This is a genomic window from Anaerobacillus alkalidiazotrophicus, assembly GCF_001866055.1.
The window spans coordinates 1151869-1209539 of record NZ_MLQS01000001.1; the positions used below are offsets into that span (position 1 = coordinate 1151869).

The window sequence follows — 57671 nt, forward strand, 5'->3', positions numbered from 1 at the left end:
TAACACTTTAAAAATGAAAGGTAGTTTTACAAAACAAAAAAGACTATTACCAGCATTTCATAATGCAGAGAGAATTCTTCTTGCATTTATGATGAAGGATATTAACGTTGCAAGTAAAGTACAAGAAAAAATTGGTGGTAATTTTAATATTGATGAATATCATGCAATTGTAGCGCATTTATATGCATATTATGGAGAAGGAAACGAACCTAATTCAAGTCATTTTATTCAAAAATTAAACGATGAGAAATTGGCCAGAATTGCCACTGAAATTGCGATGATGACAATAAGTGAAGAATTGTCGGAGCAGGAATTAAGTGATTATATAAAGCAAATTAATAACTACCCAAAGGTAATTGAAATTGAAAGTAAAGAAAAAGCACGTAAAGAAGCAGAAAACAGAGGGGACTATCCAATGGCTGCCAAAATAGCCATGGAGATTCTTCAAATGAAAAAGGAATTAAAGCATTAATGCTTTTATTATATATATATAAATTACATCTGCTCTAATACTAACAACAGTTCAAGTTGTTTGGTTAATTATAGATTTGTAGTTGAATTTTTGGAAGGAGGGGGTCGTATGGCAGAAAAACCAGTTCGCCCAGTGGCAGAAGGAGAAATGTCAATCGATCAAGTAAAGGACCAATTAGTAGAACTCGGCAAAAAACGAGGTGTTCTAGCGTATGCCGAAATAACAGAAAAGCTAGCTGTATTTGATCAAGATTCGGATCAAATGGACGAGTTCTTTGAATATTTAGGTGATCAAGGTATCGAGGTATTAAATGAATCAGATGATATACCAAATATTGCTGAAGTTGCAAAAGAAGAAGAGTTTGATTTAAATGATTTAAGCGTTCCACCAGGGATTAAGATTAATGATCCTGTTCGTATGTATTTGAAAGAAATCGGCCGTGTACCACTACTCTCTGCTGAGGAAGAGATTCAATTAGCTAAGAAAATTGAAACTGGGGATGAAGAGGCAAAGAGAAGATTAGCTGAGGCAAACTTAAGACTCGTTGTAAGTATTGCAAAACGTTATGTAGGTAGAGGAATGTTGTTTCTTGATTTAATTCAAGAAGGAAATATGGGCTTAATTAAGGCTGTTGAAAAGTTTGACTATGAAAAAGGATATAAATTTAGTACGTATGCTACATGGTGGATCCGTCAGGCAATTACGCGTGCAATTGCTGACCAGGCAAGAACAATAAGAATTCCAGTTCATATGGTTGAGACAATTAATAAATTAATCCGTGTACAACGTCAGTTACTTCAGGATTTAGGGCGAGAACCAACACCAGAGGAAGTTTCTGCTGAAATGGATCTAACACCTGAAAAGGTCAGAGAGATATTAAAAATTGCACAAGAACCAGTTTCTCTAGAGACTCCTATAGGTGAAGAGGATGACTCTCATTTAGGTGACTTTATTGAAGACCAAGAAGCATTAGCTCCATCTGATGCTGCAGCTTATGAATTATTAAAAGAGCAGTTAGAAGATGTTTTAGATACATTAACTGATAGAGAAGAAAATGTACTCCGTCTTCGCTTTGGACTAGATGATGGGCGTACTCGAACTCTAGAAGAAGTAGGAAAAGTGTTCGGTGTAACCCGTGAGAGAATACGTCAAATAGAAGCTAAAGCCCTACGTAAACTCCGTCATCCGAGTAGAAGCAAACGCCTTAAAGATTTCTTAGAATAATGACTATGAGAGGTTTACTTCTTTTCTGAAGTAAACCTTTTTATATCAACGAAAGAAAGTTTAATTTATTTAGTTTAATGAATTTCATATCCATCATTCTTGCCACTAAGATGCTATATCCAGTTGCGTTGAAACCGTTCGTAACTAGATATAGATTTATGTAGCTCGTTTTTAGTAATTATGAAATTCACTCAGTTATATAAAATTTAAAAGTTAGAAAGTTGTCTAGCTCCAACGCCCGTGCTTCTTTAATGTGAATTACATTTCTTGTCATTTATTTTACTGACTTTTTTAATGTTTTGCAAACGTCCTTAAGATTTTTGTCAGGATTCACATTAGATTGCATCTAAGTACAGAAACAATTAAGATATTTATGAAACTACATAAAATAGGTGATTGTAAATGAATGAGAGTATTTTATCAAAACGTTTAGAAATGGTAGCAAATAAAATTCCTCAAGGAAGTAGGCTAGCTGATATAGGTTCAGACCATGCTTATTTACCTTGTTTTGCATTTAGAAAAGGGATCATTACTTCTGCAATTGCAGGAGAAGTAAATGAAGGTCCATTCCAATCAGCGGTTGAACAAGTACGTAAACTAAATTATCAGGGTGATATTTCTGTTCGAAAAGGTAATGGATTAGAAGTTATAAAAACAGGGGAAGTAGACGTTATTACTATTGCTGGTATGGGGGGACCGTTAATATCTAATATTTTAGAAGCAGGTAAAGAAAAGCTTTCGGAAGTAAGTCGACTAATCTTGCAGCCGAATGTAGCTGCCAATAAAGTTAGGGATTGGTTAGTAAAAAATAACTGGTTGCTAATTGGTGAGGAAATTATTGAGGAAGATGGGGTCATTTATGAAATCCTAGTAGCAGATAGACAGGGAACAAGCCCTTATAGTGAGGAAAATTACCAATTAGAAATTTTATTGGGTCCTTTTTTGATGAAAAATAGAAATGAATCGTTTGTTAAAAAATGGAAAACCGAAGTGGTTGAATGGAAAAAAATCGTTAAGCAATTTGATAAAGCGAAACCTACCTTAGAAGTTCTAAAGAAAAAACAAGAACTATTGGAGAAAATCAATGAAGTAGAGGAGGTATTGAGTTGACAAAGTTAGTAAATGGTCAAGCTATAATACAAGCTTTTGAAAGATGGTCCCCGAAATCTTTGGCAGTGGATGGGGATAAAATAGGATTGCAAATAGGGACTCTAAACAAACCAATAAAAAAAGTAATGGTTGTATTAGACCTATTAGAGTCAGTTGTTGATGAAGCGATTAAAGAAGAAGTTGATTTAATCATAGCTCACCATCCGATAATTTTTCGTCCATTAAAAGCGATACAGACAGATCGACCATATGGAAGAGTTGTAGAAAAATTAATTAAACACGATATTACTGTATATACTGCACATACAAATTTAGATGTTACGAATGGTGGAGTCAATGATTTATTGGCAGAAAAGCTAAGGTTAGAAAATATTGATTTGTTAGCTCCGACAACGGAACTCAAATTAAAGAAGCTAGTAGTTTTTGTTCCAAAGGACCATGCGAATCAAGTGAGAGAAGCCTTAGCTACTGCAGGTGCTGGGTATATTGGAGACTATAGTCATTGTACATTTAATTCTGAGGGCATCGGTACATTTAAACCTGAATCTGGTACAAATCCATTTATCGGAGCACAAGGGAAATTAGAAAAAGTAGAAGAAATTAAAATTGAAACGATATTTCCAATAAACATTCAAAATAAGGTTATCTCAAGTTTAATTAAAGCTCATCCATACGAGGAAGTAGCCTATGATATTTATCCATTAGATAATAAAGGTGAGCTATTGGGATTAGGAAGAGTAGGATATTTGCCAGAAGAAATGTCGTTAAAAGAATTTGCTATTTTTGTAAAAAAGGCTTTTGATGTAGATGGATTGCGTGTAGTTGGTAATTTAGATGAGAAAGTAAGAAAGGTAGCGGTTCTAGGTGGTGATGGGAATAAATATGTATCTCAAGCCCAGTTTAAAGGTGCTGATGTTTTTGTAACTGGTGACGTTTATTATCATGTAGCTCATGATGCAATGATGGACGGACTAAATTTAGTTGATCCTGGTCACAATATAGAAAAAATTATGAAGGAAGCGGTAAAAAATTATTTAGCTCAATTTATTTTAGAAAATAAATATGACACAAAAGTAATTTCTTCAAATCTTAATACCGATCCTTTTACCTTTTTGTAAGAGAAAAACGGGCAATTTTGCCCGTTTTACTTGCTTTTTACTTTTGGTAGGATTTTATTTATTGGTATTTTTTTCTCGATTTTCCATGTCGATGGATCATTTTTGTTAAACTTCTCTAAAAAGCTAATAACTTCTTTTGTTATTGGCGTTGGTGTAGAGGCCCCACTAGTTACAGCAACTTTTTTTATTCCTTTGAGCCAATCAATGTTTAATTCTAGAATGTCAGAAATTCGATATGCTTTTGTTCCGGAGATCTCCTCGGAAACTTGGGCTAATCGATTGGAGTTGTTGCTTTTTGGATCGCCAACAACAATAAGTAGATCTGCTTCTTTTGCTTGCTCAGCTACTGCTTCTTGTCTTACTTGAGTAGCTAGGCAAATTTCATTATGGATTTCTGACTTTGGGTATTTTTCTAAAGCGGCTTTCATAATATGGGACACATCCCATTGGCTCATGGTTGTTTGATTTGTAATAATAATCTTATCATTCGTTATATTTAAATTATTCACATCATTAATATTTTCAACAAGATGTACATGGTTTGGAGCTACTCCAATTGCACCTTCTGGTTCAGGATGACCCTTTTTACCAATATAAACAACATCGTACCCTTCACTTGTTTTTTCTTTAATTAAATCATGGGTTTTTGTGACGTCAGGACATGTTGCATCGACAGTAGTTAGACCTTTCTCTTTTGCTAATTTACGTACTTCAGGGGAAATCCCATGAGCAGTAAAAATAACAGTACCTTTGTTAACTTTATTAAGTATTTCAAGACGGTTAGGCCCATCTAATGTTATTACGCCATCTTCTGAAAAAGCATCAGTTACATGTTTATTATGAACAATCATACCTAATATATAAATTGGCTTAGGTAGGTCTAAGTTTTTTGCTGCTTGTCTAGCTAATACCATTGCATCAACAACACCGTAACAATAGCCACGAGGTGATATTTTGATTACTTCCATTTAATGTGCCTCCTCCAATGTTCACTTTTACTATTATAATTTAATTATTTAATTATAAGCAATAAATTTGCTAAAACAGTTTTTAGCTAAATGGATTTATGAATAAATCTTTTGTTACAACAAGAAAAGCGCAAGCGCCTTGGTCACGAGTGATAGGCGCTGCAGCTAGACAGTTTCCAAGTTAGGAATTTATAAATTCTGATTATGTGAAAAAAACACCCTTATAAAAAGGATGTTCTTTACTTGAAAAGTAAGGAAATTCTAAAGTTAGACGTTTGTGCTATTGTCATGCTCCTTGAGAAATTTGAATATTTTTATCAATAAATTCGTAAGCTTCTTCCTCGGTCATATTGTTTGCAAGTATTAATTCACTTACAATAAATTGCTTAGCTTTATCCAAATTCTTACGGTCTTGAATATGGAGACCATTAGTGCGTTCGAATTCTTTTAGGCTTAAATTAGCAATTACATGTGCAGCATCAATAATATTTCCTGACTTTAATAAATTTTCGTTTTCCCTAGAATATTGTTTAGGGTTTTCATTTTTTGTTTGAACGCCGTTTTGAAGTGCATAAATAAGTTCATCTAGTTGATTTTCTTCAATAACCTTTCTTAAACCAGAGCTGTTTATCCTATCTTCTGGAAGCATTAAAGTAACATCATTTAAGGGGAAATATAAAACATAATAAGAAATTTTTTCCCCTAAAACCTCCTTTACTTCGATATCTCGAATTGTACCAGCACCATGATATGGATATACGACGTGATCACCTACATTGAACATAAACATACCTCCAAACGTTTTCTAATACGGTAGAAACAACTATTCTCCAATCAAACAAACTGTAAATTTGGAAATTTCACATAAGAGTTTGAGAATAGAACAGTACAAATAAAGCGGAGCATAGTATGTAAAAAACAGTGGCTTTTTACAATGAAGATTTTTGAGGATAAAAACAGTATACCATATTTGTTTGAAAAAGAAAAATTTTACAACAATTCCCTGTTTTATGCCTACTCCTATAGTATGTTCAAACAATATAAAAATATGTATAAAAAAAGAGAATGGCTCAAAAGGATTACTATAGATACCTTAAATTTGAGTCATTCTCAATTAGTTATGATAGTTAAATATAGAGCTTAGGTGCTGGAATTCCGTTTATAATCTCTTTTTTGGGTTTCTTTTTTTTAGATCTTGCTAGTTTATTTTTATTAGGACTCGGCTTCTTTTTCGAAACTTTTTTCTTTTTAATTGTAAATTCTTTTTTGTTAGTAGAAGTTTTTTTCTTCGTTTTTTTCTCAATATTTTTATGAATTTCATCTTTTACTGCAACGTCTTCTGGTGCACTATTTTCTTCTTCGTTCGAACTTCCGCTATTCCTCATCATACTAACTATAGCAGGTAATTGTTTAACTAGTGGTCCGTATTGTTGAACAAGAGGACTTACTTGTTGAAAGATTCCTATTGCTTTTTGTGCATTTTGTAACATTCCAGCTATATTTGATAAACCGCCTCCACCAGCCTGAGCTCCACTGAATAACTTCGATAAAAATCCCCCCGACTGTGCAACTCCTTGCTGGATTGGAATATTGCTGAGCTGCCCTGCAGCCCCAGGTGAAAATCCTCTAGAAAATAACGAAGTAGCTGGAGCATAGGGTGGTATTTGTGGTGTTGGCATTGGATACATTGGCTCCATCCTTTCATAAATACAAAATTCTCTACAATTAGGTATATGCATGTGTCTAATCGGATGTGCCACTCGTTGAGTTACAACAAATTTTTATGTCATAATTAGATTGTTGGTTTTTGATTTTTGTGAAAAGAATGGTATAGTATAAAGTCTAGGATACTAATGATAGGTACTATCAAATGAGCGGATAGAGACTATATATTTTTATTATTTAGGAAATTAAACTCTAGATTGAGGTAGGAGAATGTATATGAGTAACAAATCAAATTTCGAAAGATTTAACTTAAAGCCGTTTATTATTGAAGCTTTAAATGAACAACGTTTTAAAATGCCAACTGAAATTCAAGAACGACTAATCCCAGCGATTATTTCAGGGAAAGATGTAATTGGTCAATCGCAAACAGGGTCAGGAAAAACTTTAGCTTTTCTAATACCTTTAGTAGAACGCATTGATGTAACAAAAGAAGAAGTACAAGCAGTCATAACTGCACCAACAAGAGAGTTAGCAGGACAAATTTTTCAGGAATTAGAAAAGCTTCTACTCTTATCTAAAGAAGAAATAGCTGCAAAGCTCATTGTTGGCGGTACGGATCGTTTACGTACGATTGAAAAGTTAAAAAAACAACCTCAAATTGTTGTAGGTACACCTGGAAGAGTTTTGGATTTAATAGAGGAACAGGCTTTAAAAGTCTATACTTCACCAATGCTAGTAGTTGACGAAGCCGATCAAATGTTAGATATGGGCTTTATTGAAGAAGTTGATAAGATTGCTGCACGTATGGCTGAACAGCTTCAAATGCTTGTTTTCTCAGCGACTGTACCAGAAAAACTACAACCGTTCTTAAGAAAGTACATGAATAATCCACGTCATGTACAAGTAAATCCAGAGAAAACTACGGCTGAAAAAATTGAGCATTATTTACTTCCACTGAGACATAGAAACAGAATCAATCTAGTTATGGAGGTAGCAAAGCTATATAATCCTTATTTTGCGATTATTTTTGCAAATACGAAGGAACAAGTAGATGAAATTGCTGATGCCTTAATACAAGAAGGACTAAATGTTGATAGAATTCACGGTGGCTTAAATCCACGACAGCGTAAACAGGTGATGAAAGATGTTAATTCAGCGAAAATTCAATACTTAGTAGCAACCGACCTAGCTGCTAGAGGAATAGATATAAAGGGAGTTACTCATATCATTAATTTTGAACTTCCGAGAAATGATCTTGATTGGTATGTTCATCGTGTAGGCCGTTCTGCGCGTGCTGGGGAATCTGGAGTTGCCTTAACTATTTATGATGAAAAAGATGATCAATCTATTGAAAAGCTTATGAATCGCAAAATCAACTTTAAATTTGTCGATATAAAAAATGGTGAATGGATTGAATTAGAAAATAAATTAAAACGTAAAGTACGAAAAAAAATCCCATCAACTCCTATAGCTACAAGGAAAGCGACTGCCCCTGCCACGGGAGGTAAAGCTAAAGCAAAGCCAAAAGGAGTAAAGCCTGGCTATAAGAAAAAAGCAAGGTGGGAGCAAGAAAAACAGGAGCAACGAAATAGACGTAAAAATAGAAAAAAATAAAAAGGAGATTATGAGAGGATGAAATTGGGTTCACACGTATCAATGAGTGGAAAAAAGATGCTTCTTTCTGCAAGTGAGGAAGCAGTTTCATATGGAGCAAATACATTTATGATATATACTGGTGCTCCGCAAAATACGCGAAGAAAACCAGTTGAAGAGTTGAATATTCCAGCGGGACAAGCACATATGTTGGAACATGGGATTAAAGAAATTATTGTTCATGCACCTTACATTATTAATATAGGCAATTCACAAAAGCCAGAAACGTTTGAGCTAGGCGTAAATTTCTTAAAGTCTGAGATTGCTCGTACTTACGAATTAGGAGCAAAGCAAATTGTTCTTCATCCTGGTGCTCATGTCAACGCTGGTACAGATGTTGGAATAAAGCAAATTATTACTGGATTAAATGAGGTACTTGAAAAAGACCAGGAAGTTCAAATAGCGTTAGAGACAATGGCAGGAAAAGGTTCTGAGTGTGGACGAAGCTTTGAAGAATTAGCTGAAATCATTAGCGGAGTATCATTAAATGAAAAGTTATCTGTCTGCTTAGATACGTGTCACGTGCATGATGCTGGTTATAATATAGTTGAGGATTTTGATGGTGTATTAAATGAATTTGATAAAATAGTTGGATTAGACCGTTTAAAGGTTCTGCATATTAATGACAGTAAGAATGTTCGAGGATCAAGAAAAGATCGCCATGAAAATATTGGTTTTGGTCATATCGGATTTAATGCTCTTAGCTATATTGTTCACCATCCTCATCTTGAAAATATTCCTAAAATATTAGAAACACCATACGTTGGAACAGACAAGAAAAATACTAAACCACCATATAAACATGAGATTGATATGTTAAGAAGTAAAAAGTTTGACCCTGAACTTCAACAAAAAATTATGGCATAAAAAACCCCCATTCATTATTTGATTACATAATGAATGGGGGTCTTTACATTACAAAGTTTAGAATACTAATAATTTATCCCACTCTTAAGGGACAGCAAGACCCCGACCTCAAAACTTAAGAAAATCGAAAAGGTTAGGTTTTGGATTAACTGCACTTTGTTATAAGTATTGATCATATTGCTTTAACATTTCGTTTACTTGTTTTTCAGTTTTGGCGTCTATTTGTTGTTTTACCTTAGCTAGTATCCGTTCGCGTTGAGCCTTATTAGTAACATCAATTCTTTCAGATCTTAATATTGCTATTATTTTTGTTGCTTGTGCATCAGAAATCTTAAATTGGTACTGTTTAGCATATTGAATTAACTCTTCTTTTGTTAGGGTATTGAGCTTATGGTTTACCATTTGTAAAATAAAAGGATTCATGTTTTGCCTTCCTTTCTAAAATAGTAATTAGTTTAGTTTATGTTTCAAAATATGTAATGTGACTAAAAATTAATGACAAACTTGAAAAGGTATATAACAAAAGAAAATGTTTGCAATTGTTTCGGGCAGCTAATATAATTTACTAAAAGATAAAAAGTTTCCCTTAGGAAACTTTTTATCTTTCGTGCACAAATTAGGAACATACGTCATATATTGAATTTGATCATTCAAAATTGTAAATAACTATTAACTTCATAAGTGTAATCAAATAGAAATGTATTCTTAGAATAGAACATTAAATTTTAAAAGTTAATTAGACAAGGAGGATCTACTGTGAGGCGAAATCAATACGAAATAACTGTTGAAAATCTATCCGTAAATTATGGTGGACATCACGCTTTAAAAAATATTAGTTTTTCTTTTCAAAGCGGTCATCTAATAGGAATTGTAGGACCGAATGGTGCCGGTAAATCAACGCTAATAAAAGCAGTTTTAGGTTTAGAGAAGTTTTCAGGTGAGGTAAAAGTTTTTGGTAAAGGTATAAAAGAAATGCGTAAGAAAATTTCTTATGTCCCCCAAAGAAGCTCAATAGACTTTGATTTTCCAGTTATTGTGGAAGATGTTGTATTAATGGGTAGATACACATACATCCCTTGGTACAAAAGAATTGGAAATAAAGATAAAGAAATAGCGATGAATGCACTTGAACAAGTAGGAATGGAAAGTTTTGCAAAACGCCAAATTGGACAATTATCTGGCGGACAACAGCAAAGAGTATTTATTGCGCGTGCATTAGCTCAACAAGCAGATTTGTTTTTCTTGGATGAACCATTTGTAGGTATAGACGCAACGAGTGAGGATATCATAGTAGATCTTTTGAGGCAGCTTCAAAAAGAAGGTAAAACAATCTTTGTTGTACACCATGATTTAAGCAAGGTAGAAAAATATTTTGATCAATTGTTACTTTTAAATCAAGAATTAGTCGGAGTTGGAAAAGTGAAGGATATATATAAACCGGAACTATTATCAGAAGCTTACAAAGGCAGTATAACATTATTTGAAAACAAGGATAAGATGATGGTGGTGAGTAATTAATGCAACAAGTAATGAGCTTCATAGATCAAGTTTCGAGATATCAGTATTTGCAAAATGCTTTGATCGCCGCTATATTAGTTGGGATTATTTGTGGTGTGGTTGGTTGTTTTATTATTTTAAGGGGAATGTCACTTATGGGGGATGCGATTTCTCACGCAGTTTTACCTGGAATTGTAATTGCCTATATGATTGGGATTAATTTCTTTATTGGAGCAGTTATTACAGGAGTTATTACTGCCTTATCAATAGGGTATATATCACAAAACAGCCGTATTAAGGATGACTCTGCCATAGGTATAATGTTTACGGCTGCATTTGCACTAGGTGTTGTTCTTAATTCAACATTAAAAGGCACAAGTGTTAACTTATGGAATATATTGTTTGGAAATGTACTCGCTGTATCTAGAACTGACTTATGGATTACATTTGGAATGGGTATTTTTGTTATTTTGATGATTATTTTATTTTATCGGCCATTATTATTAAGTACATTTGATCCAACAATGGCTAAATCAACTGGTTTACCAGTGAAATTTATTCATTACATGTTAATGCTATTATTATCATTAGTAACAGTTGCATCGCTTCAAACAGTTGGGATTATTTTAGTAGTAGCTATGCTTATAACACCGGGAGCTACTGCTTATTTATTGACAGATCGCCTATCGACTATGTTAGTATTGGCTGCCATTTTTGGGGTGATATCTGGTGTTATTGGTTTATATTATTCAGTTTTGTTTGATGTAAGCTCTGGTTCAACGATTGTTTTAGTTGCATCTATTTTATTTGGGTTAGCATTCTTTTTCTCCCCAAAACAAGGGGTACTTTGGAAAATAATTAGATCAAGAATTTAAGTTAGAAAATCGCAAGAGGAGATGCCCTTGCGATTTTCTAACTGTCTTCAAAATATTTAGCGGCCATTTGATAAAAGATATTTTGACTTTGAATCTCACGTTCATTTTTAGATTTTTGTACATAAGTATAGGTACCATCTTTATTTTGTTGTCTAGCCTTTACATTATCCTTTATCATTATTTCTAAAATATTTTTAATTCTGTCTTTAATTTTATTATTAATGATAGGAAAAAGAATTTCTATCCTTCTTTCCATATTTCTTGTCATCCAATCTGCTGAAGATAAGAATAAGGAATGATCCCCACCATGTTGAAAGTAAAAAATTCGACTATGTTCTAAAAATCTGTCTACGATACTTATGACTCTAATATTTTCACTTACATCTAATATCCCAGGTCTCAAACAACAAATCCCTCTTATTATCAGTTCAATTGTAACACCAGCCTGACTAGCTTCGTAAAGTTTAGTAATGATAGGTTTATCAGTAAGTGAATTCATTTTGGCAATGATTTTTCCGTTTCCATTTTTTTTATGGAACTCAATTTCTTTCTCGATTAACTCTAGAAATGTCTCTCTTATTTCAAATGGAGCAGTTGAAATATAATTCCATTTCGGTTTTTCACTAAAACCACTTAAGTAATTAAAAAAGTTAGTAGCATCAATGCCAAATTTTTCGTTACATGTTAATAAGCCCATATCTGTATATAGCTTTGCGGTTGAGTCGTTATAGTTGCCAGTTCCTAAATGGACAAACCGTTGAATTTGGTCATTTGAATGTCGCACAATTAATGTTATTTTACTGTGTGTTTTTAGTGATGTAATCCCATAAATTACATGAACACCTGATTTCTCTAGCTTTTTAGCCCATTGAATATTATTTTCTTCATCAAATCTTGCCTTTAACTCGACGAGTACGGTTACTTGTTTTCCGTTTTCAGCTGCCTTGGCTAATGAGTGAATAATTGGCGAATCTCCACTAACACGGTAGAGTGTTTGTTTGATCGCTAATACATTTGGATCACTTGCTGCTGTTGATATAAAGTCAACAATTGGTTGAAATGACTCGTAAGGATGATGTAAGAAAATATCTTTTTTTAAAATCGCTTCAAATATATCTACCTCATTTGCTAAATCTTCAGGTGGTTGTGGGATAAACGTTTCATTAATTAAATAATCGTGCTCAGAACCTATAACAGAATAGAGTTTAAATAGGAACGTTAAATCTATTGGTCCGTGAAAAGTATAAACATCTTTTTGTTTTAATTCTAAAACATCTAATAAAAAAACTAGTACTTTTTCAGCCATTTTACCTTCTTGCATTTCAAGTCTTACTGCAGCCCCCCACTTTCGCTTTTTCAGTTCTTTTTCTATTTCAGTTAACAGGTCACGAGCTCCTTCCTCGTGAATAGTTAAATCTGCGTTTCTTGTAATTCGAAATGGGGATACTGACAAAACTGTATAACCATTAAAAAGTTCTTGTATAAAGAAACTAATAACATCTTCTAACATAATAAATTGAGCTTTCCCGTTAGAAGATGGTAAACTAATAAATCGAGTTAAGACACTTGGAACTTGTACAATTGCTAATTTCTCTTTCTTCATGTCTGGTTTTGATAATAGGACAGCTAAATTAAGACTTTTATTTAGAAGCATCGGAAATGGTCTGTAAGCGTCAATTGCCATTGGTGTTAATACGGGTAGTATATAAGTATTAAATCGATTTCTTAAAAAATCAATTTGCTCTGAGTTACACTCTTCTATGGCAAGAAACTGAAACCCTTCATAGTAGAGCATCGGGAGTAACGTTTCGGTGAATAATTGATCTTGTAGTTTAACAATTCGATGGTTTAAAACACAGATTTCTTCTAATTGCTCTCTAGGTGTTAATCCAGCTTTATTTTCTGGTTTATTAAATCCGGCTTTGACCTGATCTTTAAGCCCTGCTACACGCACCATAAAAAACTCATCAAGATTCGAGCTGAAAATAGCTAAAAATTTAAGCCTTTCCAATAAAGGATTCCCCTCATCAATAGCTTCTTGTAATACTCTTTCATTAAATCTAAGCCAACTTAATTCACGGTTATTATAAAAATTAGGATTATTTAAATCGATAAATTTACACAATTGGTGTTTTTTCATGAGAATCACCTTTCAAACCTTTAATCTAAAATAAAGCTTTATTCAAATCAATTTCCTTTATCTTCTAAATAAATGAAAGTTCAATTAACAACATTAGATCTACCGTGATTAACAATAAACCATAGTCAGTTTATTAGTTATTTTTTAAATACTTAGCATCCATTTTCTTCGGCATTACGGCATTACTACTTGGAAAAGTAGTTCAATTTGTTTGTTAACTGTTTTTTCAAGGTGTTTCTTTTGCTTTTGTGCTTGTGTTTTCTCGAAATACGGCTCTGATTTACAAATCAAATCTAAATTAAGGACACCACTACTTTTTTGATCTATCTTTACTTTTGTTACAATTTGCTTTTTTGTTCGATTTAAACTATAAGAGAACTTCAAAATTGCACCAAGTAATTCAAGTTTTTCAACATCTTCTATCGTAAACCAATCTTTAAAATTTGATAAATATGATGTAAGGGTATTTCGTGATTTAAATGATGCAATTAAAGAAATTTTTAACCTTTCAAGGTGTGTTAGTCCATCAATTGATAGATTTGTTAATAAATAAAAAGTATGTTGACTACTAGCCTCATGGCTAATATATTCTCCTAGATAAAGTACATGGCAACTTAGCTGTAGAATTTTTAAATCGTCTTCAGTAAAGGAATTTTTATTGTGATTTTTTAAAGTGTTAAAAAGGTCAGTTGCCAACTTTGAAATATAATTAATTTGGTCAATATCTATCTCATATTTTTGAGATAACTGATAAAAACTTTCCTCAGCAATGTTTGGAAAATTTTCTATGTTTTTTTGTTGAAATAACTCCTTATAAAATAATCCGTTTCTTAGTCCTTTGTTACTCATGATGAATGTAGAAACTTTTGCTACACTCATCAATGTAAAGATAGCCTCAGCTGCAGGAATAATAATATCGGCACGATCCTTCGATAGTCCATCTAAACCTTGTCTTTCTTTTAAAGATAATTTCTTTAGATTAGTGATAATATCCAGCATATTATCATAGCTCATTTCATAATGATGTAAGCCATTTAGTGGGTAATTTATTTTACGCTGATGAATTAACGCTAGGTTTCTTGCGCTTCCTCCAATGCCAATTAATGGCACCTGTTGTTTTTTTATCCATTCAAGGGATTGGAACTGTTCTGTTAAAAAAGCCTTTAATTTTGTTAGCTCTTCTTTCGTAGGTGGTTCGTTTTCTAAAAAGTTCTGTTTTAATGTAATGGCACCAAAAGGAAAACTAAAATAATTTATTAATTTTCTGTTTTTAAATAATGTTACCTCAGTACTTCCGCCACCAATATCTATCGTAAGTCCATCAATAATATTTGTTGAATTTGTTACAGCTAAATATCCATAAAATGCTTCTTCATAATCTGATAATATATCCATTGAGAAGTCTGTTTCTTCACTTACTTTATTAATGATTTTCGCTTGGTTATTTGCTTGACGAATGGCCGCTGTTGCTACGCATTTTATATTCGTTACATGATATGTACGGGTAATATCATGAAAATATTTTAATGCCTCTAATAAAACAGAAATTCCTTTGTTAGTAATATTTCCTTCTTTATTAATATGGCTACTTAATCGTGCTACTACTTTTAAATTTTGTATTTCATTATAAAATCCTCTTTTATCTAATTGAAAAATAACAAGTCGTATAGAATTCGATCCTATATCAATAAAGGCAATATTTTGATTTTGCATACCAATGGATCCTCCCTAAAAATTATTAGTTATTTTTTCCATTATACAACACTATAATGAAAAGGGCGCTTCGTTTACAAATGCACAGTAGTACTGTATACTACGTATTGTTAAATCGGAATGGTTCTTAATAAACAACGTGCGATAGATATTTCTTAGTATCGCTCAGTGGAGGATTTTTTTATATGTCAAAACAAGAAGAAAATTATGTCATTGATATTCATAATTTATATTTTCAATATGGTTCAAAAACTGTTTTACAGAATATTGATTTAAATGTACAAAAAGGATCTTTTCTCGGGTTGGTAGGTCCAAATGGTTCAGGCAAATCAACATTAATAAAATGTATGTTAGGCTTGTTACAACCAACTTCAGGTGAGATTAAGTTATTCGGTGAAACTATAAATAACTTTAATAAATGGGATAAAATTGGTTTTGTCTCTCAAAAAGCAAATAGTTTTAATAGCGGCTTTCCTGCAACTGTTTTTGAAGTCGTTTCAATGGGGCTATTTGCGAAAGTAGGACTTTTTCGCTTTTTAACAAAACAGCATAAAGAAAAAGTTAGAAATGCCATTGAACTTGTAGGAATGACTGAATATATGAAGCAAAACATCGGAGAACTTTCTGGTGGACAACAGCAAAGAGTGTTTATTGCCAGAGCTTTAGTGAGTGATCCAGAATTATTAATATTAGATGAACCTACCGTTGGTATAGATGTGCATACGGTAAACAATTTTTATACTATGTTAAGTAAATTAAATGAAAAAGGCATTACCCTGTTATTAGTAACGCATGATATCGGTATTATGACGAATCATGTAACAGCTGTTGCTTGTTTAAATAAACATTTACATTTCCATGGAAATACTAAAGATTTTGAAGAGGATCATGTACTTTCTGCTTTTCATGGAAAAGATGTACATATACTTGTTCATAATCATGACCGTGGGAGGCAATAAGAATGGAGGTTGTATCAGTTTTTCTCCAATATGAATTTTTAAGAAACGCATTTTTTTCAGGGATAATGGTAGGATTTCTAGCTCCAATTTTAGGAGTGTTTTTAGTTGTACGCCGTTTATCGTTAATCGCTGATGCTCTGTCCCATATTACATTATCTGGGATAGCAGCAAGTTTACTATTAGGTAAGTACATGGTGTTCTTTGGAGCTCTTAACCCACTTTATTTAGGAATAGTTTTTTCCGTTGGGGGAGCATTATTAATCGAAAAATTAAGGAATGTATATAAAACGTATCAAGAACTTTCCATACCAATAATTCTTTCGGGTGGAATTGGATTAGGGGTAGTTTTTATTTCTTTAGCAGATGGATTTAATACTGATTTGTTTAATTATTTATTTGGTAGTGTAATTGCAGTTACACGATCAGATTTATGGACAATTACTAGTATTACGATTATTGTAACTATTCTTTTAATTTTCTTCTATAAAGAACTTTTCTTTTTATCATTCGACGAAGAACAAGCGATAGTTTCAGGCATAAATAAACGACTTGTTCATTTAGTTTTTATTATTATGGTTGCCCTCGTAATTGCATCTTCTATGAGAATCGTTGGAATTTTACTAGTTTCATCATTAATGTCTTTACCAGTTGCAGCGAGTATGCGAATTGCTAAAGGATTTAAACAAATGTTTATCTTTTCAATTATTTTTGGAGAACTTGCTGTTATTATTGGTTTAATTAGTGCGTATCATTTAGATCTTGCACCTGGTGGTACAATTGTTGTAACAGCAGTACTTATCTTACTTATCACAATTATTTTTAAGCGAAGATAATTATTTCGATAAATAATGTTCGAGTAATGAAAATACCAATTTTAGAAATGCTTAATCTGGGGGTATTAATTTATGGATGTATCAAAAGCTTTACTATTACTAAAAGAAAAAGGGTACAAGTATACAGATAAAAGGGAACAAATGCTTCAGCTATTTTCTAATGAAAAAAGGTATATAGCAGCAAAGGATGTATTAGAGGCAATGCAAAAAGATTATCCTGGTTTAAGTTTCGATACCATTTATCGAAATCTTTCTACATTCGTTGAATTAGGAATATTAGAGATGACAGAACTTGACGGTGAGAAAAAGTTTCGTTTTAGTTGCTCAACTGATCAACATCATCATCATATGATTTGTTTAACGTGTGGGAAAACAAGACATGTCCATGTTTGTCCAATGGATCAATTAAAAGTTTCAAGTGAAGATTTTAAAATTGTTGATCATAAATTTGAGGTGTATGGGTATTGCAAAAATTGTAGTTAGTACTTAATACCTCCAAGACTAGATAAGATTTGTATTTTCTAAGGAACCCCTTTGCATTATTTAGCTAAGGGGTTCTCCTTTATTTATCCATTTATTTACCCAAACAGCTGCTTCCTTCCAATCTTTCACACGAATAACTTGTTGAGGAATTGGATCCTGATTATAAGGAGTATCCAGTAAAATTACTGGAATATTACATTCTTCTGAGATATCACAAGCATTGTCATGTTTATCTTCAAAAAAGATTTCGATATTATGCTTTTTTATTGTCTGTAGTTTATCGTGTTGTCCTAAAAGCTCAATATGATGATAAGGTATTTTGTGTTTATTGAACCAGTTTTCGGTAATTTCCAAAAGATGGTTACCGCGAGCGCTGATGTACGTAAAATGATGATCGTTTTGCCATCCGCGCAGTGTTTCAGCAAAAAATGAAGCTATTGGTGCGTTTTTATAAATAATTGGTTCATATTCTTTCATCCATTGCCAAAATTGTTCATCAGTGACATTTAAAAATGGGGTTAATTCATATTGAGTAATATCACTTAATGTAATATTTTTATTGAAATGTTTATTAATGTATGGAATGAATGTTTCAGGCGATGTTACAGTTCCATCAATATCTAGTCCGAAGCGAATTTGCTTTTTCAAAAAGATCACCCTTTATAATAGTATTCTTCTTTATAATAACATAAGATCATTCCTAAATATGAAATCATTAACATCAATATTGCATCGTTCATGTGTAATACTAAAAATGCTCCTGAAAAAGAAAGTGAGGGATGACGAATGACAGATATTAATGAAACAAATAAAGATAAGCGTTCTCTTGACTTAGACAATAGGGAAAGAGACGAAAACCCAAACGGTATAATGGCAGCTGATTATCCTAATGGTGACTATAAGGAAGAAACGGCTGCAGAATTTGCACCACAGCGTGGGTTTGTAGGAGAACGCCCATTTGCTGATGATGTAGACGAGGAAACCAGAGCAGACATTGATGGTGAAACTGAAGGTAGGGGTGTAGGAGCATTTGCGATCGTCCTTTCCATCATTTCATTGTTCTTTTTACCTGTGATATTAGGAGCAGCAGGTATAATTGTAGGTTTTATTGCTCGTCGTAATGGAGCTACTGGACTTGGAAACTGGGCTATAGGTATTGGTGCAGTATCTATCATTTTAACGTTGTTTTTCTCACCATTTTTCTAAGCAAACTTTAAAAAAGCACTATCATTCATAAGAAGAGGCTGCGTAGGTCATTCAAACTAATAATAAATGTTTGAATGACCAACCAGCCCTTTTTTTACTTATTAAATGTTAATATTAGTCTTTTCTTTAGCAATTTTATCAATTTCTTTTTTAAGCTCTTCTACCATAATTTCTTCAGGAACTTTTCGAACAATTTCCCCGTGTCTAAATAATAGACCTTCGCCTCGCGCTCCAGCAATTCCAATGTCTGCTTCTTTTGCTTCTCCTGGGCCATTTACCGCACAACCTAGTACTGCTACTTTAATTGGTGCTTTAATTTTTGAAATATACTCTTCGATCTCATTGGCAATGCTGATGAGATCTATTTCAATTCTACCACAAGTCGGGCATGAAATAAGAGTAGCTGCATTTGCAGCAAGACCAAATGATTTTAATAATTCCCTAGCTACTTTTACTTCTTCTACTGGGTCCGCACTTAAAGAAATACGCACAGTATTTCCTATACCTTTATGAAGGAGTACTCCTAGGCCAGCAGCGCTTTTTATCGTACCTGCAAATAAAGTTCCAGATTCAGTAATACCTAAATGGAGGGGGTAATCAAAGGCTTTAGCGGCTTTTTCATATGCTTCAACCGCTAAATTTACATCAGAAGCTTTCATGGAAACAATAATATCGTAAAAATCTAAGTCTTCAAGAATTTTGATGTGGTGAAGAGCACTTTCTACCATTCCGTCAGCTGTTGGGTATCCATATTTATCCAAAATCCTTTTTTCCAATGAACCAGCATTTACACCTATACGAATTGGGATACCTTTTTCTTTTGCGAGTTTTACAACTGCTTCGACTTTTTCCTTTTTACCGATATTTCCTGGATTAATACGAATTTTGTCTGCTCCGCCTTCTATTGCTTTTAAAGCAAGGCGATAATCGAAATGAATGTCTACCACTAAAGGGATATTAATTCTTTTTTTAATTTCACTAATGGCCTCTGCAGCCCTCATATCAGGACAAGCGACACGAACAATCTGACATCCCGCTTCTTCTAGTCTTAGTATTTCTGCAACTGTTGCTTCTACATCATGTGTTTTTGTAGTAGTCATACTTTGAATAACGACTTCGTTATTTCCACCAATTGTAATAGGACCTACTTTAATTGGCTTTGTTTTTGTTCTATGGATGATTTGGGTCATTATTTACACGCACCCCTTCTAAATAATCATTTTAAATTTTCGCCAATTGTTGAACATATGTTGGACAGCGAAATTCAAAATTACTCTTATTTTATCAATGATGATAAATGTTTGGCAAGAAGGAAGCAATTATCCCATTCCATGTGTATATTTTTAGGAAAAATAAGAAAGGTTATTTGACGAATTACATATAGCGCCAAATAGACAACTTCCGTTTCATAGTTGTATTACTGCTCATCAGTTGGGATAAATGGGAAAAAGATAAGCGTCACCTATTTTAATATTACTTGCATTTGTATTGGGATTTAATGTTTCAAAATCATTAATAATTTGTTGAATAGAAGCATTGACTGGTCCTATATGTAGTTCCTCAACGATGGATAGTACTGTGTAACCTGGTTCTACAACGATGGATTCTGAAGGTATATTTTCAATTTTTTCTACAGATATATTAGATGAATGATTAACGGTTGTAGTGCTTTCTGCGGCAACTATTGTATTAGCGGGTAGAGTACCTATATTTAGGTCATAATAAATACTGTATATAGTTATTAGTAAAAGAATAGGTGCAATTAATTTTTTCATTTGAAGATACCCCCGTTTTTTAAGATAAGAATTTATAAATTGTGATACGTTCTTATGTTACATTCGTATGCTTGTCCATCTTTAATTATGACAAGAGAGGTTTTTATGAAGAAAAAAGCCACAGTTTACATTATGAGTACTATTGGACTTTTACCTTTAGTAATGGTATTAGGAAACTCAATGCTATTACCGATACTACCTTTAATGGAAGATGAATTAAATATTACGCATATAGAAGTAGGGATGTTATTATCCATTTTTTCACTTATTGCTGCCATTGTTATCCCTATAGTAGGTTTTCTTTCTGACAGATTCGGGAGAAAAAAATTAGTGTTATTATCACTGTTTTTTGTGATGGTAGGAAATCTTGTAACAATCATTGGTGGGCATGGATTTAAAGAGCCATATACTTGGATTTTGATAGGAAGGATCATTCAAGGAATTGGGGCGGGAGGGACAGCACCACTTGCTATGGCATTAATTGGTGATCTATTTGAAGGGGAGCAACGAAGTAAAAGTTTAGGTATTATTGAAGTTTTTAATGGAATAGGAAAAGTAGTAAGTCCATTCATTGGGGCTATAGCTGCACTCTTTTCATGGTATAGTGTATTTTATTTTTACTTTTTTGCTTCTTTAATGGCTTTTGTAGGAATATATTTTAGTATTAAATCGATCAATCAAGAAAAGGTTAATGAACCACTATTGCACTATTTGAAAATGTTAATGAGTGTTATTAGAAAAGAGGCTAGAACTTTGTTTCCGCTTTCTTTAATAGGTGCAGTAGGTCTTTTTTTATTGTTTGGAATGCTCGTTTTTTTATCATTTGAAATAGAGAGAATTTATGCTCTAAATGGTTTGTTTAAAGGATTTGTATTTATGGTACCATTAGGTGTGTTAACATATGTTTCTTATTGGACAGGTAAGAATATAGCAAGTAATTCACTATATATGAAGAAATTGTTGCTTTTAGGGATAACTTTGCTAACAGGTTCTTTATTAAGTTTAATTTTTTTTCATCAGTTCCACGAATTAATTTTTAGTTTAACAATTGCAGCATCTGGGGTTGGTTTTATTTTGCCCTGTGTTAATACGATAATTACTTCAACAGTAGGCGGAAAAGAAAGAGGGTTTATTGTTTCAATTTATGGAATGGTTCGGTTTTTAGGGGTTGCATTTGGACCGATATTTTTTTCATTATGGATGCAAGAAGTAGTCAGTATGTTTGTGAAAGCAAGCCTTTTAATGATTATCACAGGAATATGGGTAGTCATTTCTTTTAAGTTAACTCGTGTAATAAAAACAAGGAAAGTTCAACTAACTATTAGAAAAAAATTCAATTGATTTTATGGTAAATGGGTCTAAAGTCACTGTTTTTTAACCCCGAAAAGTGTTCTATTACTATTAGCAATACAATATTAAATTATAAGCAAGATACGAGAGGAGTACTTTTAATGAGAAAATTAATCCTGTTATTATTGATAGGGTTGTTTACCATTCTAGCCCCTACGCCTATTTTAGGAGATGCAGTAGTGGGTGAAGTTATTGTAACGCTAGGGAAAAATTTAACTGAACAACAGAAAAAACAGATACTTCAAGAAATGAATGTAACAGACGATACCGAAATAATTTATGTTAGTATTGAAGAAGAAAGAAAATACTTAGGTAACTATATAAGTCAACAAAAGATCGGTAGTCGATCTATCTCATCTGCACGAATTATCTTACTAGATAGTGGTGCAGGGATAAATGTAGCGTCTAATAATATTGATTGGGTTTCAGAAGGTATGTATGCAAACGCATTGGTTACAGCTGGTATAACTGATGCAGATATTTATGTGACAGCACCATTTAATGTATCAGGTACTGGTGCTCTAACTGGTATTATTAAAGCTTATGAAATATCAGCAGAGATAGAAATTCCAGAGGAACAAAAACAAGTTGCGAATGAAGAAATGGTTAAAACAGCTGAGCTTGGTGATCGTCTAGGAATTGAACAAGCTACAGAATTAATGACAAGAATTAAAGAAGAAATTGCTAAAAATCCTATCACCAATGAAGAAGAGTTACGTGATCTTATTCAAAGAATTGCACAAGAGCTTGGTATAACATTGACTGAAGAAGAATTACGAGGATTGATTTCTTTATTTAATCGTATGAAAGATTTAAATATTGATTGGAATCAAGTACAAAATCAAATTTCAAAAATAAGAGATAATTTAGGTGAGTTTTTAAATAGGGAAGATACTCAAACTTTTATCAGAAAAATTCTAGATCTTTTAATTGAAATAATAAATGTAATTAAAGGTTGGTTTACAAACGGATAATAAATGGGGCCTAACTAAAAGTTTTGAGTTAGGTCCCTTATCATTAAGTGTTATGAAGAATCGAAATGGGATTTTGTTATTAGTCAATATCAAGAAATTTTTTTACCCATATGTAATAAAGACTTTTACACGGAAAATTTCCTTGTATCTATTTGTTTAAAAGAAAGTGTTGTTTTTAAGGCATCGGTTTTTCTTTTATGTTTTTTTGTAATGTTTTTTTTCATCGATAATCACCTCTTTTTTACTATACCCATCTTTCTTTTTATATATAATATTTTGAAACTTAATAATGGGTTTAAACGTAATATGAAGTAAGGACTGCTATGTTAGGAGTGAAGAGATGGAAATATTAAATTTATCGAGTATTGGTTTTTTCGTTGTCTTTTTAGGGACTTTATTTTTATTTGGTGAGCTTCTTGTAAAAGCCAAAGGGATATTTGCTATTATAGGAATTGGAATTATGGCCACATATTTTTCATTTCATATAACTCCCGGTTCGGGCATAGGTTTATGGGTTGCTTTACTTTATATTATTGGTATATCTCTAATTGTTTTTGATGGTAAGTTTGTATCTGATGGAACATTGGCAGTTTTAGGTATTTTATTAATGATTATAGGAATTGCATTGCCTACCCCTAGTATCATTTATGGTTTTCTTGCAGCCATGGCTTTACTGTTAGGTGCAGGAGCATCGATATTATTCATAAAAGTATTTCCTTCAAGAAATCTATGGTCCAAATTAACACTGAACGACCAATTAACGGACGAATTAGGTTATAATTCATTAAATCAATCTTATAAAGATTTAGTTGGGAAAAGAGGAGTTACGAAAACGCCATTTCGACCTATCGGAACTATTGAGGTTGAGGGATCATTTTATAGTGCTATTAGCGACAGCCAATGGTTAGCCCCCAACACTGCTATAATAGTCGTTTCTGTTGATGGTACAAGGATAGTAGTGAAAAAAATAGACGGTAAAAGTAAAAACGAGTAGAGGCTGTTAGAAGCTTTCTACTCGTTTTTTTACATAATTTATAAATTTCTAACTTGAAAACTGACTAGCTTCAGCACCTTTCTTACATAATGACTAAATCATTATAGTTGTTCAGGTTCATTGTCTTCATGAATTGTTGATATTTCCTTAAATATCAAATAGATCATAATTATTGCAACTACCCAATATAAAGTGAAAGAAAATGGTATGAAAATGTATAGTGCATCAGTAATGGCAAAAAATATAGTAGGTAAAGTAACTGCATACGCACTTAAAATCCAAACTTTTTTATAGGGTAATATTAAGTCAAGTTTTTTTCTAATTAGTAATGCAATGAAAGAAAGAAAAAATACTCCTATAAATTTCATTGCTGTTAAGAAAAAGTAGAGTATAAGAACAACTACAGCAATTATCAATGGCAATAAATTAATAACTGAACTTGTAATTTCTTCTACTTGTTCTTTTGTGAAATTAAGATTCCCAAATTCACGGTAACGAAACGATTCAGTTATGCCTTCTGTTATAAAAACAGCTTCTGTTTCTAATAATGCTAATACGTGAGTATAATTTTGTTCAATGTCTCTTATAGTAAGGCTACCAGTTGTATCAAAAATAAATTGTTCACCATCAATAGTAATAAATAATGGTTCTTCTAGTTCTGACGTTAGAACACTATTTTTAAGCTCGAAGTCAGGTATATCAGTTTTGAGTGCTACTTGAAAATTATTAACTGTATTTGATATCCCAGTCCCAAGTTGGATTGCTGAAACAGAAACAGAAATAAGCATTAATACAAATACATATAGTATTGTTTTTCCGATCCCTTGATTTCTAAATTTTGCTACAGTTTGTGGGGAATAGATACTTTTAAAAAATTGCTGGAAAATATTCATTCTCCTACTCCTTTATTGTAAATTTTTTTTAGCTAAAAACGTTGACTATCGTATATATTACAGAAATATTTTCTTTTCAACAAGTTGACTTTTACATAGTGTATTAAAATTTTCAATTTATAAAGGAGGAGTGTTTAAAAAACTTAGACTAATGTTTTAATATTACATTAAAAATCTTTACAAAATCTTTACAAAGTATTAATAATTTATAAACATTTAACAAGTATGCTTGTAGAGGATTGTCGAAATAAAGAAAAAGAGAAATTAATTGAAGGGGCGAGTTTTTTTGGATATTCAACAAATACTATTTTTATTTCTTGGAGGACTAGGAATATTTTTATTCGGAATTAAGTTCATGGGTGATGGTCTTCAAAAAGTAGCAGGAAATAGACTTAGAGATATTCTTGATAAATTTACTTCTAACCCGGTCATGGGTGTAATTGCAGGACTAGTAGTTACTGTTGCTTTGCAAACAAGTACGGGTACAACAGTTTTAACGATTGGACTTGTAAATGCAGGCTTTATGACATTAAAGCAAGCAATAGGGGTTATCATGGGTGCTAATATCGGTACTACCGTAACTGCCTTTATCATCGGTTTTAAAATACAAGCATATGCATTACCCATTATAGCCATTGGTACATTTTTTATTTTCTTCATTAAAAATAAAAAAGCGCAAAATTATGGACAAGTTATATTTGGGTTTGGTGCTTTATTTTATGGCTTAAGTTTAATGGGGGATGCGATGAAACCACTTCGCTCTCTACAAGCATTTACGGATCTAACAATAAGTATGAGTGAAAATCCGATTTTAGGAGTAGTTATTGGTACAGTATTTACGGTTATTGTACAAAGTTCGTCTGCTTCAATTGGTTTATTACAGACATTATATGATCAAGGGGCAATGGATTTATGGGCGGCTCTCCCTGTATTGTTCGGAGATAATATTGGTACGACAATAACAGCAGTATTAGCTTCGATAGGTGCATCTATTGCAGCTAGGCGAGCAGCCTTAACACATGTTATTTTTAATTTAATTGGAACGTTTATCATTTTATTGGTTTTAACACCTTACACACATTTTATTGTCTATATTAGTGGAATACTTGACTTAAATAAACCTATGCAAATTGCTTTTGCTCACGGTATTTTTAATACTGCCAATGTATTGATACAGTTACCATTTGTAGCAGTTTTGGCGACAATTGTAACTAAAATAATACCTGGTAAAGATACAGCAATTGAGTATAAAGCACAGCATTTGGACCCATTGTTTATCCAACAGTCTCCAGTAATTGCACTTGGACAAGCGAAAAAAGAAGTATTACGTATGTCTGAGTTTGCAGAACAAGGATTACTAGAAGCAAATCAATATTTAAAAACGAATCAAAAGAAACATGCTGAGTTAACAGTACAATTCGAAGATGCAATTAATAATCTAGATCGTAAAATAACTGATTACCTTATTTTAATATCTGCTAAATCTCTATCTGCAAAAGATTCAGAGCTTCATTCTGCATTAATGGATACAGTACGGGATATTGAACGTGTCGGTGACCATATGGAAAACATTGTTGAGTTAATTGATTATAAAATTGCAAACAAAGCATTTTTGTCGGATAAAGCAGTAAATGATTTAGATGAGATGTTTGCCTTAACAATCTCAACATTAAAAGAAGCAATTAAAGCATTAGAAGATAATGATATTGTTGCAGCACGCTCTGTACTTCTTAAAGAAGAAAAAATAGATAAAATGGAAAGACAATTACGTAAAAATCATATTTTACGTATTAATGAAAGCAAATGTACGGGCTCAGCAGGGATTGTTTTTGTTGATTTAGTTAGCAATTTAGAAAGAATTGGAGATCACGCAGTAAACATTGCGGAAGCAGTAATTGGTGAAGAGGAGTTCTAAAAATTTATTAATGGGCTGATGAAGTTCTTTTGTCAGCCCTTAAATTTTAGGTTACTTTAGTGATCAATTAAGTTAAGATATAATTGATTATAAATTAATCAATGTAAAAATATGATAAGTTGTATTTTTAGAAAAAAATTTAATGAAATATATTGTTTTTGAAAAAATAATATGATATATTTATCCATGTCGCAATTAGAAAAGGGGTTTAGAAAAACACCTTGAAAATTATTGTTGACAAATAATATAACATCATGATAAGATAATTCTTGTCTTTGATTTTTATTCCACAGTAGCTCAGTGGTAGAGCAATCGGCTGTTAACCGATCGGTCGTAGGTTCGAGTCCTACCTGTGGAGCCATATATGGCGGCGTGGCTCAGCTGGCTAGAGCGTACGGTTCATACCCGTGAGGTCGGGGGTTCGACTCCCTCCGCCGCTACCATTCATTTAATCACATGGCGGTTGTGGCGAAGTGGTTAACGCACCGGATTGTGGCTCCGGCATTCGTGGGTTCGATTCCCATCAATCGCCCCATTTAATATTGATATAAATTGGACCCTTAGCTCAGTTGGTTAGAGCTACCGGCTCATAACCGGTTGGTCGTAGGTTCGAGTCCTACAGGGTCCACCATATGAAATTGGAGGAATACCCAAGTCCGGCTGAAGGGATCGGTCTTGAAAACCGACAGGCGGGTTAAACCGCGCGGGGGTTCGAATCCCTCTTCCTCCGCCAGAATACATAATCAACGATTTATTTGTTCATCATAAGATTGAGCAGATAGGTCGTTTTTTTACTTTCCAATATTAAGGGACAGAAGCCTTTCACCGTAAATTTTAAAATTAGAAGTCGAAGGTAAGAACACTCTAAACTAAAAACATTTTTTATGAAAGGAAGGTAATGACTTGTACGTAACATTTTCATCAAGTGCTCAAAAATTTTTAGGTAAATACGTAAAGCAAGACGGTAAATTATTGTTACTTTATGATACAGATGGGTGTGGATGTGCGGTAAATGGGGTTCCGGTCTTACACGTTTTATCTGGAATTGGTGAAGAAAATTTACAAAAAATAGAGACGAACAGTATTCCACTTTTTATGTATTCAAAACATACGGTTTTCTTTGATGAATTATTGGAAATAGTTTACCAAGATCATAAATTAAAGCTAGTGAGCAAAAATCAGATTTTTACTCACCACCTACAAGTTAAACTATAGAAACATCTTGGATATAAAACCAAACGAAAAGGCCTAGAATAATACAGTAAAGAGCAAAAAACGATAGTTTTGTACGGTTAACCATAGCGATCAACCACTTTATACCTATTAGTGCAAATACGAAGCTACCTAGGAAAGCAATTGTTGTCTCTAATAGGTATGTTTCAAAATAAACTCGTGACATTTTCGGTACCTCAAAGACTGAAATACCTAAAATAAGCGGTATCGATAGTAGGAATGAATAACGAACTGCTGTCTCTTTATTTAATCCACACCATAATGCGGTCACTAATGTACTACCAGCCCTTGAGATGCCAGGTAAAATTGCAAGTGCTTGCCCAATTCCTACAATTAATCCGTCTTTCCATGTCATTTGCCTTATTGTACGTTTTCCAGGTCTAATACCATGCTCAATTAAAAATAAAAAAAGACCTGTAATAATTAATGAAACACCTATAGTCGCAGTATTAGTAATGTTTTTTCCTAATAAATCTTCAAATAACTTTCCAAGTACAGCGGTCACAAAAGTAGCTATTATAATAAGCCAACCGAAGCGATAATGCACTCGGTTTTCTTTTTTGTTTAAAAGTAAATAAGAAATAAACCCAATCATAACTTCTTTTATTTCCTTCCGAAAATAAATAGTAACTGCTAATAAAGAAGCAAAATGCAATAACACTTCGAACTCTAGTTGATTCCCCTCTATGTTAATTCCTAATAATTGTTGAACGATTACCAAATGTGCTGAGCTAGAAATAGGTAGAAACTCTGATAGTCCTTGTACAATTCCTAAAAGCAATGCTTCAAACCAGTTCATCTTATCCTCCTTATAATCTTAATTTAGCCTGTCTATATATGTATAAATGGGAGTTAGAAAAAAATGCTTAAAATATATATTAATGAAAAAACAGATAGGTGGGTATTGTATATAAAGGGTAAAAAAACATTTTTATCAATAGTAAATAAAAATGTTTAGAAAGTTTAAGCTGTTTTATTTGAAACGTTTAATTAATTCTGCTAATGTAGAAATTGGAAAAGGAATTACTAAAACTTTCAAGTTTTAGAAAACTTCATAAATGGATTATTAAGGAGGATTATTTAAAATGGCAAAATTTACACTACCTGAATTACCTTATTCTTTTGATGCACTAACTCCTCATATTGATGAAGAGACAATGAAAATTCATCATGGAAGACACCATAACACGTATGTAACAAACTTAAACAATGCTCTTGAAGGTCATGCTGAATTAGCTGATAAAAGTTTAGAAGAATTAATTAGTGATTTAGATGCTTTACCAGAGGCTATTCGTACTGCAGTACGAAATAACGGTGGTGGTCACGCTAACCACAGTCTATTTTGGGAGGTAATGTCACCAAATGGTGGTGGGGAACCTACAGGAGAACTTGCTAATGCAATAACGGATGCATTCGGAAGCTTTGATGCTTTTAAAGAAGAATTTGCTAAAGCTGCAACTACCCGTTTTGGTTCTGGATGGGCATGGTTAATTGTAGACAATGGAAAAGTAGCAGTTACAAGTACACCAAATCAAGATACGCCTATTATGGATGGGAAAACACCTATTTTAGGTCTTGATGTTTGGGAGCATGCTTATTATTTAAATTATCAGAACAAACGACCTGATTATATTTCAGCATTTTGGAATGTTGTAAATTGGGATGAAGTTTCTAAACGTTATAGTGCTGCAAAATAAAAATTACTGTGATAGGACTAGTTCAATTTGAACTAGTCCTATTTAATTCTATATTAGGAATACTTTTTTAGTCATAAGGGGCAGTAAGTCTAATGATTGAAGTTCAGCTTTATAAGCTAGAAGCGTTAAGATAATTTCTCGCTCTCAAAAACTTCCATTTACCATTTAATAAGTATAAGCGTCAAAATTTTAGACAAACTAGCTATGAAGTGGTAAAGGGGAGTCGGAAATGAAACAGATTTTAAAAAAATTTCTCGGTGAAGTTGAAGTTAATCGTGATTTAACCCTCCTTTTAATCATTGGTGGATTATATGCATTAAGTATTGCTTTATCGAATACATTCGTAAACGTTTACTTGTGGAAGCAATCTGGGGAGTTTACTCATATTGCTCTTTACAATTTAGCGTCTGTAGTTATGCAACCATTGACCTTTATATTAGCAGGTAGATGGGCGAAGAAAATTGACAGAGTAATTGTACTACGGTTAGGAGTATCCTTCCTATCCGTTTTCTTTTTCACTGTTTTGTTTTTAGGAGAAAAGGCTAGTAGCTATTTGCTTTTATTAGGTGCGCTATTAGGTATTGGTTTTGGATTTTATTGGTTAGCTTTTAATGTTTTAACATTTGAAATTACTGAGCCTGAAACACGTGATTTTTTTAATGGATTTTTAGGGTTAGTGACATCATTTGCAGGAATGATTGGTCCAATTTTAGCTGGTTTTCTTATTACAAAAATGGAAAAATTAATTGGCTATAAAATAATTTTTGGTATTTCTCTAACACTATTTGTTGGTGCAGTAATTTTGAGCTTTTTACTTAAAAGGCGTCCAGCAACTGGTAAATTTGATTTTATTAGAATTCTTAAGGAACGAAAAAATAGTGCGAATTGGAAGAATATTTTATATGCTCATTTTTTTCAAGGATTACGTGAAGGTACTTTTGTATTTGTCATAGTTGTATGGGTTTACATTGCAACAAATAGTGAGTTAGCTATTGGTACGTATGGGTTAGTTGCTTCAGCTGTATCTTTTGTAACTTATTATATAGTTGGACGCTTTATAAAACCGAACTTTCGAAAAAAAGCTATTTTAATTGGTGGAGTTGGTTTATTTTTAGCTATTTTCTTAATTGTTAGGGATTTAACATTTACACGTTTGATTATGTATGGTGTAGCAATTTCGATCTCTTATCCCATTTTGCTTGTTCCCTATATATCAATCACATATGATGTAATTGGTCGAGGTTGGAAAGCAGCAGAAATGAGAGTAGAATATATTGTTGTAAGAGAGTTATTTTTAAATAGTGGACGTATCTTTTCGATACTAATGTTCCTGTTAACTGTAACACTATTTGATGAACAAAAAGGAATACCGATATTGTTCTTAATTTTAGGAGCGGGTCACATGGTTATTTACTTATTCGTAAGAAAAGTAAACATTGAAAATAGCAATAAAGGGGGAGAAGAATACTCTTTACCAAGAAATAAGAAACAAGGTGAAGGGGAAAATGATGGTGCCCCTATATAAGAAATGATATCCTTTAATGAAATATTGAATGAGTAAATTAGATAAGAATGCATCCATTTAAATTACAATAAAAGGCACCTATTACTAGGTGTCTATTTGTGTGTTTTTTAGTATAATAAAATAGGTGTGGTTTTAAATAAGGATTGGTAAAGAAAGGAAGTTCATAAATGAGCAAAAAAAAGAAAAGAACTCATATGCCCGTCCGTTTAAATATACTTTTTTTCGTCGTGTTCTTACTATTTTCTGCTCTTATATTACGTTTAGGGGTTGTACAAATTGTTCAAGGAGAAGAGTATCAACGGAAATTAGAGCGGACGGTTAATGTAATAGCAAAAAATGAAGCTCCAAGAGGAGTGATGTTTGATAGGTTTGGTCATCGAGTTGTTGAAAATAAACTTGTTTTAATGGTCACATATACGAATGCCAATGTTTCAAATGAAGAGAAATTGCGCGTTGCTGAAAGGTTAAATGAATTAATCGATGTCGATACGAGTAAAGTTACTGAACGTGACATGAAAGACTATTGGATTATAACGAATCGCGAAGAGGCGAATAATTTAGTAACTCGTGATGAAATGCGTGAATTAGAAAATGATGCGATGGATATATACAGGCTACAACTTGATCGTATTACAGAGGAGCATCTAAATGAATTAACTGAAAAGGATATCGAGATTATTGCAATAAAAAGGGAGTTTGACAGGGGATTTGCCCATACTCCACAACGTGTGACAGAAGTCACATATGAAGAGGCTGCCAGAGTTCTTGAGCACTTATCAGAGATGCCAGGTATCGATATCATAAGAGATTCAGAACGAAACTATGTATATGGTAGTAGTTTTAGACAGTTTTTTGGTGGGGTTGGATCCATTCCAAGAGATTCAATTGATTTTTATTTATCAAGAGGATATTACCGTAGTGATCAAGTCGGGATAAGCCAACTGGAACAACAATATGAAGATGTATTAAGAGGTGATAAAGAAGTTTTAGAGCACGTCCTTGATGGTTCAGGAAGACTTATTGATCAACCGATTGAAACACCGGGGCAAAGAGGAAAAGATTTAATTCTAACCGTAGATATGGAGTTGCAACAACACGTAGAAAAAATAGTTTATGATGAAATCCAACGCTTGAAATCGATGAATGGTTTCTTAGGAGTACCAGCAGCGTATGCGGTCATAATCGAGCCCTATACCGGTGAAATCTTAGCGATGTCAGGTTTTAGAGAAAATAGCCAAACCAATAATTTGAGTTCTTTTGAAATAGGGAATATTTATAATGCTTTCGAAATGGGTTCAGCTGTAAAGGGAGCAACGGTTTTAGCCGGTTTTCAAGAAGGGGTAGCACAACCTGGAACGGTTTTTAATGATCGAACCATAAATATAGGTGGACAGCGTATGAGTTCAGTTTCAACTATGGGAAGAATAAATGATTTAACTGCCCTTGAACGTTCTTCAAATGTTTATATGGCTGAAATTGCGATGGCATTAGGTGGAACATATAATCACGCACAAGGTCGTTGGTCAGGTAACATTCCAATTGGTTACGAAATAATGCGTTATAACTTTAATCAGTTCGGTTTAGGTGTAAAAACGGGTATTGACCTTCCGTCAGAGGCTACGGGTTTTAATGGTGGTATTCCAAATACCATTGGGAACCTTCTGTATTTTTCAATTGGCCAGTTTGATACGTATACTCCTCTACAGATGGCTCAGTATACGGCAACAATTGCTAATGGTGGATATCGAATATCACCTCGTCTTGTTAGAGAAATTCGAGAACCGAGTACAATAGAAGGTGAACTAGGCAATGTTGTCAAACAATTTGCGCCAAATGTATTAAATCGAATAGATATGAAGGATGATTATATAAAAAGGGTTCAAGAAGGTTTTAGACTTGTTGTTCACGGTTCGCGTGGGACTGCAAGAGTTCTTAGTAACAATTCTTACAAGGTTGCTGGGAAAACAGGGACTTCCCAATTATTTTTTGTCCGTGATGCCAATGACAATGTTATTCGTGATCGGAGTGGAAATGCAATTAGAGGTAATAATCAAATATTTGTCGGGTATGCACCTTATGATAATCCAGAGGTTGCTTTTGCAGTAATTGTTCCAGATTTGAGAATTGATAACTCTGGAAGGATGGGAAGGCCTGCTAATAATATATCAGGCAGTATTTTAGATGTCTATTTTTCATTAAAGTCTGAAAGGAATGGACCAAGGACTTCTAATAACAATCATTCAAATGATATTGATAATGGTGAATAAAGAGAACTCGTTCTAGCTTCGCTAGAACATCGAAAATTCAGATGGAGTCTCAACTCCACCTGAATGGAAGTTCCCACCTACGCTATGCTTAGAGGTGGGGGTCTATGCCCTTAAGAACAAATCAGTTCGATTAAACAGCCAGAGAAGACCGTCATGTTTTCTTTGGCTGTTTTTTTTTTTTTTTTTGACAAGGAAAATGGTTCTATAATATTTGGTTGGGGGGTTGAAAAAAATTAGATTTAGATGAAGATGTTCAAATAATTCATATCAAAAGGTTATCCTTCATTAAGAATATCATTTATTTTCTCAGGCGTAAAACTAGTAATTTGCTCAATTTCTTCATCAGTATAACCATCTTCGTAAAGGGATAAAATTGTATCTCTATCGTAGTAAATGGTTGAAGTCCTTTCATTAGTAAAATAATTATCATCTTGTCCAATTAAGATTTCCTCTTCTAATACTTTTATTTTCTTTTTTAATTGATATATTTCTTGCATTAAGGTAATTGAGAAATTTTCAATTTGCTTTTCAACTTCCTTACTTTTATCTTTTTTAAAAAAAGAAATTAAGAATAAGATGACTGATATAGTAAACATTGAAATAATTGTATATTCCATAGTAAAAAACCTCCTTATATTAATAGTATAACTATACATTTATAACATAATAGACAAAAATAACAAGTCTTTATATTTCTAGACCATTGTTTGTTTTGATAATTAAAGCTTGTCCGAACGTAAAACTGAAAAGAAGTAAAAAAATAAGAATTATTTACGACTTTTTGCTTTGTAAAAATAAAAAGAATGTCGCTTATGGAAGAAACATATAAACATAAATAAAAGAAACACCAACCCGATTTGTCGTTTTATCAAAAAAAATGTTATTTCTACCATTTTCACTTGTTTTATTTAGCTAATTTTAAAAAATAATACATGTCTAGTAGTGATGTAATAAAGGACAGACATTTTTCAACAAAATAGACTTCTTGTTGCAAGTCTATATCGACTGTAATATTGTATTATAGATTATTTATTCTATGTGATAGTTTCGTCATTAGATGAATATAAATATAGCTTGTTTTATCGTTAGTAACTGCTTAGTAAATAGAGGTGAAGAATTTGATTATTGAAATTGCAAAAGTAATAGATGACGAATTATCAATAAAAGATAATAAAGTTAATTTATCTATTGGAGATATTAATAATGGGTGGAATAAGTATCAAAAAGAACATATTGGTTGTAAGTTATTTTTTTCAAATGATTATGGTGAAAAAAAAGACTTATTTAAATATGGTCAAAATTCAGAGTTGGAAGATCCTCGTGATGTTGATCAGTGTGTGCTAATGGTTCAGTCACCATGTGCTTTGTTTTGTTATTGGGATATTTCAAAAAGAAAGAAAAAAATGATTGAACATCACTTAAACGGTGAATGGAGTAGTTTTAAAAAGAAATTAAGGATTTATGATATAACTGCTATTTTCTTTAATGGTCATAATGCACATCGCTATCAAGATTTTTCCTATAATGAAGCATCCAATCAATGTTTTTTTGATAACTTACTATCAAATAGAACCTACTGTGTAGATGTAGGAGTAGTTACTAAAGAAGGTAGTTTTTTTTCGTTACTTAGGTCGAACCCTGTTGATACACCTAGATCTTCACAATTTGAAACTGGTTTGTTTACAAAAGCAGTCTCTAATTGGAAAGAAGGAAAAAGAGATAATCCTGAGTGGTTAGAAGGCTTTAGTAGTTATTCATATTATGAAAAAGTAAAGTAAGGAGTTAGTAAAATGGTAAATGGTTATTTTTCTATAGTCCTTCATGCCCACCTCCCCTATGTAAGACACCGGGAGGCTCACCGGATAGAGGAACGATGGTTATTTGAGGCAATTACTGAAACGTACATTCCTTTACTATGGATTTTAGCAGATCAAAAAAGATTGAACGCTTTAACAATCTCTTTTTCTACTCCTTTAATGGAAATGCTTTCTGATCCACTTATGCAAAGAAGATTTTTACTTAACATAGAACGAACCGATCAACTACTTCAAAAAGAAGAAAGTAGAGTAGAGATTAAAGAAGAGGAATTGCAACTTATTAACTTTTATAAAAAAAGAATCTTTAAAATAAAACAAACATTTTTAGAATGGGATCAAAACCTATTAAAAGGCTTTAAGCATTATGCTTCAGAAGGAAAGATAGTGTGTATCTGTAGTTCAGCAACACATGCTTTTTTACCTTATTTACAAACAAAAGAAGGAATTAGAGCTCAAATTTTGCATGGAATACAAACATTTGTTAGACACTTTGACCATAAGCCAAGAGGCTTTTGGTTACCAGAATGCGCTTTTACTCCAGGTATTGATCGAATTTTATTTGAAGAAGGTATTCGATATACTTTTGTCGATGAACATGCATTAAAATATGCAGATCCTGCACCATCAAAAGAGACGGGTGCTCCCATCTTTTCTCCACATGGTGTGATGTTGTTTCCTAGAAACTCAATGCTATCGAATCAGGTGTGGAGTTCATTTGATGGTTACCCAGGTGATAGTGATTACCGAGAGTTTTATCGAGATATTGCCTATGATCGTGATTGGGATTATATAAAACCTTTTATGCATGCTGAAGGTTTTCGTTATGATACTGGAGTGAAACTTTATCGTATTACAGGTTCAACTGATACTAAAGAATTTTATAACCGTATAAATGCAATGAAAAAAGCCAAAGAGCATAGTATACATTTTACGAAATTAATCAAAAAGCATTTACATAATCATGAAGGGCAGTCTTTTCCGCCTCATATTATTGTAACTCCTTTTGATGCTGAATTATTGGGACATTGGTGGTTTGAAGGCCCTGATTGGCTAAATTATGTCTTAAATGAAGACTGCTTAAATGAAAATTTAATTACACCTGAAGAATATTTGGATAGACATTACCAAGATATTGAAACAGCTCATGTATCTTTTAATACTTGGGGAAGAAAAGGTTATGGAGAAGTTTGGTTAAACCAAAAGAATAGTTGGGTATATAGATACTTACATCAAATTGAAAGAGATTTAGTTCATTATGTAACCGAAAACAAGGGTAAGTCCATTGAGGTTGACCGTTGTTTAAAGCAAATGGTACGAGAGTGGATGTTAGCAACTAGTAGTGATTGGTCTTTTATCATTGATAGTGATAGCGCTACCGATTATGCTAACAATCGAATAAAAGAGCATATAACTAGGTACGAAAATTTAAGAACGTTATTAATAAATGAAAAAGTAAGTCACGAATTGTTAACAAAATTTGAGGCAGAATTCCCATTTATTAAAGAAATTAATTTAAATGTCTTTATTTCAAAACATGATGAATATGTAATCAATAAGAAGCAAAATAAAAAGAATAAAAAAATCACTGTATTAATGCTAGTATGGGAATTTCCACCGATGCTAGTAGGAGGATTATCACGACACGTATATGACATTTCGAAGGTTCTTGTAAATCAAGGGTGCGAAATTCACGTGGTTACTGCAGCAGTCGAAGGCCACCCAGATTACGAAATTATGGATGAAATTCATGTTCACCGTGTTCAATGTTTACAACCTAAAGCTGAGGATTTTTATCATTGGGTAGGCAGTTTAAATATTGCATTCTATGAGCATGTATTAGAATTGTCAAAAGGAATCCGTTTTGATATTATCCATGCCCATGATTGGCTAGTATGTGTTGCAGCAAAAGGTTTAAAACACCAATTAAATCTTCCTCTGATAGCTACTATACATGCAACCGAATATGGTCGAAATAGTGGCATTTATACTCAACTTCAGAAAGATATTAGCCATAAAGAATGGGAGTTAACCTATGAGGCACAGAAAGTAATTGTTTGTAGTAAATATATGGAAGAAGAAGTCGTAAAAGTATTTAATTTACCGAAAAATAAAATTGAAATAATTCCAAATGGCGTTGATATTAAGATGATTTCAGGTGAGGGGAGTAAATGGAAGCAAAAGTATGGTTCAGAGAATGATATCTTTATTTTTTCAGTAGGAAGAATAGTTAAGGAAAAAGGTTTTCAAACAATTATAGATGCCGCTCCAACTATTATAGCCAAACATCCCAATGTAAAATTTATTATTGCGGGGAAAGGACCGTTATTGGAAGAATATAAAACTAAGGTTATTAATAAAGGGCTACAGAAAGTTATATATTTTATAGGATTTATAGATGATCATTTAAGAAATGACATTCTTAACGGTTGTGATATATGTATCTTTCCTAGTTATTATGAACCGTTTGGAATAGTAGCGTTAGAAGGGATGGGTGCTGGGAAACCAACAATTGTTTCAGATACAGGGGGACTAAGTGAAATTGTAACACACAGAGAAAATGGTTTGAAAATTTTTCCCAATAATGTTCAAAGCCTCACAACTCAAGTGTTAAGTTGTATAGAAGACGAAAAACTTGCTCAGAAAATTGCCGAAAATGGTAAGAAACTTGTTGTGAGAAAGTATAACTGGAATAGTTTAGCTAAAAGAACTGTAGCTATTTACGAAACTAGTTTGAAACAAATTGAGTGAATTGGAGGAATCAATACATGAAAGGTGTGATCATGGCTGGTGGGAAAGGAACACGACTTCGCCCACTAACTTGCAATATTCCAAAACCAATGGTTCCGCTCGTCCATAAACCTGTGATGGAATATTCTATTGAGTTGTTAAAAAAATATGGAATTACTGAAATTGGAGTGACTCTTCAATACTTACCTGATGTTATTAAAGATTATTTTGGTGATGGTCGTCGTCATGGAGTGAATTTACATTATTTCTATGAAACAACTCCTTTGGGAACAGCTGGAAGCATTAAGAATGCTGAGGAGTTTCTGGATGAACGTTTTATTGTAATTAGTGGTGATGGTCTTACCGATTTTAACCTTGCCAAAGGTATTAAGTTTCATGAAGAAAAAAGTGCGTTGACAACAATTTTTATGAAACCAGTAGATTTCCCTCAAGAATTTGGTGTGGTTATGACAAATGAAAATGATGAAATTATTCGATTTCTTGAAAAGCCAAGCTGGAATGAAGTTTTTTCCGACACAGTTAATACTGGGATTTATGTATTAGAGCCTGAAATATTACAATACCTAGAAGAGGGTATTCCTACCGATTTTAGTCATGATCTCTTTCCGTTTTTAATGAAAGAAAAAAAGGCGATTTACGGATATAAAGCAGAAGGTTATTGGTCTGATGTAGGAAATTTAGGCACATATAGACAAACGCAATTTGATATGTTAAATAAAAAGGTCAATGTACGCCTACCTGGAAAAGAAATAAAAAAGGGTATTTGGGTTGGTAAAGATGTAATTGTTGAAGAGGGCGTGCATCTAAACGGTCCGCTTTCAATAGGTGATGGAACTGTTATTCGAACCGGTGCTAAAGTGGAATGTAATACAATTATAGGAAGTGATTCCATATTATCAACAAACTGCTCTTTAAAGCAATCGATACTATGGAATGATATATATGTTGGTGATAGTAGTGAATTAAGAGGGACAACAATTTGTAAAGGAACTAAACTAGAGTATTCAGTTTCGCTTTTCGAAGCTTCTGTTGTTGGGGAACATTGTATTTTAGCTTCTAATTCAGTAATAAAGCCAGAAGTTAAGGTTTGGCCTAACAAAGGAATAGAAGAAGAAGCTATTGTTCATACATCATTAATTTGGGGTAAAAAAGTAACAAAGTCTTTGTTTAATGGTCGCGGGATTTCAGGTTTGGCAAATGTGGAAATAACCCCAGATTTCATTGCAAGATTAGCTGCCGCATATGGTGCAATATTACCTCATGGTGGGAAAATAATCTTAGGATCAGATAGCTATTCTATCACCAACCTCATTAAATCATCTTTCCAAACAGGAGTCTTATCTGCTGGAATCCATACCGTTGACATTGGGAATACGATTGGACCTGTTGTTCGTTACCTTGTTGAAAATGGAGAGGTAATTGGTGGTGTATACTTTCGCTTTGTAAACCGTAATAATGAGAAGCAGATTTCGCTAGAATTTTATGATCAAAATGGTTATCCTATAAGTGCAATCGTAGAAAGGAAGATTGAGAATGCTTTTTGGCAAGAAGATTACAGAAGAGCATCTTTCGATCGAATCGGTATCTCTACAGTAATGAAAAACTCAGAGGTAAACTATATTCAAAGGTTGATAAGCTTTGTAAGGGTAAATCAAATAAGGAAAGCAAAAGTCAAAGTGGTAATTGATTATGACCAATGCAAACACTTTTATTTTATTGATAGATTACTTAAAGAGTTAAATTGTGAAATCTACAAAGCTCCGAAAAATAAAACTGTAGTTGAAGTTGCAAAATATGTAAAAAGGATTAAGGCTGATATTGGGATTTTAATTGGAGAAACGGGCGAATATTTAAAAATAGTTTCTGATGATGGCACGATTTTAGAAGAAGAAACAATATTAGCTCTATATGTCATGCTTCATTTTTATCGAAATAAAGGTGGAATAATGGCTATTCCAATTCACGGCAATAGTGAAATTGAGAGTTTAGCTAACCGCTTAGGTGGCGAAATTATTCGAACAAAAGCTAACCCTAGATCAATAATGAAACAAGATGGTACAGTATTTAATTTCTTATTTGATGCTCAATATGCTTTTATTCATGTACTAGAAATTATTGTATTAAAAAGGAAAGCAATATCTGAAATAACAAAGCATTTACCATGTGTTTCTTTATCACGTGAATCTGTTCCTTGTCCTAAAACAGCTAAAGGATTAGTTATGAGAATGCTAATACAAGAAAATAGTTCTAAAAACATTGAATTGCTAGATGGAATAAAAGTATATCATCCTGAAGGTGGATGGACATTAATATTACCAGATAATGAAAAGCCAATTTTCACGATTTACTCACAAGCAAAAGATATCAAAGACGCTAAACTACTTTCGTCAAATTATGTCAAAAAAATTCGGAATTTCCAAAAGTTTTAGCAGGTGGTGTTAGAAAGACAATGGAGCAGAGGTCTCAATACTATAATGAAGAAATAGAAATCGTAAAATACGGTGTTTGGATTGATGGACATTTTACTTGGTTAGATAGCTGGAGTTGTCAGTATACAGAAGATAAAATTATTTATGAAAACAATAACATGAATCTAAGAATTAGTCTTCAAGTAATTTATAGAGAAAAAACCATTTTGCAAGAAATGACGTTTCGTAATCTAAATAGTCATCCCCGACAGATAAAAGTCTTTTGTAATCCTTTATTTTCAAAAAAAAATGATAAGAAAATAACCTTTTTTGCACCTATTCTTCAAGCCATGGTTCATAATGTTGATGGGTATTACTTTCTATTAAATGGGCGACTAAAAAGAAGAGGGATTGTTCAATATTGTACGAATTTTGATGAGACTGATTGTTTACAAAATGGAAAAATATTAATGCAACCATTTTCATTAAGAAGCTCAAAAAGTATCTATAGTTTAGAAGGCGAAATGGATGCGAAAGAGGAAATTAAAGTATATTTTTGGCAATGTAGTGGGAGCTCCAAGTATGAAGTTATGAAAAAAAATCTATTTATTCAATTAAACTTACCGTATGAAAGGGCACTTGAGACGTGAAAAAATCCTTATTCATGTAAAAATGGTAATTGTTTCATTTTTAGTAAGTGAAGTCGAAGTCTACCCTTACCAGTCTTAAATATTATACTTATGTTTTCCTTCTTTATACGCGATCGAATAGTTGTAAACCTCCACTTTACCGTTAAAGAAATACTTGATTGTTTAGGCGAATTTTGCTATTATTTAAAAGTATGATTGAAGTAAAGCATGTTTGGAGGGAAAAAGAATGCGTGTAAATATTACATTAGCTTGTACAGAAACTGGTGATCGTAATTACATCACTACTAAAAATAAACGTAATAACCCAGATCGTCTTGAGTTAAAAAAATACAGCCCAAGACTAAAGAAATATACTTTGCATCGCGAAACTAAGTAAGCAGATCTTTCTGCTTACTTTTTTTTTGAAGCAAAAAGTTTAAATAGATGAATGGAATAAAGTATAATAAAAGAAAGGTTTAAAGTTAAAAAAGTTTCTATCTAAATTTTATGTTATAAATAGTTCGTAAATAGCTACTTTTAGGTGATGTAATTATGAAAAAAACTTACTTGCGGAACAAAGTGAAAAAATGTTTACAAGAAATGTCAAATGCAGACTATGTTGAATTGTCTAGTACCATAAAAAAAAGGTTTATCACTAGCGAAGAGTGGAAATCTTCAAAGACAATTGGTATAACAATTTCTACCCAAAGAGAAGTTGATACAAAATCAATTATAGAAGAAGGTTGGAGACAAAATAAGAGAATCGTTGTTCCAAAGTGTTTTCCAAAAGAAAAAGAGCTGAAATTTTATGAAATAAACTCTTTTACAGATCTTGAGGAAAGTTTTTATGCTTTAAAAGAACCCATTACGACTAAAACTACATTTGTTGCTAAAGAAAATATTGATTTACTGGTCGTTCCAGGTGTTGTTTTCGATACTAGGGGTTATCGAATTGGATACGGTGGTGGTTATTATGATCGCTACTTAATAAATTATAAAAACAAAAAAATTTCATTAGCATTTCATTTTCAAATTATAAACGAAGTTCCTAATGAACACCATGACATAGCAGTTGATAAGATAATATGTAATACATAAAAATAAAGGGTATGGGGGAGACTTCATGGATAACAATTTACGATATTCTAGGCAAATCTTATTTCAACCGATAGGTGAAGAAGGTCAAAAGATATTGGCATCAAAAAAAGTTCTGATTGTAGGAATGGGTGCACTTGGGACAGTGTTAGCCAATCATTTAGTCCGTGCTGGTGTTGGTCATGTTCGTTTTGCTGATCGAGATTATGTTGAAAAAAGTAATTTACAAAGACAAATGTTATTTGATGAGGATGATGTTTTAGAAGCATTACCTAAAGCTGTTGCTGCTGAAAAAAGATTAAAAAAAATTAATTCAGATGTCATAGTTGAAGGAATTGTAACTGATGTAACATTAAAAAATATTGACGATTTGATGGATAGTGTCGATTTAGTATTGGATGGTACCGACAATTTCCAAACACGTTTTTTAATAAATGATGCATGTTATAAAGTTGGAGTGCCTTTTGTGTACGGTGGTGCCGTTAGTTCTAGGGGAATGTCGGCAATTTTTATCCCTGGTGTGACTCCTTGTTTACGTTGTTTTATTGGAAGTGGTAATTCAACCGGACAAACTTGTGATACTATTGGGGTAATTTCTCCTGTCGTTGATATTGTCGCGTCGTTTCAAATAATTGAAGCTTTAAAATACTTAACAGGAAACCATGATGTACAAAGAAAAAGTTTAATAACTTTTGATGTGTGGAAGCATCATATATATGAGATGAATTTCTCTAAGAAAAAAGATACGTGTCCTACATGTAGTCTTAAGGAGTATCCTTCTTTGCAGGACGCAAATGAACAAGCAGTTACTTCATTATGTGGGAGAGAAACAGTACAAATAAACATGGGGCACAGATTAGACTTAGATGAATGGGCAGCGAAATTATCCAAAGTTGCAGAAATTACTAAAACGCCTTTTTTACTTCGTGTTCATTTGAAAGAAGGAGAGAAATTAGTGTTATTCCCTGATGGAAGAACATTAGTGCAAGGAACTGAAGACATAATTCGAGCAAAAAATCTATATGCAAGGTATATTGGAGTATAAGGAAGAAATGGACAAATTATAACCTGTCTATGAAGCGAAATTTCTTCCGAATTATAAGAGTAAGGTATTGAATTTGAAAAGTATTTGAAAAAAATTGTTTGAAAGGTGGTATTTTTATATGGATTGTAATAAAACAACAAGAGTGGTTGTTATCGGAACAGGGTTTGTAGGGTCAAGTTATTCTTTTGCTTTATTAAATCAAGGAATAACAGATGAAATGGTTCTACTTGATTTAAATAAAGAAAAAGCAATAGGTGATGCCATGGACTTAAATCATGGTATGCCATTTGGCTCTCCAATGAAAATATGGGCTGGTGAATACTCGGATTGTAAAGAGGCTGACATTGTTGTTATTACAGCAGGTGCAAATCAAGGACCAGGCGAAACCAGATTAGATTTAATTGAGAAGAATGCGAGAATATTTAAAGGTATAGTTGGCGAAGTAATGAATAGTGGGTTTGATGGGATTTTTCTAGTCGCAACTAACCCAGTTGATATATTATCTTATGCAACTTGGAAATATTCAGGTTTACCGATGGAGAGAGTTATTGGATCGGGTACAATTTTAGATACAGCTCGTTTGCGTTTCTTACTTAGTCAATATTTTGATGTTGATTCAAGAAATGTCCATGCATACATTATGGGTGAACATGGAGATACGGAATTACCTGTTTGGAGCCATGCGAACATTGGTGGAAAGCCGCTAATGAGTTATTTTGAAGAACATAAAGAAGAAGGGCGATCACTTAAGGATCTTGATGAGATATTTATCAATGTTCGTGATGCAGCTTATCATATTATTGAACGTAAAGGTGCAACACATTACGCAATTGCCATGGGATTAGTTCGCTTAACAAGAGCGATTTTACGAAATGAAAATTCTATTTTAACTGTCTCAACATTACTACGAGGTGAATTTGGTTTAGAGGATATCTATATTGGTGTTCCTGCAGTCGTCAATAGTAGTGGAATTAGAGAAGTGTTAGAACTTAGTTTAAGTGATGATGAAAAAGAAAAGCTACATCATTCTGCAAATGTATTACGAAATGCCATGGGACCAATCAAAAATTAACAATTCATAATTTGGAATAGGTTTATAACTTTTTTAGTTGTGAGCCTATTTTTTCCATTTTAAGATATAAGAATAAAACACTTCTTTTATTCAAAAAATGATAAAAAGGAGTGATTAGACAATGTTTAAAAATAATAACAATAATAATTTTTTCATGACCATGTTAATTTCTTTTCTCTCGGCTTTCTTTATCTATCAGTATCGCTACCGAATAATAAATACAATTATTGGAACTAGCTGGATTAGACGTTTGGCAGTTTCAGGTGCGCTACAAATACCTTTCATTCGTGATCGTTTTTTATCTCGTTTTATGCCATTTTAGAAATTTGAATTATTTTGACAGCAGCCAATATAAAGAATTATAGAAATTCCAAGGAGAAGGTGGATAGGAAAGATCGTCTGCTTCTCCTTTTTGATTGTTTAACTTGAAATTACTTCGGAGTGGATTGCAACGAGTAAGGAGTGGTAAATGAGAAATTGAGCGTGATTAGAGGGGTTTGTATTACTAATAAATGGAGGAGTGAGTCTTATGCGTTGGAATACGATTTGTTTTGACTTAGATAACACTCTTTATAGTCATGAAGATGCATTTAAAAGAGCCATTTCTTTTTGTTTTCATTCCATTTTTGAAGAAAGAAATATCAACTATTCAAATAGTATTAACGAAATCTTTACAACATTTAAGGAGAATTGTGATAAGTATTGGAATGATTACGAAAATGGAACATTAACCCCTAAGGAATATCGTAGAAAAAGATTTTTGCAAACGATTGATCAATTTAATTTATCTTTGAATGAGAGTGATGCGGATAAATTTCATGAACACTATGAACAAGTTGTCGACGACTTTAGTGAACCATACCCTTTTCTATACCAACTAATGGAAGTGTTAAAAGGAGCAGGTATTAAGATCGGTATTATAACAAATGGGAAATTCGATACTCAATATAGTAAAATAAATAAATTAAATCTTGGGCAATGGATACCGGATGATTGTATTTTCATCTCAGCAGAAGTAAAATTATCAAAACCAGATCCAAAAATTTTCAACTTAGCAAAAGTAAACTTAAAGTCAAAAGCGGGGTGTCTTTTCATAGGAGATTCTTGGGACCATGATGTTGTAGGAGCATTAGAGGCTGGATGGGATGCTATCTTTTTAAATACTAGAAATGAAACTCCTACAAGTTCTCACATTCCTTTTGCAACTGTAAAGTGCTTGAAGAATGTTTTGGAAATTATTGTTACAGAAAACCGATTGAAAGGATGAAAATATGGAAAGTTTAAGTCAAGATATTTATTTTTGGCAACTTATTCATTATCTTGTTTGTCATGAAGGGATGAGTTTAATTCAAGTTGCTGATAATGAACGTGAGTATTGGCTTGAAAAAGAGGATTCTAAAGAAACTACGGTTATTCGTATAGTTCGAAAAGATTTTAATTGGAGTAACATGATAGGAAGAGATATTGAAAATTTAGTTATACGGGGAGATGGAATTCGAAAAGAGCTGAAAAGTAAACGACTCAAAATATATAATGTTTATGTTTCAAACTATTTACCAATAGATAGTTCATATGAAAATAACAATTTACTGGAAAAAGTATTCATAACAAGAAATAAGAGTATTAAGATATCAAGTTATATCATCGATGGTGAAAAAGGAGATCAATTTGGAGTAATAAATGTTAGTGAGGCACTGAATGTTAAATTACCTAGAGTAAATGTAAATCAACACTTTCTTAATGTAGAGGAAATTCAGTATTATCGTCAAGAAGTTTTATCTATTTCAGATCAGCGATTGAAAAAACAAAATGCGCTATTTACATACGGAAAACCTATTTTTACATATATACTTCTTGTGATGTTAATAGGGGTATTTGCTGTTATTGAGTATTATGGAAGTAGTGAAAGTCTATTAACTTTAATTGAATTTGGCGCAAAGTATGACCCTTTAATCATGGAAGGAGAATGGTGGCGCTTTTTCACTGCAATTTTCTTACATATTGGTTTTGCGCACTTACTAATGAATTCTCTCGCTTTGTTTTATTTAGGAAGTGCGGTTGAAAGGATTTACGGGACAACTCGATTTATTATGATCTATTGTTTCGCTGGTGTTATAGGATCAATTAGTAGTTTTGCTTTTAATCATCAGATATCAGCCGGTGCTTCAGGAGCAATATTTGGATGCTTCGGGGCATTACTTTATTTTGGAGTTATTTATCGTAAACTGTTTTTTAGAAAAATAGGTGTCAATATCATAGTTGTATTGTTGTTTAATTTAGTACTTGGTTTTATGCTTCCGGTGATTGATAATGGGGCACATATTGGTGGTTTAATTGGTGGCTTTTTTGCATCTTCGATTTTTCATTTACCAAAACATAAAATTAGGGTAAAGCAATTTTTGGCTTTAATATTCACTACTATTTCTGTAAGTTTACTGCTATCCTATGGATTTTCAACAAACCACGAAACTGAAACAACTCATTTAATTAATGTTCAGATTGCTCAAGAACTATTGCAACGTGGCGAAATCGAACGAGCCTATTCTTTGTTAAAAAACGCAGTCGATAGTGGTATTGACATTGTCGAGGTGAATTTCTTGTTGGCTTATAGTGAAGCGAAAATGGGATTGTTAAAGGACGCCGAGAAAAATTTGTTAATTACAATAGAGCAACGTCCTTTTTTGCATGAAGCCCATTTTAATTTAGCACTTATTTATTATGAGTTCAAACAATATATAGATGCTTTTGAAGCAGTACAAAGTGCACTCGAATTAGAACCAAACAATCAAGACTATCAAAAATTAAGAGATGCGTGTGCGGCCGAGCCTAGGTCGTATCATATAACGGGTGGGATTCCCGTCGAGTAAGAACTAGCCATTCGCTCGTAGCGAGTCTTGGAGGGCTGAAGGTAACTTTAGTCTTTAAGCGTAGACAGTGAGGTGGCGGGCCGAAAGCCAAGCGGTTGAAGGGATTGAGCTCCATAATGTTAGTTATTCGAGAGGGTTGATGCCTTACGCATAGCAGAAAACTACATTCTATCCTTCGTAAAAGGCGCTTGTTCTTCCCTAACAACAGAGCTTTACGACCCGAAGGCCTTCATCGCTCACGCGGCGTTGCTCCGTCAGACTTTCGTCCATTGCGGAAGATTCCCTACTGCTGCCTCCCGTAGGAGTCTGGGCCGTGTCTCAGTCCCAGTGTGGCCGATCACCCTCTCAGGTCGGCTACGCATCGTCGCCTTGGTAAGCCGTTACCTTACCAACTAGCTAATGCGACGCGGGCCCATCCTGTAGTGTTAGGTAAACCCAACTTTTACTTTGGAACCATGAGGTTCCAAAGATTATCCGGTATTAGCTTCGGTTTCCCGAAGTTATCCCAGTCTACAGGGCAGGTTGCCCACGTGTTACTCACCCGTCCGCCGCTAACTCTCATAAAGCAAGCTTTAATTGAGTTCGCTCGACTTGCATGTATTAGGCACGCCGCCAGCGTTCGTCCTGAGCCAGGATCAAACTCTCCATAAAAGTGTTTGATAAAGCTCAAAATAAAACATTGACGAGATATTTACTATCTCTTTTTGTCTAGCTTCAGACACCACCAACTCGAGACACTTCAGTTCATCAAACGAAGTCCAAAACCCGACTTCTTATTGCTGACCTTCCAGTGCTTTTCGTTGATAAGCGGGTGTCTTCCGCCTTTCATATTCGCTTGGCTGTGTGTTCAGTTTTCAAAGAACCATCTTTTTTTAATTTGCGTCGTTGTTTTCAAACGACAAGAGTTATTGTAACATAACAATTAGTTCCGCGCAAGTTATTTTCGAAACTTTTTCCAAACAACCACTTAACTAATCGCCTTTGTTATAGCGACAAGAAGTATAATACCACACTAAACTATTCAGCGCAATAGTTTCCCCAAAAATTAAATCTTAAGAATTACTCTCGCCATTTTTGACGAAACGAAGTAATTCTGCGCAAAAATGAGAATAGCATGACAGATATATTAATTTATCATACTACTATCTAAATGGCAACAAAAATTTTTCACAAGAAAAGCGCAAGCGCCTTGGTCACGAGCGATAGGCGCTGAAGCTAGACAGTTTCCAAGTTAGAAATTTATAAAGCTGAACTTCAATCAGTGGGGGTTTTCCTTCATCCCCCACTGATTGTTAGTTTAACTCATACCACAAGCATAAATAAATCAACACAAGGACCAGCGAACACCGAAAGACTATTATTAAAATAAGGAGGTGCTTAGATGAGGGATAGACCTTTATTAAATATAATTACACTCATAGGAGTAAGGGGATGGGCTTTTTTATTTCGTAGAAAAGGAGATTTAAAAGACTGGTTTATTATTTATCTCTTTAAAACATTAGTTTCTACTTTAATTGATGGCCCGGTAATAAAGAAAAAATATGTCCAATATCCAAAGAGGTATTTCCCTACCTTATTTGACTCAAACATTGCATTTCTTTATTTGTTGTTTCCTTTGTCATGTGTCATTTACAATCAATTTACATATAAGATGAACCCTTTAAAAACATTCTTAAGTGTGTTCTTATTTAGTGCCTCAATAGCTCTAGTTGAAAATCGGCTTGAAAAGAACACAAACCTCGTAAGGTTGCCTAAAGGTTGAATGGGCTTTATAGTTTTTTCTGTTCTGTCATCTACATTTTGGATTGTTCGATTATTTGTTGAAGGAATTCGTTTTTTAGATAAAAAAACAGACAAATGAGGACTTTAAGAGTAACATTGTTACATAATTAACAAATGTTTTATTAAGAAATATAGGACAGTGAACAGGCCTATTTTCGCTAATGTAAACTCATTAATTGAATCTCAATTGTTAAAAATGTCTAGCTTACACTAGAAGTAAATTATTGAGTAACATTCTTCCCTTCTTTAATATATACACTAAACACTGCGAACAAAATTCAAAAAGCTCAGTGATTTCGATCTTTTCACTGAGCTTTTACATTTTAAATACCATTGCTGGTGCGTCCAGTTCTCTTTCCTCAAATCCTAACTTTTTATAAAAATGCTGTTTTCCCTTAGCGGAAAAAAGTTGGATCGTCTGAATGTCTTCTTCCTTACATTTCTTCAGTAGTTCTTTAATCACTAGTTTACCAAGTCCTTGATTTTGATAATTTGGATGAACCATTACATCACAGATTAACGACTGATAAATCCCATCAGAAATCATTCGTCCGAATGCAACAAGCTGTTCTTGATCATAAATTGAGATACAATACCAACTATTATTCGCCGCTTGAAACAACTGTTCTTTTGTGTATGTTCCCTTCTTACTTTTAATTAGCCCACTTGATTCATGTAGATCAGCGAATTGCTCAAAAGCAGGAAGATTATCCGTCACATTATAATTCATTATCATTCACCTTCAATATAATCTCGTTTATAATAATATTTATACAACGAAACGAATAATAATTCAATAGTTTTTTATTTTTATAATCTTTTCTTAAACGACCAAAGTCGTAAATAATGACTCAAGTCATCTCAAAGTAAATAATGCTTAAGCAAATTTAATTATGACTTAACTCATTCTTCAACCGTAAATATGTCGTTCTTTTCTCCACCAAACTGATTGGCAGGATAACTTCTAATTATTTCTTCATCTGCATTCCCTACAGTCGCACAAAAATACCCTCTTGCCCACAAGTATTGACCCCAATATTTCTTTTCAATTCTGGAAATTGATCTTGAAGTAACCTTGATGATCTCCCTTTTAGATATTGCATAATTTTACTAGGGGCAAGACTCGGTGGACAGGATAACAATAAGTGTATTTGATCTTTACCAACACTTCCTTGCAATATTGTAATTCCACTCGCTTCACATCCTTACCTAATTAATTCGCGTGTTCTTATAGCTATCGGTACTTGTAACACCTTATGTTAGTAAAAGAATCGCACAATCAGAAAACCTCTTAATAATTGATGCTGCTTTTACACCATTCATTTCCGGCATTTTTACATATATTATTATTAAATCAGGTTGCAAAGCTTGGGCCTTTTCAATAGCTTCGTTGCTATTTCTCCCTTCGCCTACAACGTCATATCCATTTTCTTCGAGCATTTCTTTCAAATCTAATCTAGTTATCGGTTCATCATCGACGATTAAAACCTTTACATGTTTCATTAGATCTCCTTGTCTATAAAGGGAAACGTGACTGTTACAGCTGTCCCTTTATTTGAAGAAAAATTGAAGATTACACCTTGTAGTTGTTCCTCAACTAACATTTCGACGATTTTAAAGCCTAATGACGATTTTTTTATTGGACTCGTATTACAGATTCCACATCCGTCATCGATAACGGCTATATTAATCATTTGCTTTCGGCACTTTACTTCAATTTTTATGTTGCCACCCGAACTCGATTGAAAAGCATGCTTAATACAATTTTGAACAAGCTCGATTACAACCAAGGCAAGTGAGGTAGCTTTTTCCGCTGGTAAACATATAGTTTCTCCTTTAACCGAAAGCTTTATTTCTTTCTCCGGATTGCTAGAGGAAGCAATTAACAATGATGCAATTCGCTCCAAAACATATTTAACATCGGTACTTTCAATACCATTTTGAGCTAAATATTCGTGAATCATAGCCATACTAGAAATTCGGTCGGTACTATCTTGTAATACATCAGCAACTTCCTTTGTAGAAGCACGCAGCATTCGTAAACGGAGCATACTGGAAATTACTTGCAAATTATTTTTCACTCGGTGGTGAATTTCTTGAATAGTGATTTGTTTGACTAACTGCTGTGTTTCTTCATTAGAATTCTTTAAAAATGTTTTAATTTTCTTTTCATTTTCAATGTCTTGTGAGATGTCCGATTCTTTAATCAACACCGCAATTGTCTTTCCTACTCCATCAGTAATAGGGACAATATCTTGTTGCATAACAACATTTTCTTGACTAATACCCCGCGAACGAAGAATTGGTTTACCAGTCTTTAAACTAAACATTACGCCTGGTTCAGATTCTTCAAGAGCAATTTCCCCTAAAACACTATTGTGATACAATGATTTCGTAGTTCTAGGATTTGCCTCAGCAACAACCAACGCTGTTTCTTCAGATAGAAGGCAGTCTATGAACACATCTGCTTGTGAAATATCAGCTATAATTTGTAAATTTTTCGATACATTAATTAAAATATTTATCTGTTCATCTGTTAAACTAACTCTCTTTAAACTTTCAAAGTGTATCATGTTTATCAATCCTTCACTAAAACAATAAATTTACACTTTATTAGTATAAAGTATTGATTTCGACTTTACAATTTGAAATAACCTGCTACACTGCTCTATTATCGTATTCCTCTGTTTCACTTATATCCTCTTCTAGATACTCATTCAATCCAATTATTCCTTGCTTTCGATCTTCTTCCTCTAATTCCAATGAATAAAAACGTAATCCAAGAGCAATTGCTAATACAAAAACTATAAGTCGTATTAAGTTAACGAAGATGTACCAAAACCTAGAGCCATTTATTTAGATTCACTAGTCATCTACATCCATAACTAATCAAATTAATCATCATGGGGCAACTCTCTTCCCTCACCCTTGTTTAGGAAAAAAGATGAGAATTTTTTCTAACATACCCTATTTTAAAGCGCATATATATTTATGAGTGATTATTTTCGATAATGAACTTATCACTATTACCACAGTGTTATCGATGATAATTCTACGATACTATTGATATACCATATAAAGGTTATTAGATAAATAAATAAAGAAATATAATAGTATTAACTTATATTAATTAAACAAATTCCATGCAACATCAAGGATTGACGGAAACATAAGGTGTTGATAATATTATTATTGGGAACTAGTGTGAAAACATCACAAAATTAACACATATTTCTTCAAAAAATAATGAAAAGGTTGTGGCATTTATGAAAAGAATCGTAACAATTAGCACTCGTAAACTGAATGAAACTGCATTATACGGTGGGTGTGGCGCATGTCAAACATCTTGCCAATCTGCATGTAAAACGTCTTGCGGTGTTGCTAATCAAAAGTGCGAAAATCCAATAAACAGATAAGAAACAAAAAATGAACCGCCCAACTATTTTACAGCTGGGCGGCAATTTTATGGACAGAAGGAGCTAGTTATCAAGTATGATTCATCAATATAAACTAAACGGATATAACATAGTGCTCGACACCTACAGTGGGGCGGTACATGTTGTCGATGAACTCGCCTATGACGTTATCGCGCTTTATGAAAAATATCCTGTGGAAGAAATCGTCAAAATCATGCTAGAAAAGTACGCCCGCAATTCAGATATTTCAGAGGCCGAAGTTCGCGAAACAATCACTGCTGTTGATGAGCTTAAAAAAGATGGACAATTATTTACGGAAGATCAATTTAAGAATCTCTCAATCGATTTAAAAAATCGTAAAACATATGTAAAAGCCCTCTGTCTCAATGTAGCACATACGTGTAACCTAACTTGCGATTATTGCTTTGCGAGCCAAGGTAAATACAATGGAAATAGAGCTATCATGAGTTATGAGGTTGGTAAAAGAACGATTGATTTCTTATTGGAAAACTCTGGACATCATCGTAATCTCGATATCGACTTCTTCGGTGGAGAACCACTTATGGCTTGGGAAGTCGTGAAGCAAATTGTCGCTTACGCAAGAAGTAAGGAAAAAGAGTTCAAAAAATCATTTCGCTTCACCTTCACTACAAATGGTATGCTCCTGAATGATGAGGTTACAGAATTTCTTAATCAGGAAATGTACAATGTCGTTTTGAGTCTAGATGGTAGAAAAGAAGTTCATAACCGCCTTCGCAAAACAGTCTCTGGAAAAGGTAGCTACGAGCAGATCGTTCCGAAATTTAAAGAGTTCATTGAAAAGCGTGGAGACAAAGAATACTATGTTCGCGGAACGTACACTCATAACAACGTTGACTTCACAAATGACATTTTCCACATTGCAGACCTTGGTTTTGACAAACTCTCTATGGAACCGGTCATCTGTGATCCGAGTGAACCATACGCGCTAACTGACGAGGACCTTCCAGAGATTTATAATCAGTATGAAATTTTAGCGAAGGAAATGCTAAACCGTCAAGAAAAAGGCAATGGATTTACTTTCTACCATTATATGCTTGACCTTTCAGAAGGCCCTTGCATTCAAAAACGAATTTCCGGTTGCGGCTCTGGAACGGAATATCTTGCTGTAACTCCATGGGGAGAGCTTTTCCCTTGTCACCAATTTGTTGGAGATGAAGAATTCAGCATGGGCAACATTTGGGATGGAATTATCAAAGCAGACATCCAAGACCAATTTAAAGAGAATAACTGCTATTCGAAGCCACATTGTGAAGGCTGCTGGGCAAAGCTTTACTGTAGTGGTGGTTGCCCTGCTAACGCACTACACTCAACAGGTTCAATTAAAGGAACTGATGACTTCAGCTGTGACATTTTCCGTAAACGTGTTGAATGTTCCATGATGGTTAAGGTAGCTGAAGCTATTAAAGCTATGGAATAAACTTGTAGAATTCTCTTTTTCGTGTGAATCACTATTTTATTAACTTAATAGTAAACTACTGAATTACGCTACTAAGATTAAAGGCGCCTACTACTTTGCTAGATTACAAGTAGAGGCGCCTTTTTTAATATTTCTTTTTTTCCTAGACTTCTTAATTAAGTCGATCAGAAATCTTTATACTTCACACACCACGTGTTAGGGGCTAAGCTCTTCTGCTTGTGGTTCTATGATTTGTCAGATATCCTTATGCAGCCACTAACAAAATTTCCAGAAGTCAACTGTGCGAAAGGGTGATTTAACTTTGAATAATCCCTTCTCTCTCCAAACCATTGATACCTAATCAAGTAAAGCGAAATTCCTTCTTATGAGCATAAGAAACTTCCCACAATGCATTAATTTGATAAGAAAGTAAACCTTATAAAATGAGTTTTTGTTTATGACGGTATAATCTTGCTTTTCCGCTCCAAAACTAAAATGTCGGTTCATACTTCCTCCCTATAATTTCTTATGACGTAAGCAGTCGCCACTTGTGAATACCATAGCCGATACGCATAAATCGAGCGACATCAATCACTGCCCCCAACTAAAGATTATCTTATGTGCGTAAATCCTGTGGTATGAACCTCATTAAAGTGTAAGTAGTTAGTACTGTTACATCACTCTACGATAATAGCAGGTATTTCACCTAACTCCTCATTAAAATCTCTTTTAATTGAGTAACACTTTTGACAATATACGTAGGGTTGAATTGACTTAATTCTTCAGAAGAACCAAATCCATAACTAACTCCAATAGAGTTAATTCCAGTATTATTTGCACCAATAATATCGTGCTTTCTATCTCCAATCATAATAAAGTCACCGAGTTCATATTCACTATATTTATCTAATATGCATTGAATGATTTCAGTTTTTGACACCCTTGTTCCATCAAGATTACTACCTACGATCAGTTCAAAATACTGGTCAATATTAAAATACTCTAGTATTTGTTCAGCAAAAACCGTAGGCTTTGATGTTGCAACAACTAACGTAAAACCTTGTTCATTTAATAAGTTTAATAGTGAGGGAATATTTGCATATAACTTATTCTCAAACATTCCTTTTTCTTTAAATCTCTGTCTAAATAGATCTATTGCGTTTTGTGTCTCTTGCTCATCAAAATTGTAAAATTCAGAAAATGAAACTTGTAATGGTGGACCTATGAAGCCTTCTAATTTATCAATATCAGGCTCAACAATGCCCATCTTATGTAACGCATATTGAACAGATTTCGTTATTCCTATTTTAGGGTCTGAAAGTGTTCCATCTAAATCAAACAATATTACTTTATATTTTTCCATTTCATACTCCTTTTAGTACCAATTAGTTAATCTAATATTACCATAAGTATATTTCCTTTTACGTATTTCTTTGAACTTAAAAGCCTATCACTTTACTAGATTGTAAATGGGCATCTATCAATCAGTGGAGGGAGATTCTTTCGTCCTGCACTAATGAAAGTTATTCTATATCGTACCTTCAGGGACAGCTAATCTCCTACCTAAACGACATATGTTGGTACTTCTCTTTTTAAGGATCTCTACTCGGTGGGTAGACGTTTAAGGCCAAAAGCTGTGCCTATTACATAATTAACTTTCAATAGGTTACATTACATATATAATATAAAAAGTGGGTGATACTCCATATGGTGAAAAAAAATGAAATGATTACATTAGACAGCCAAAACAAAGATCCAACTGTAGAACAAGACAATTTAGATAATTACTACAGAGGATGGGAAAGATGACCGTATTTAGTAAATAAAGTTTCCCTTAATTTTTTTATGAATTAAGAAGTAATACTGTGCTGTTGTATTTTCCTTCGAACATAGCTTACATGAGTTAAACATTACTTTGCTTATTATTAATCATCATTCATTCTTGTTGATAATCAAAACAAACTAGCTAATCAATTTACTGTAAACTTTCGATTATTCTTTTTTTACTAATAAGAAAGAGGTCACGTATCAACAACGATACGTGACCTCTTTTTGCTGTCTAACCAGTATTTATTAATATTCTATGGCGAAAACACATTTATTTAAATAATGGTTGGGTACCATTTGTAACAGTTGATTTGCCCGTTATTAATAAGCATGATAGAAATTGTTCCACAAATTTATTCGAGTCAAGTCTTACGGCAACGTATGGGGGATGACTCATTTTCGCAGCTTCCAATGGAAGGCCTAACCAAAGAAATTGGCGATCAATCAACACAAATGGGAATGGTAGATCCTCATTTATATACTCTACCTTATGGTTTAAGGTTAACGGTTGTTCTGAAATAATCTTCACTTTTACTTTAGAATGTGTAGCTGCTATCTGCTCACGCCACTCATTTGGTAGAGCCATTTGACTCGGTAGTGAGATGATAATCGACGTTCTTGCTTGTTTTAGATCCTGAAACACACGGTCTAATTTTAAAGCGTGCATCCATTGTAGATGTGGGTGCTGATTTTTAATCCACGTACCTATTTTTTGATGAGTGATCGTTTGTCCTTGTCGTTCTTGATGATCAACTAATTGCCGAATCGTTTTACCCGGATAGATATTGTTTTTTACAAAGCTACGATCTGTGACCTGTATAAACTTCCCCTTTGTTCTTGTAATAGCTACGTTCACGAGGCGTTCACTATCTTTTCCTGTCAAGAGCATACCCGGACGTTCTTGTGGGTTACTATCGACTGTATCAAAAATCATGACATCTCGTTCACTACCCTGAAACCTATGAACGGTTGCAGAAATAATATTAGCTTCTATCCGTTCCTTTTCATACACACTTCCTAAAAGCTGATCCATCAACATCGCTTGAGCTCTGTAAGGTGTTACGTACCCAATCGATCTCGCCCCAGCGGTGTAAGCTTCGTGTATTAATTGAAAAGAAAGAAACAGTTGCCATACATTTATTCTTGATTTTGACGATTTCTCTTGAATACAGTGCCGCCCAGTAAAACTTGTGTCCACTAAAATAGATGCCATATTCATAAACGGAGCCCGCGTAACTAAATCATTTCGCTTATTTTTCATGCTGGGGTGATCATACACTTTTGCAAGATAAATGTACTCATTTGTAAAAGCTGAAATTTGAGGATGCATACGACGCTGCTCTTTTAATAACATTAGATGTGGATGTAATTGGTCATCATTTAAAGCTTCCACTACGCCTGCGCAATGAAAAATATCTTCTTTTAGCCATTTATCAACTAACTCATGCCTAGCTGCAGCAATTGGTGGTAATTGCTTAAAGTCACCAGATATAATGACTCGTTTTCCTAGAGATGCTGCAAACGCAGCTTGTGGAACATATGCCATACTAGCTTCATCCATGATGACAAGGTCGTAATCTTTTTCATAAATTGCACCGTCTGTTGCCGCCTTTGCTAATGTAGTGCCGATAATTTGTGCTTTTTTTAGAAAACTTAATTCTTTTTGTCTGATTTTTTCTTGCAAGGAAGCTAGTTTTTTTTCCGTTGCAAGAAGCGTCTCACTATCACGCTTACTGAACGAATTAGATAAATCATGTTTTAATAATCGTCTTTCTTCTAACACCAAATCTCTTTCTTTCGCGAGTCTTGGCTCACGTTTTTTAAGTAACATTTCTGTTGTAATCGGTTCTGTCATCGACTGCTTTGAACCCGTACCATAACGAAGTACATCGCCATCTATAAACTTGGATTTTTTTGTTAAAAAATCAACAATTTCTTTCAGTAGTACATCGACTGCTTGATTACTATTGGATAGTATTAGCACCCGTTTTCCTTGAAAATATTTATTTGAAGCTACTCGAGCGAGCGTGTAAGTTTTACCTGTTCCTGGTGGTCCCCAAACAAAAGTTGTTGGGTTATATTTTGATCGATAGAATAGTTCGTGAGAGTTGGTTTTCAATT

At 33.4% G+C, this 57671-nt stretch carries 51 protein-coding genes, 5 tRNA genes, 1 pseudogene and 1 other annotated feature (2 of these 58 only partly in view); of the genes and pseudogenes, 39 read left to right on the top strand and 18 right to left on the bottom strand.

Annotated features, from left to right (window positions below; all coding sequences use genetic code 11):
• From dnaG to BKP45_RS05575, 4 genes are all read left to right on the top strand, one after another.
• Positions 1-472, top strand: the 3' end of a protein-coding gene (dnaG, locus tag BKP45_RS05560; protein ID WP_071388706.1) for a DNA primase. Its footprint begins 1337 nt before the window's first position; the window shows 472 of its 1809 coding nt (coding positions 1338-1809); its start codon lies beyond the left edge, outside the window; it ends in the stop codon at positions 470-472.
• Positions 473-580: 108 nt separating this feature from the next.
• Positions 581-1696 carry an RNA polymerase sigma factor RpoD gene (rpoD, locus tag BKP45_RS05565; RefSeq protein WP_071388707.1) on the top strand — a complete coding sequence of 372 codons (1116 nt, stop codon included), beginning with the start codon at positions 581-583 and terminating at the stop codon, positions 1694-1696.
• A 402-nt stretch (positions 1697-2098) separates the two neighbouring features.
• Positions 2099-2806, top strand: coding sequence for a tRNA (adenine(22)-N(1))-methyltransferase (locus tag BKP45_RS05570; RefSeq protein WP_071388708.1), 708 nt, complete (start codon positions 2099-2101; stop codon positions 2804-2806).
• On the top strand, positions 2803-3924 hold the full coding sequence (locus tag BKP45_RS05575; protein ID WP_071388709.1) for a Nif3-like dinuclear metal center hexameric protein: 1122 nt from the start codon (positions 2803-2805) through the stop codon (positions 3922-3924). The genes BKP45_RS05570 and BKP45_RS05575 overlap by 4 nt, the downstream gene beginning before the upstream one ends.
• Before the next feature lie 26 nt (positions 3925-3950).
• Here the strand turns inward: BKP45_RS05575 and BKP45_RS05580 are convergent, their stop codons facing one another.
• The 3 genes from BKP45_RS05580 to vrrA all read right to left on the bottom strand — a co-directional run bounded on the left by BKP45_RS05580 (position 3951) and on the right by vrrA (position 6580).
• Positions 3951-4892, bottom strand: a complete 942-nt coding sequence (locus tag BKP45_RS05580; RefSeq protein WP_071388710.1) for a 4-hydroxy-3-methylbut-2-enyl diphosphate reductase — start codon at positions 4890-4892, stop codon at positions 3951-3953.
• Positions 4893-5178: 286 nt separating this feature from the next.
• On the bottom strand, positions 5179-5676 hold the full coding sequence (locus BKP45_RS05585; protein WP_071388711.1) for a CarD family transcriptional regulator: 498 nt from the start codon (positions 5674-5676) through the stop codon (positions 5179-5181).
• Between the two features lie 343 nt (positions 5677-6019).
• Positions 6020-6580: a VrrA/YqfQ family protein gene (gene vrrA, locus BKP45_RS05595; protein ID WP_071388713.1), complete on the bottom strand. Its 561-nt coding sequence runs from the start codon at positions 6578-6580 to the stop codon at positions 6020-6022.
• A gap of 253 nt (positions 6581-6833) precedes the next feature.
• On the opposite strand from vrrA, the gene BKP45_RS05600 reads away from it, so the two are divergent.
• Positions 6834-8171: a DEAD/DEAH box helicase gene (locus BKP45_RS05600; protein WP_071388714.1), complete on the top strand. Its 1338-nt coding sequence runs from the start codon at positions 6834-6836 to the stop codon at positions 8169-8171.
• 18 nt (positions 8172-8189) lie between these two features.
• Positions 8190-9077, top strand: a complete 888-nt coding sequence (locus BKP45_RS05605) for a deoxyribonuclease IV (protein ID WP_071388715.1) — start codon at positions 8190-8192, stop codon at positions 9075-9077.
• A gap of 159 nt (positions 9078-9236) precedes the next feature.
• On the opposite strand, the gene BKP45_RS05610 is transcribed toward BKP45_RS05605, so the two are convergent.
• Positions 9237-9500, bottom strand: a complete 264-nt coding sequence (locus tag BKP45_RS05610) for a DUF2624 family protein (RefSeq protein WP_071388716.1) — start codon at positions 9498-9500, stop codon at positions 9237-9239.
• 333 nt (positions 9501-9833) lie between these two features.
• Here BKP45_RS05610 and BKP45_RS05615 point away from each other — a divergent pair, with 333 nt between their 5' ends.
• Together BKP45_RS05615 and BKP45_RS05620 are read left to right on the top strand one after the other, a co-directional pair.
• Complete coding sequence (locus tag BKP45_RS05615) at positions 9834-10595, top strand: metal ABC transporter ATP-binding protein (protein ID WP_071388717.1); 762 nt, start codon at positions 9834-9836, stop codon at positions 10593-10595.
• The gene (locus BKP45_RS05620; protein ID WP_071388718.1) at positions 10595-11449 is read left to right on the top strand and encodes a metal ABC transporter permease; all 855 of its coding nucleotides are present in this window, start codon (positions 10595-10597) and stop codon (positions 11447-11449) included. Before BKP45_RS05615 ends, BKP45_RS05620 begins: the two co-directional genes overlap by 1 nt.
• A 37-nt stretch (positions 11450-11486) precedes the next feature.
• Here BKP45_RS05620 and BKP45_RS05625 read toward each other — a convergent pair whose 3' ends face one another.
• The gene (locus BKP45_RS05625; RefSeq protein WP_071388719.1) at positions 11487-13589 is read right to left on the bottom strand and encodes an RNA degradosome polyphosphate kinase; all 2103 of its coding nucleotides are present in this window, start codon (positions 13587-13589) and stop codon (positions 11487-11489) included.
• A gap of 174 nt (positions 13590-13763) precedes the next feature.
• Positions 13764-15302 carry an exopolyphosphatase gene (ppx, locus tag BKP45_RS05630; protein WP_071388720.1) on the bottom strand — a complete coding sequence of 513 codons (1539 nt, stop codon included), beginning with the start codon at positions 15300-15302 and terminating at the stop codon, positions 13764-13766.
• Between the two features lie 185 nt (positions 15303-15487).
• Between ppx and BKP45_RS05635 the strand changes: the two genes are divergently transcribed.
• From BKP45_RS05635 to BKP45_RS05645, 3 genes are all read left to right on the top strand, one after another.
• Positions 15488-16261, top strand: a complete 774-nt coding sequence (locus BKP45_RS05635; RefSeq protein ID WP_071388721.1) for a metal ABC transporter ATP-binding protein — start codon at positions 15488-15490, stop codon at positions 16259-16261.
• A gap of 2 nt (positions 16262-16263) precedes the next feature.
• On the top strand, positions 16264-17094 hold the full coding sequence (locus BKP45_RS05640; RefSeq protein WP_071388722.1) for a metal ABC transporter permease: 831 nt from the start codon (positions 16264-16266) through the stop codon (positions 17092-17094).
• 72 nt (positions 17095-17166) lie between these two features.
• Positions 17167-17577: a Fur family transcriptional regulator gene (locus BKP45_RS05645; protein WP_071388723.1), complete on the top strand. Its 411-nt coding sequence runs from the start codon at positions 17167-17169 to the stop codon at positions 17575-17577.
• A 60-nt stretch (positions 17578-17637) separates the two neighbouring features.
• On the opposite strand, the gene BKP45_RS05650 is transcribed toward BKP45_RS05645, so the two are convergent.
• Positions 17638-18225: a hypothetical protein gene (locus tag BKP45_RS05650; RefSeq protein WP_071388724.1), complete on the bottom strand. Its 588-nt coding sequence runs from the start codon at positions 18223-18225 to the stop codon at positions 17638-17640.
• Positions 18226-18363: 138 nt separating this feature from the next.
• Between BKP45_RS05650 and BKP45_RS05655 the strand changes: the two genes are divergently transcribed.
• A complete protein-coding gene (locus tag BKP45_RS05655) occupies positions 18364-18783 on the top strand; it encodes a DUF4190 domain-containing protein (protein WP_407639573.1) in 420 nt (139 codons plus the stop codon).
• A 101-nt stretch (positions 18784-18884) separates the two neighbouring features.
• Here the strand turns inward: BKP45_RS05655 and ispG are convergent, their stop codons facing one another.
• Both ispG and BKP45_RS05665 read right to left on the bottom strand, forming a co-directional pair.
• Positions 18885-19973, bottom strand: a complete 1089-nt coding sequence (gene ispG / locus BKP45_RS05660) for a flavodoxin-dependent (E)-4-hydroxy-3-methylbut-2-enyl-diphosphate synthase (protein WP_071388725.1) — start codon at positions 19971-19973, stop codon at positions 18885-18887.
• Positions 19974-20210: 237 nt separating this feature from the next.
• A complete protein-coding gene (locus tag BKP45_RS05665) occupies positions 20211-20558 on the bottom strand; it encodes a hypothetical protein (protein ID WP_071388726.1) in 348 nt (115 codons plus the stop codon).
• Positions 20559-20663: 105 nt separating this feature from the next.
• Here BKP45_RS05665 and BKP45_RS05670 point away from each other — a divergent pair, with 105 nt between their 5' ends.
• The 3 genes from BKP45_RS05670 (at position 20664) to BKP45_RS05680 (ending at position 23876) form a co-directional block, all read left to right on the top strand.
• Positions 20664-21899, top strand: coding sequence for an MFS transporter (locus BKP45_RS05670; RefSeq protein ID WP_071388727.1), 1236 nt, complete (start codon positions 20664-20666; stop codon positions 21897-21899).
• A 110-nt stretch (positions 21900-22009) separates the two neighbouring features.
• Positions 22010-22882 (top strand): DUF1002 domain-containing protein, encoded by an 873-nt coding sequence (locus tag BKP45_RS05675; protein WP_071388728.1) that lies wholly within the window; start codon positions 22010-22012, stop codon positions 22880-22882.
• Between the two features lie 340 nt (positions 22883-23222).
• Entirely contained in the window at positions 23223-23876 is a 654-nt protein-coding gene (locus tag BKP45_RS05680; protein WP_071388729.1) for an NfeD family protein, read from the top strand.
• A 101-nt stretch (positions 23877-23977) separates the two neighbouring features.
• On the opposite strand, the gene BKP45_RS05685 is transcribed toward BKP45_RS05680, so the two are convergent.
• Complete coding sequence (locus tag BKP45_RS05685) at positions 23978-24769, bottom strand: DUF1189 domain-containing protein (RefSeq protein WP_071388730.1); 792 nt, start codon at positions 24767-24769, stop codon at positions 23978-23980.
• 286 nt (positions 24770-25055) lie between these two features.
• On the opposite strand from BKP45_RS05685, the gene BKP45_RS05690 reads away from it, so the two are divergent.
• The 7 genes from BKP45_RS05690 (at position 25056) to BKP45_RS05720 (ending at position 27899) form a co-directional block, all read left to right on the top strand.
• Complete coding sequence (locus tag BKP45_RS05690; protein ID WP_084787628.1) at positions 25056-26684, top strand: Na/Pi cotransporter family protein; 1629 nt, start codon at positions 25056-25058, stop codon at positions 26682-26684.
• Positions 26685-26970: 286 nt separating this feature from the next.
• Positions 26971-27045: transfer RNA gene (locus BKP45_RS05695), tRNA-Asn, on the top strand.
• Positions 27046-27050: 5 nt separating this feature from the next.
• A tRNA-Met gene (locus BKP45_RS05700) sits at positions 27051-27127 on the top strand.
• Between the two features lie 16 nt (positions 27128-27143).
• Positions 27144-27219, top strand: a tRNA-His gene (locus BKP45_RS05705).
• A 19-nt stretch (positions 27220-27238) separates the two neighbouring features.
• Positions 27239-27315 (top strand) — tRNA-Ile (locus BKP45_RS05710).
• Between the two features lie 9 nt (positions 27316-27324).
• Positions 27325-27417: transfer RNA gene (locus BKP45_RS05715), tRNA-Ser, on the top strand.
• A gap of 170 nt (positions 27418-27587) precedes the next feature.
• Positions 27588-27899, top strand: a complete 312-nt coding sequence (locus tag BKP45_RS05720) for an iron-sulfur cluster biosynthesis family protein (protein ID WP_071388732.1) — start codon at positions 27588-27590, stop codon at positions 27897-27899.
• Here the strand turns inward: BKP45_RS05720 and uppP are convergent.
• Entirely contained in the window at positions 27889-28716 is an 828-nt protein-coding gene (gene uppP / locus BKP45_RS05725; protein ID WP_071388733.1) for an undecaprenyl-diphosphatase UppP, read from the bottom strand. The genes BKP45_RS05720 and uppP overlap by 11 nt on opposite strands.
• A gap of 286 nt (positions 28717-29002) precedes the next feature.
• Between uppP and BKP45_RS05730 the strand changes: the two genes are divergently transcribed.
• From BKP45_RS05730 to BKP45_RS05740, 3 genes are all read left to right on the top strand, one after another.
• A complete protein-coding gene (locus tag BKP45_RS05730) occupies positions 29003-29614 on the top strand; it encodes a superoxide dismutase (protein WP_071388734.1) in 612 nt (203 codons plus the stop codon).
• A 229-nt stretch (positions 29615-29843) separates the two neighbouring features.
• Positions 29844-31139 carry an MFS transporter gene (locus tag BKP45_RS05735; protein WP_071388735.1) on the top strand — a complete coding sequence of 432 codons (1296 nt, stop codon included), beginning with the start codon at positions 29844-29846 and terminating at the stop codon, positions 31137-31139.
• A 167-nt stretch (positions 31140-31306) separates the two neighbouring features.
• Positions 31307-33406, top strand: a complete 2100-nt coding sequence (locus tag BKP45_RS05740) for a peptidoglycan D,D-transpeptidase FtsI family protein (protein ID WP_071388736.1) — start codon at positions 31307-31309, stop codon at positions 33404-33406.
• A gap of 275 nt (positions 33407-33681) precedes the next feature.
• Here BKP45_RS05740 and BKP45_RS05745 read toward each other — a convergent pair whose 3' ends face one another.
• Positions 33682-34023: a hypothetical protein gene (locus tag BKP45_RS05745; RefSeq protein WP_071388737.1), complete on the bottom strand. Its 342-nt coding sequence runs from the start codon at positions 34021-34023 to the stop codon at positions 33682-33684.
• Between the two features lie 501 nt (positions 34024-34524).
• On the opposite strand from BKP45_RS05745, the gene BKP45_RS05750 reads away from it, so the two are divergent.
• The 12 genes from BKP45_RS05750 to BKP45_RS05805 all read left to right on the top strand — a co-directional run bounded on the left by BKP45_RS05750 (position 34525) and on the right by BKP45_RS05805 (position 48849).
• Complete coding sequence (locus BKP45_RS05750) at positions 34525-35184, top strand: DUF4912 domain-containing protein (protein ID WP_071388738.1); 660 nt, start codon at positions 34525-34527, stop codon at positions 35182-35184.
• A 12-nt stretch (positions 35185-35196) separates the two neighbouring features.
• Positions 35197-37971: a 1,4-alpha-glucan branching protein domain-containing protein gene (locus BKP45_RS05755; RefSeq protein WP_071388739.1), complete on the top strand. Its 2775-nt coding sequence runs from the start codon at positions 35197-35199 to the stop codon at positions 37969-37971.
• A gap of 17 nt (positions 37972-37988) precedes the next feature.
• Entirely contained in the window at positions 37989-40400 is a 2412-nt protein-coding gene (locus BKP45_RS05760; RefSeq protein WP_071388740.1) for a sugar phosphate nucleotidyltransferase, read from the top strand.
• Between the two features lie 20 nt (positions 40401-40420).
• Positions 40421-41029 (top strand): hypothetical protein, encoded by a 609-nt coding sequence (locus BKP45_RS05765; RefSeq protein ID WP_071388741.1) that lies wholly within the window; start codon positions 40421-40423, stop codon positions 41027-41029.
• 226 nt (positions 41030-41255) lie between these two features.
• On the top strand, positions 41256-41405 hold the full coding sequence (rpmG, locus tag BKP45_RS05770; RefSeq protein ID WP_071308726.1) for a 50S ribosomal protein L33: 150 nt from the start codon (positions 41256-41258) through the stop codon (positions 41403-41405).
• 155 nt (positions 41406-41560) lie between these two features.
• Entirely contained in the window at positions 41561-42106 is a 546-nt protein-coding gene (locus BKP45_RS05775) for a 5-formyltetrahydrofolate cyclo-ligase (RefSeq protein WP_071388742.1), read from the top strand.
• 25 nt (positions 42107-42131) lie between these two features.
• Complete coding sequence (locus BKP45_RS05780; RefSeq protein WP_071388743.1) at positions 42132-43148, top strand: ThiF family adenylyltransferase; 1017 nt, start codon at positions 42132-42134, stop codon at positions 43146-43148.
• A gap of 118 nt (positions 43149-43266) precedes the next feature.
• The gene (locus BKP45_RS05785; protein ID WP_071388744.1) at positions 43267-44220 is read left to right on the top strand and encodes an L-lactate dehydrogenase; all 954 of its coding nucleotides are present in this window, start codon (positions 43267-43269) and stop codon (positions 44218-44220) included.
• Between the two features lie 121 nt (positions 44221-44341).
• Positions 44342-44542 (top strand): hypothetical protein, encoded by a 201-nt coding sequence (locus BKP45_RS05790; RefSeq protein ID WP_071388745.1) that lies wholly within the window; start codon positions 44342-44344, stop codon positions 44540-44542.
• Between the two features lie 207 nt (positions 44543-44749).
• Positions 44750-45487 carry an HAD family hydrolase gene (locus BKP45_RS05795; RefSeq protein WP_071388746.1) on the top strand — a complete coding sequence of 246 codons (738 nt, stop codon included), beginning with the start codon at positions 44750-44752 and terminating at the stop codon, positions 45485-45487.
• A 4-nt stretch (positions 45488-45491) separates the two neighbouring features.
• The gene (locus tag BKP45_RS05800; protein WP_071388747.1) at positions 45492-47087 is read left to right on the top strand and encodes a rhomboid family protein; all 1596 of its coding nucleotides are present in this window, start codon (positions 45492-45494) and stop codon (positions 47085-47087) included.
• 101 nt (positions 47088-47188) lie between these two features.
• Positions 47189-47730, bottom strand: a sequence feature (16S ribosomal RNA rRNA prediction is too short).
• Between the two features lie 738 nt (positions 47731-48468).
• On the top strand, positions 48469-48849 hold the full coding sequence (locus BKP45_RS05805) for a CBO0543 family protein (protein WP_245747386.1): 381 nt from the start codon (positions 48469-48471) through the stop codon (positions 48847-48849).
• Between the two features lie 336 nt (positions 48850-49185).
• Here the strand turns inward: BKP45_RS05805 and BKP45_RS05810 are convergent, their stop codons facing one another.
• The 4 genes and pseudogenes from BKP45_RS05810 to BKP45_RS05825 form a co-directional block, all read right to left on the bottom strand.
• Positions 49186-49599 (bottom strand): GNAT family N-acetyltransferase, encoded by a 414-nt coding sequence (locus tag BKP45_RS05810; protein WP_071388748.1) that lies wholly within the window; start codon positions 49597-49599, stop codon positions 49186-49188.
• Between the two features lie 173 nt (positions 49600-49772).
• Positions 49773-50047, bottom strand: a pseudogene (gene tnpA, locus BKP45_RS23525) (IS200/IS605 family transposase).
• Between the two features lie 76 nt (positions 50048-50123).
• Entirely contained in the window at positions 50124-50372 is a 249-nt protein-coding gene (locus BKP45_RS05820) for a response regulator (protein ID WP_071388749.1), read from the bottom strand.
• Entirely contained in the window at positions 50372-51442 is a 1071-nt protein-coding gene (locus tag BKP45_RS05825) for a sensor histidine kinase (RefSeq protein ID WP_071388750.1), read from the bottom strand. The genes BKP45_RS05820 and BKP45_RS05825 overlap by 1 nt, the downstream gene beginning before the upstream one ends.
• Before the next feature lie 693 nt (positions 51443-52135).
• On the opposite strand from BKP45_RS05825, the gene scfA reads away from it, so the two are divergent.
• Together scfA and scfB are read left to right on the top strand one after the other, a co-directional pair.
• Complete coding sequence (gene scfA / locus BKP45_RS21455; RefSeq protein ID WP_084034571.1) at positions 52136-52285, top strand: six-cysteine ranthipeptide SCIFF; 150 nt, start codon at positions 52136-52138, stop codon at positions 52283-52285.
• Positions 52286-52361: 76 nt separating this feature from the next.
• Entirely contained in the window at positions 52362-53744 is a 1383-nt protein-coding gene (gene scfB, locus BKP45_RS05830; protein ID WP_071388751.1) for a thioether cross-link-forming SCIFF peptide maturase, read from the top strand.
• 685 nt (positions 53745-54429) lie between these two features.
• Here scfB and BKP45_RS05835 read toward each other — a convergent pair.
• Both BKP45_RS05835 and BKP45_RS05840 read right to left on the bottom strand, forming a co-directional pair.
• Positions 54430-55086 (bottom strand): HAD family hydrolase, encoded by a 657-nt coding sequence (locus tag BKP45_RS05835; protein ID WP_071388752.1) that lies wholly within the window; start codon positions 55084-55086, stop codon positions 54430-54432.
• Between the two features lie 735 nt (positions 55087-55821).
• On the bottom strand, positions 55822-57671 hold the 3' portion of the coding sequence (locus tag BKP45_RS05840; protein ID WP_071388753.1) for an AAA domain-containing protein. Its footprint extends 418 nt past the window's final position; the window shows 1850 of its 2268 coding nt (coding positions 419-2268); its start codon lies beyond the right edge, outside the window — the gene reads right to left on this strand; its stop codon occupies positions 55822-55824.

Bases quoted from the DNA above. Each gene is read 5' to 3' on its own strand.
- BKP45_RS05825 (WP_071388750.1), bottom strand. From the start codon at position 51,442: ATGATACACTTTGAAAGTTTAAAGAGAGTTAGTTTAACAGATGAACAG.
- BKP45_RS05780 (WP_071388743.1), top strand. From the start codon at position 42,132: ATGGATAACAATTTACGATATTCTAGGCAAATCTTATTTCAACCGATA.
- BKP45_RS05610 (WP_071388716.1), bottom strand. From the start codon at position 9,500: ATGAATCCTTTTATTTTACAAATGGTAAACCATAAGCTCAATACCCTA.
- BKP45_RS05670 (WP_071388727.1), top strand. From the start codon at position 20,664: ATGAAGAAAAAAGCCACAGTTTACATTATGAGTACTATTGGACTTTTA.
- uppP (WP_071388733.1), bottom strand. From the start codon at position 28,716: ATGAACTGGTTTGAAGCATTGCTTTTAGGAATTGTACAAGGACTATCA.
- BKP45_RS05585 (WP_071388711.1), bottom strand. From the start codon at position 5,676: ATGTTCAATGTAGGTGATCACGTCGTATATCCATATCATGGTGCTGGT.
- BKP45_RS05625 (WP_071388719.1), bottom strand. From the start codon at position 13,589: ATGAAAAAACACCAATTGTGTAAATTTATCGATTTAAATAATCCTAAT.
- BKP45_RS05805 (WP_245747386.1), top strand. From the start codon at position 48,469: ATGAGGGATAGACCTTTATTAAATATAATTACACTCATAGGAGTAAGG.
- BKP45_RS05640 (WP_071388722.1), top strand. From the start codon at position 16,264: ATGGAGGTTGTATCAGTTTTTCTCCAATATGAATTTTTAAGAAACGCA.
- ispG (WP_071388725.1), bottom strand. From the start codon at position 19,973: ATGACCCAAATCATCCATAGAACAAAAACAAAGCCAATTAAAGTAGGT.
- BKP45_RS05600 (WP_071388714.1), top strand. From the start codon at position 6,834: ATGAGTAACAAATCAAATTTCGAAAGATTTAACTTAAAGCCGTTTATT.
- BKP45_RS05735 (WP_071388735.1), top strand. From the start codon at position 29,844: ATGAAACAGATTTTAAAAAAATTTCTCGGTGAAGTTGAAGTTAATCGT.
- rpmG (WP_071308726.1), top strand. From the start codon at position 41,256: ATGCGTGTAAATATTACATTAGCTTGTACAGAAACTGGTGATCGTAAT.
- BKP45_RS05775 (WP_071388742.1), top strand. From the start codon at position 41,561: ATGAAAAAAACTTACTTGCGGAACAAAGTGAAAAAATGTTTACAAGAA.
- BKP45_RS05760 (WP_071388740.1), top strand. From the start codon at position 37,989: ATGAAAGGTGTGATCATGGCTGGTGGGAAAGGAACACGACTTCGCCCA.
- BKP45_RS05685 (WP_071388730.1), bottom strand. From the start codon at position 24,769: ATGAATATTTTCCAGCAATTTTTTAAAAGTATCTATTCCCCACAAACT.
- BKP45_RS05835 (WP_071388752.1), bottom strand. From the start codon at position 55,086: ATGGAAAAATATAAAGTAATATTGTTTGATTTAGATGGAACACTTTCA.
- BKP45_RS05680 (WP_071388729.1), top strand. From the start codon at position 23,223: ATGGAAATATTAAATTTATCGAGTATTGGTTTTTTCGTTGTCTTTTTA.
- BKP45_RS05675 (WP_071388728.1), top strand. From the start codon at position 22,010: ATGAGAAAATTAATCCTGTTATTATTGATAGGGTTGTTTACCATTCTA.
- BKP45_RS05785 (WP_071388744.1), top strand. From the start codon at position 43,267: ATGGATTGTAATAAAACAACAAGAGTGGTTGTTATCGGAACAGGGTTT.
- vrrA (WP_071388713.1), bottom strand. From the start codon at position 6,580: ATGTATCCAATGCCAACACCACAAATACCACCCTATGCTCCAGCTACT.
- BKP45_RS05730 (WP_071388734.1), top strand. From the start codon at position 29,003: ATGGCAAAATTTACACTACCTGAATTACCTTATTCTTTTGATGCACTA.
- scfB (WP_071388751.1), top strand. From the start codon at position 52,362: ATGATTCATCAATATAAACTAAACGGATATAACATAGTGCTCGACACC.
- scfA (WP_084034571.1), top strand. From the start codon at position 52,136: ATGAAAAGAATCGTAACAATTAGCACTCGTAAACTGAATGAAACTGCA.
- BKP45_RS05755 (WP_071388739.1), top strand. From the start codon at position 35,197: ATGGTAAATGGTTATTTTTCTATAGTCCTTCATGCCCACCTCCCCTAT.
- BKP45_RS05620 (WP_071388718.1), top strand. From the start codon at position 10,595: ATGCAACAAGTAATGAGCTTCATAGATCAAGTTTCGAGATATCAGTAT.
- BKP45_RS05795 (WP_071388746.1), top strand. From the start codon at position 44,750: ATGCGTTGGAATACGATTTGTTTTGACTTAGATAACACTCTTTATAGT.
- BKP45_RS05740 (WP_071388736.1), top strand. From the start codon at position 31,307: ATGAGCAAAAAAAAGAAAAGAACTCATATGCCCGTCCGTTTAAATATA.
- BKP45_RS05765 (WP_071388741.1), top strand. From the start codon at position 40,421: ATGGAGCAGAGGTCTCAATACTATAATGAAGAAATAGAAATCGTAAAA.
- BKP45_RS05580 (WP_071388710.1), bottom strand. From the start codon at position 4,892: ATGGAAGTAATCAAAATATCACCTCGTGGCTATTGTTACGGTGTTGTT.
- ppx (WP_071388720.1), bottom strand. From the start codon at position 15,302: ATGCAAAATCAAAATATTGCCTTTATTGATATAGGATCGAATTCTATA.
- BKP45_RS05570 (WP_071388708.1), top strand. From the start codon at position 2,099: ATGAATGAGAGTATTTTATCAAAACGTTTAGAAATGGTAGCAAATAAA.
- BKP45_RS05605 (WP_071388715.1), top strand. From the start codon at position 8,190: ATGAAATTGGGTTCACACGTATCAATGAGTGGAAAAAAGATGCTTCTT.
- BKP45_RS05820 (WP_071388749.1), bottom strand. From the start codon at position 50,372: ATGAAACATGTAAAGGTTTTAATCGTCGATGATGAACCGATAACTAGA.
- BKP45_RS05655 (WP_407639573.1), top strand. From the start codon at position 18,364: ATGACAGATATTAATGAAACAAATAAAGATAAGCGTTCTCTTGACTTA.
- BKP45_RS05800 (WP_071388747.1), top strand. From the start codon at position 45,492: ATGGAAAGTTTAAGTCAAGATATTTATTTTTGGCAACTTATTCATTAT.
- BKP45_RS05790 (WP_071388745.1), top strand. From the start codon at position 44,342: ATGTTTAAAAATAATAACAATAATAATTTTTTCATGACCATGTTAATT.
- BKP45_RS05645 (WP_071388723.1), top strand. From the start codon at position 17,167: ATGGATGTATCAAAAGCTTTACTATTACTAAAAGAAAAAGGGTACAAG.
- BKP45_RS05745 (WP_071388737.1), bottom strand. From the start codon at position 34,023: ATGGAATATACAATTATTTCAATGTTTACTATATCAGTCATCTTATTC.
- BKP45_RS05635 (WP_071388721.1), top strand. From the start codon at position 15,488: ATGTCAAAACAAGAAGAAAATTATGTCATTGATATTCATAATTTATAT.
- BKP45_RS05810 (WP_071388748.1), bottom strand. From the start codon at position 49,599: ATGAATTATAATGTGACGGATAATCTTCCTGCTTTTGAGCAATTCGCT.
- BKP45_RS05665 (WP_071388726.1), bottom strand. From the start codon at position 20,558: ATGAAAAAATTAATTGCACCTATTCTTTTACTAATAACTATATACAGT.
- rpoD (WP_071388707.1), top strand. From the start codon at position 581: ATGGCAGAAAAACCAGTTCGCCCAGTGGCAGAAGGAGAAATGTCAATC.